This is a genomic window from Pantoea sp. X-Soil-ISGK-285, from assembly GCF_059730815.1.
The window spans coordinates 56,262-112,382 of sequence record NZ_AP035939.1 but is presented as its reverse complement, the minus strand read 5'-3'; the positions used below and the strand labels follow the sequence as shown (position 1 = coordinate 112,382).

The following is a 56,121-nucleotide window of genomic DNA, read 5'->3' as shown; positions in this document are numbered from 1 at the left end:
GCTCACTGATGCCTGCCGCATCAGACTCCAACGCCGTTCTGATTTCCATTCTTTTGTCATTCCCCCTGATTAGGTTAAGGCAAGGGCATGGAGGCCTGCCATTCGAAAAGCCATCCACTCCCCTTTTCCGCTGAATCCCGGCCCGAGAACCCGCGTCCTGAAGATTAAAGCAACGTGACTTTGCCCTGGAAAATCACCGGACCGGACGGCCCGCTGAGCCTGGAACCTCCCACCGGCTCCAGACTTACCGCCAGTACCGTCTGATTATCTAACTCGCCAGGCGGTAACCGGAAAACGTTACTGTCGCGGTGATTGATCAGCCCCAGAGATTGTGGCGCAGCACTGCCCCTGATCAGCCAGAGCTGCAGGTTTTTATTCTCTGGCAGCGTGATGTTCAGCGCCGAAACCTGAAGGAGTGAAGCTGACTTATCCAGATTCACCACAAACTGTGCATCGGGCTGTGCGCCGCTGAGTACCGCAATCAGCTGCAGGGATTGTGGGGCATCAGGGTTGCTTAAATGGGTGAAAATGAGGATGCCAGCCATTGCCGCCGCCAGGCCCCAGCCGAGCCAGAAGCCAGGATGCCTGCGGATTGATGTCGTGCCAGAAACGCCAGTATTCGGGCCAAGATCCTGCTCAATCTGCTGCCAGACCGCAGAAGGCGGGATAACGGCGTGAGTGAGCAGGTCAATGCCGCTGAACGCTTTCTGCCAGTGCAGCACCTCTGCAGCAAATACTGAATCGTCATTGAGCCGTTTATCCAGCCGATGACGGGTCTCATCGTCGGTAAGGCCAAGCACATATTCGGCCGCAGTGAGATCATGTTGTTCCTGACCAGTCATATGCCTATGCACTCCCGAAGATGGGTTAACGCGCGACGGATCCAGCTTTTCACCGTCCCTTCAGGCTGACTCATAGAGAGCGCAATCTCACTCTGTGACAGGCCACGATAATAGGCGAGCGAAATGCTTTGTCGCTGCTCAGAGGGTAAGTGCGCCATGCAGTGCTGAAGGCGACGCGCCTCCGCATGACTCGCATCGGCAGGAAGTGGCGTCTGGAAACCTGCTTCCGCTTCGCTGATCTCATCCACGGAACAGCTTCTGTTTTCATGTTTACGAAGGAAATCAATCGCCCGATTTCTGGCGATGTGACTGAGCCAGATATGCGGCTCACTGCGCTTATCGTCGTAATAGTTAGCCGACTGCCAGATTTGGATAAACGTATCGTGAAGGATCTCTTCTGCCCAGTCCCGGCGTCTCACCATTCGCAGAATGATCCCATAGAGTCGGGGCGACAGAACGCGATAAAGCTGCTCAAGAGCAGCTTTATCGCCGACGGCTATCTGATTCATTAAATCGGCCTGAATATGGGGCACATTTTTTGTCATCGGCTTCCCTGTGAAAGATGTAGCCACGCGATAAGTGGCTACACACAGTATAGGTAACGCCTTACGGCATCAGCACGGTATCAATAACGTCAATCACACCGTTACTCTGGTTCACATCATACGTGGTGATACTGGCAATATTGCCCTGAGCATCTTTAAGCTGAATATTGTGCGGGCCATTTGCCATCACCCACAGTGATTCGCCATTCACCGTTTTCAGCTCGGCTTTGCCTCCTCCCGCTTTGATTTTTTTTTCCAGCGCTTTCATGTCCAGTTTTCCTGCAACCACGTGATAGGTCAGGACACTGGTGAGTTTTTGTTTATTCTCTGGCTTAAGCAGGGAGTCGACGGTGCCCTTAGGCAATTTATCAAAGGCGGCATTGGTGGGCGCGAAAACGGTAAACGGCCCCTTCCCTTCAAGTGTCTGGACCAGACCGGCGGCTTTAACAGCCGCGACCAGCGTGGTGTGGTCTTTCGAGTTAACAGCATTCTCAACAATATTTTTCGATGGGTACATAGCAGCACCGCCGACCATCACCGTGTCGCTGTCCATGCTCGCCGCGTAAGTGGCGCCACTGAAGACTAATGCAGAAAAAATCAGAGTTGGCAGGAATGGTTTCATTTTCACTTCCCTCATTGAGTTAACGGACAGGGCGAGAGCGCCCTTATCTGTTAATACGAATGAGCAGCGAAAACGGATGCAAAAAAAATTTAAATTTTTTAAATCTGAGGGGGTTCAGGCTGAGGCGATATGCAATAAGCCCACCAGAGGTGGGCTTATCATAACGAGTCCATACTGCGTCAACGTCTGCTTTTCACGCACAGCAGACAGCCATCATTACTGGCAAGAAATAGCTCCCGGTCATACATTTCAGTAATGTAAAAACCTATGACCCGGACAGCTCAGATGCTCTCCACCCACGTCTTTCGCCGTGAGCTACACGCATGAACTTAAATGCGAAAAGCATTCACTGCTTCACGTAAAGCGTGTGCCTGGGCTGAAAGCGACTGTGATGCGGAAGAGGATTCCTCAACCAGCGCGGCGTTATTCTGCGTGACGCCATCCATCTCGTTCACTGCGATGCTGACCTGTGAAATGCCCTGCATCTGTTCAGCTGAGGCGAGTGAGATGTTATCCATCGCGACGGCAAGTTTTCCAACCATCGCATTGATATCAAGAATGCTCTTGCCGGTGCCGGTTGCCACGACAACACCACTTTCGACCTGCGCCACAGCCTCTTCAATCAGATGTTTAATATCTCTGGCTGCCGTTGCACTGCGCTGTGCCAGCGTCCTGACTTCACCCGCAACGACGGCGAAACCTCGACCCTGTTCGCCCGCTCGTGCTGCTTCGACTGCCGCGTTAAGCGCCAGAATGTTGGTCTGAAATGCAATTCCTTCGATAACGGAGGTAATATCCCGGACTTTCACCGCGCTTTTTGAAATATCATTCATCGTCTCTGACATGCGCTGCATATCGTGTTCACCCGAACGCGCCAGCGCAGCGGTTTCACGGGCTGAATCCGCGGTCTGCTGTGCGCCCGCTGCATTACTTTTTACCGTGACCGTAAGCTGCTCAATACTGGCGGCGGTTTCCTGCAAAGCGGCGGCCTGCTGCTCTGTACGGGAAGAGAGTTCAGTATTGCCCTGGGAAATTTCATCAGCTGCCATGGCGACCGAAGCGGAAGAATCTTTAATCTGCGAGACCAGGTCACGCAGATTGCTCTGCATGCTATCCAGAGAAGCCATCATGCTGACGGTATCCCCCTGACGCAGGGTCACTTTTGTCGTCAGATCGCCCGCCGCAATCGCAGCGGCCAGGCCCTGCGCATGCGAAGGTTCTCCACCCAGCTGAGTCTTGATCCAGCGGGTGATCAGCCCACTCATCACAAATCCCATCACAACAAACAGGGTGGTCAGGCCTGCCAGCGTCATATAAACACCGGAGAGCGCCTGCGTGGACGTTTCGGCCGTTTTACTCGTTACCCTCGCCTGATAATCAACCATCCCATCCACTGCATTGCGGTAGTGCGAAAGCGCAGGGATCAGTTCACCACGGAGTTTTTCCGGGAACGGAGTGGCGTTCTGCTTAAACAGGTTTTGCTCTGCCTGATGAAGCGGACCCGCTGCCACTTCAATTTTATTTAATTGCGTGGAAGCCTCTTCTACTTCAGCAAGATTGATCCCCGGAATGCTTTTGGCACCGTTGATCAGTTCCCGGAAATGCGCAGTGGTATTATCACTGTTGGTCTGCAATGCAGAGAACTCGTTTTTTACAGTGGCCTCTGCCTGAGGCTGAGTGACTGAAGCCACGGACAGTAAAAGGACAGTTTGCTGAGTTAAATTATCTTTTAGCGTCTGCAGGGCCTGGAGATCGCCCAGCCGCGCGCGCGTCAATTCCTGCTGATCGCTGGCCGTATTGAGTTTAAATCCGGCAAATCCTGTCACAAAAACGCCCGTTAAGATGACTGTGAGGAATGCCGCAGTGAGCATGACGCTTAATTTTATTTTTTTGTTCCGATACATACGAGACCCCGATGTTTGAATTAATAGGTTATCACCGACGTTCCGCTTCTATGGCTCGCTGGTACTGGATCTGTTATCGGCAGCGGGGAAAGAAATTACAGTAATGAAAGGGGTAAGAAGTGATGATTCCTGGGCGGAGTAAAAGGGTAAATCCCTGGCGGATGCTATTAAGGCAGTGAGTGTGATTCTAGTGACTTGTCGCCTGAATGCGGATAAAACCATTCCAGCTTCGCTTGTGGCACTACGGATTTAACAGACTCTTCAGCGTCATTTGAGATGACTGACAATAGAAGTGTCCTCGTGGTGAGAACGGAATCTCAGACCGCAGATATTTCATTAAGGGTGGAGAGCGGCGCAGCCATCAGGTGCATGCGTTTGCAGCTGGAGACGAACAGATAATAAGGTACCTTGCTTTCCGTGATTACCTCAGAGAAAACAGAGATATCGCAGCAACCTATGCTGAGATAAAGCGTGAAGCAGCATCACTCTGTAACAACGATGCTCAACGCTACAGCGCGCTCAAAGCGAACTTTATAGCGCATCATCTAAAGCTTGCACTGATTGACCTGAAACGATAGGTACTGAGCAGGACAGGATATATCCTCCTCACCCCCGTTTTTGATTCCATTCATCCTGACTCAGGGTAAACAGCATGCTTGCGGGCGCATTTTCCACATCATAAATATCCCGGGTATGACGGAGTCCGGCCTTAATCAGAACCTTTTGTGAAGCCAGATGATTCGCTCTTACGACTGCAGAAATTTCAGCCAGTTTTATCTCTTCGAACCCATAACTAACTGCATAGTTCGCAAATTCCGTCGCCAGTCCTTTCCCCCAGGATTCCGGAGAGAAACGATATCCAAGATTATTGATCGTGATATCGGCAAAGCTTCTGATGCTCAATCCCCCAAAACCGATGATTCTTTCTTGATTATCCTGAAGCGAGATAGCCCAACTGCCGAAGCCATTCAATTCCCAGTGACGGATAGAGCGCGATAGCACTTCCCGTGAATGATGGATATCCGGATGTGGGCCAGCGGGATTAAACGTATTCGTCGCAGGGTCGCCGTAGATCCTGAAAAGATCATCGGCATCTGATGGGGTGACTGGCCGAAGAAACAACCGCATAGTGTCTGGCTGCAAAATAAACGCTCTCAGATTAAGAAACGAGTGATCCTGTTTTTATAACGGGAAACGGTGCGGGAAACTATGTAAATCTCTCACCTCATCAGTCTGTTCAGTCAGGCTTGATCTCTTTAATAAGCGCTTCACCCTGATTGTGGATGTTGCCGACTTTGGCTGTAACAGGATGCCAGGCAAAGTCCTTTTCCGGTAATGCGGCTTCATGTGCAATTTCCTGAGCACGTTCTGACGTGGTTTCGGCACTGAGCCATTCGCGTACAGCATCCGCACTTAAAACCAGCGGGCGTCGGTCATGGATATCAACCATGCCTTTATTGCTCGCTGCCGTTACGATAACAAAACCCTCATGCCCATGATCCTTACCATAAGGAGCTTTGCCGATAGCGGCGAAGAACAGCGGTTCTTTCTCTTTGTGGTAGATAAAGTAAGGCTGTTTTTTATCGCCCTCTCGCTTCCATTCATACCAGCCGTTGGCAGGAACAATGGCGCGACCATGCTCCCACAGCGGTTTGAACATGCGTCCCGTCGCAGCGGTTTCACCACGCGCATTGATAAGCGGTTGTTTGTTCCACCACTCCGGACCGTAACCCCAGTAAACCGGATCAAAGTGCAGTTCATTATCCCGCTCATTGAGCAAGAGCACTTTGGTGCCTGGAGCAACGTTAAAGCGGCCTATCGGCTCCGGATCATAAATAATTTCATCGGGCTTCAGCCCCAGGGATGCAAAGTAATCGTCTCTGCTGCTGAACTGCGCAAACCGTCCACACATGGGGATCTCCTCTCATAAGGATAGCGCAGCGTTGAACGAGTTAAATAAATCTAAAAAAATTGTTCTTCTGGCTGAAGATGTCGTGATTTTTGACGAGAACATAATTAATGAATATGAATAAACTGGAGCAGTAATGAAGGGAATTATTTTAAGTCTGGCTATGGCGTCACTGATGGCTGACTCGTTTACAGCTGATGCGCGCGGCCATCGTGGTGGGGGTGGGCATAGAAGCTACAGCCATAGTTTTAGTTCAGGTTACTCATCACAAACAACAACACCCAGAATCAAGAAGAGATATTCCAGCAGCAAGCGAACGGCCAGATATGCTACTGCGGGCGTGGCGGGTTATGGCGCATACCAGGCCCATAACTACACGTCATCCTACGTGCGTGAGAAGGGCCGTCAGGCCGCAAGAAAATCCTCAACGAACAGCTATGACAACCAGTATCCAAATCAGCCCCAGGCTCAGCCAGTTAGCCAGAATATGGCACCGACATGTTCACCCTTATCTATGGTAAGCCAGCCGGGCTATACAAACCTGCCTGTATGCCTGGGCAGTGTTAATTGATTTCAAGCCTTGTAGCGATGAAACGACGATGAATTGATATTTTCAGGAAGACACATTTTACAGAATGCCACTTACCGCACCCCGGAGAGGTCATATTTTAGTGACTTCGTAGGGACACGAACCTTTAATAATATGAGATATAACTCATGACCATAGTTTTTATACCTGCCCTCATCCCATTACTGATGAGAATTGAGAATGAGAAAGGAAGCCCGCTTACTGAGCAGGAAGTCAGTAGCATCCGTGATAATGCCACAACTATCGAAGTGCCGCGTGATGTTGCTCTCGCCATGGCTGAATGCCGCGGTTACTTCGATATCAACCCTGAAAATTGCTGGGCTGAATGGAGCTTTTACCGGAGTAAGAGTTTGCTGTCAGTTGCTGACAACGGATAACTGCATCGCGGTACACATCTGCACCTCATGTTTTAGCAGCCGGTATCTGACGGCATAGCTTCAGAGATCGACATACTGTTAGCATCAGTTCTGGCTGGCTCATGGGCTACTACATATAGCCATACCGTGTAAAAGTAGTCAGGAAAATATTTTTTAACTGTGTTTGTTGTCATGAGCCGCAGAGAGGAAATTCCTGAAGCTGCAGAACGTTGCATGCAACAGAAAGGGTTTTATCAGACACCGGTTTAGCTTATTGTCGGTCTGACTTGAAAATTTTATAAAAATTAAGAAGCAATTATTTTCTTCATGATTATATCCCTGCTGTTTGCCCGGATTTTATATCATCTATTCTACCGTCTTAATATCCACAGCCACCAGAACAACCCAGTATTTCATCTGCTCAGTCATCAACTACGTTTTCAAAAAAAGACAGTGTTTCGGCGCTTTTTCGGCGGGGCTGCCCTACTGTTACCTGGCAATACACACCTCTCTATTATCTATAAATTTTTCTGTTCCGATCGAAATGCGTGGCCGTTGGTCATCATTCTGTACCCTGCTTCAGACGCGCAACAATCTCCCCCCTCTTTTCAAATCACGCCGATAGCGTTAAGCTATACGAAACATATACGTTTCATATAAGGCTTGCATGGGTATCGTAAAAATCTCCGACCTGATGCATGAGAATCTGCGCATCGCCAGTCATGCGATGAGCCGCTCAATTAATGCACAGGCAGAACACTGGCTAAAACTCGGTATGCTGGCTGAACTCTATCCGCAGCAGACCCAACATCAACTGGCGCAGATGCTAATCCGGCTTGAACTGGAAGGCAGCGCTGATATACGCAATATGCTCTCTAAAGAGAGCCTCACCACACAAGGAGACGTGTCATGAACAGCGTTAAAATTCATACCGCAGCGGAAATCGAAATGGCACGGGCAGCCGGACAGGCTGCGGCTCAGGTGCTGGCGATGATTACACCTCACGTCCGTCCCGGCATCACGACTGAAGAACTGGATGATATCTGTCACGACTTCATCGTGAATGAGCTTAAAGTGACGCCAGCAAACATCGGTTATCACGGTTATACCCGCACTACCTGCACGTCGGTCAATCATGTGGTCTGCCACGGCATTCCGGCCAGCAAAAAACTCAAGGATGGCGATATCGTTAATATCGATGTAGCGATCATTAAAGATGGCTGGTATGGCGATACCAGCCGGATGTACTTTGTCGGCACACCGTCAGTCCGTGCAAAACGTCTGGTCGATATCACCTATCAGTCGATGGTCGCCGGTATCAAAACCGTCCGTCCTGGCGCGACGCTGGGCGATGTGGGCGCGGCTATCCAGCGTGTGGCTGAATCGGCTGGCTTCTCGGTGGTTCGTGAATATTGCGGTCACGGTGTCGGCGAAATTTACCACACTGATCCACAGGTGCTGCACTACGGCACGCCGGGTGAAGGGATGCCACTGAAAGCAGGCATGATTTTCACTATCGAACCGATGATTAATGCTGGTAAAGCCGGAACCAGCGTGCTGTCAGATGGCTGGACGGTGGTCACCAAAGATCGCTCGCTCTCGGCACAATGGGAACATACTGTCGCCGTCACCGATGAGGGTTTTGATTTGCTCACGCCCTGGCCTGAAGGCACCGGCGACTACCCGGCGATTTAATCTCTCAGCCTGAGACAGGGTCTCAGGCTGCATTGTTAACTGCCCCTGACTTCACTCAGCGTTTCCAGCGTGCCGGAATGCCACAACTGCACATCGTTACGTCCGGCGCGCTTGACCTGATACAGCGCCTCATCGGCGCATCTCAGCCATTCATGAATTGTCGCCGCATCGCATGCCGGTGCAATCCCGATACTCACCGAGCACTGAAAGGTAGATGAAGCCGGCAGCCGCAGCAGGGCAATACCCTGTCTGATCTGCTCTGCCAGCAACATGATGCTGGTTTCATCCGCATCCCGCACAATCACACACAGCTCATCGCCGCCAAAGCGGGCAGGTATATCTTTCAGGCCGACGCTGTCACGCAGCAGTGCCGAGATTTCTGCCAGCAGGAAGTCGCCGGCTTCATGCCCGAAGGTGTCGTTAACCTGTTTGAAGTGATCGACATCCAGCAGCATCAGCCAGGCTTTACCCTCACCTCGCTGGGTACGTAAAAACTCGCTTTCAAGCCGCCGCTCAAACAGACGTCGGTTAGGTATTTTCAGACCAGGATCCATCAGCGCAATGCGTTCCAGCTCCTGATTCTTCTTTCGCAGACTCAGGGTCAGATTGTGTGAAACCACGCTGAGCGCCAGCAGATAGCCGCTGGCGAGCGGCAGAGTCAGCCAGACGGTGCGGGTAGAGAAGGTCAGCTGCAAAGGCGCCTTTTCGGCTAACCAGGCCAGTAAAAAGGTCAACAGAAAGGCCTGCAGAGCAGACTTTAGCTGAACCCAACCACCCGCCGAGTAACGATCAGAGATCAGTACCGCCATAATAATAATTGAAGGAAGCGGACTCAGCGCCATGGCTGCCACCCAGAAGCCGCCGAAAGCGGCATCCAGTGTCAGATTCTTACGTTCAAAACCCGTGGGATCGCGCGATCGCAATGCCAGTCTGAAGGCGGCATAGGGCCAGACAAACGCATTAGTAAACAGCAGTGCGCAGAGTTCCAGGCTTTTTCCCATCTCCATCAATACTGACAGAATGGGCAGGAAACAGAGAAAGGTGCCGAGCTGGCGCATCATGAACATGCGGCGCACAAATCGCGTCGATCGGCGCTTCAGCTGAATATCGTCAGGAGTGTAGTAATTCATATGCAGACTGAAGCAGCAACAGGTTATGGCAGTTTATCGGCAATTAATGAATTAAGGTAAACTATTTACAGAATATTCTTATTGCGGGTCGCGAAGGGGATCTAATCAGGCTTTGACTTGTGTGCCTGGGACGATGGCAGTCAGGGAACAATTGCAGTAATGTGAGAAGATACCGCGCGCCATGAATACGCGCGGAGGCTTTTTATCGGCGGCCTTTAACCACTGAGGCAGACCAGTTGAAATCGCTGACTTCGCTGGCGGTCATTGAAGAAGGTTTTTTCTTACGCAGCGGTTTTTTCTTCTCCTTCTCAGCCTGCGCCCTCTCCTTCTCCAGTTTGCTGGTCATGATGATCTGACGAGCTTCACTATTGAATTCTTTCTCTTTTTTGCTATCAGGCTCTTTACCGGTTCGTTGACGGTACTTCTCGGCCAGGCCCTTATAGGTTTGCTCGACGGCCAGTCGTTCATCAGCGTTGAACTGATCAATGGAAATCATCTTTTTATCGTTCATAGCGGCGTGTCCTGTGGCGAGTTATTCCGGCAAGTGTACCGCATTTGCGGTCCGTTAACGCAGGGAATGGCATTAATCCGGTGAGCTGCTGATTCCGTCAGCACACACAGCCCGGTAATTTCTCTGAAACCTGCGTTTAGCCCTGTAAAAAATAGGGTTATCTCTTAATATAAAACTAATGTTCATCAGGTTTACTGGCAGTGACCACGTACTGCCGAGGAGCTGAAGGAATGATAAAAGAGACCGATCGCCTGTCACAGGCATTATTACGGCGGCATGGGATTGGCGTTAAACAGAAACGTATACACTTCCGTGGCAGGGATCTGCTGTTTCAGCTGCACAACGCCCGCTATGAGGTGTTCAACGGCGATCGCTGTATTGCAACCGTCGATACCAACAATATCAATGAAGCCATTAAGCAGTTTAAAGCGCTGGACCAGCCTGGGGAGAAATAGCCATGCCAGACTATCGTCTGTTTCAGAAAGAGCAAACAGTCAGAGCCGTGAACACTGAGCGGCAGGATCAGCAGGACGCGTTAATGGCTGATGGCTATAAGATGGTGTGGGACGTGGTGCATGCCGATAACGCCGATAACGCCGATGCCGCGCTATCAGCAATTGCGTCACGAAGAGGATAATGCTGAGCAGAGTTTCGCAACCGATTCAGTTTCAGGTAGCCTGATGAACCTGATATCCCGCTGAGTCAGTGCGGGGCTGAAGGTATAAAGCCAAAGTTACTGTTAATTCATGCTGTGGTGATTAGAATAAAGGAAATTTCCCGAATACAGGTTTCTGATGAAAATCACCATTCACAAAGAAGATGAGCTGTTTATGCACAACTTCTTTGCTGCGCCATGCCACACCGTTGAAACAGACTCACCACAGGCACAACAGATTCAGCAATCGCTTCAGCTGGCCATCCAGCAAAAAGGTGCAGAGGCTGATGGCGACTGGAAACGTAGTCTGACTTTTCTGATTCTGTTTCTCTTTTTATATGCTGCGCTGGGTGCCTCGCTGACGCTTGATCTCAGCACCACTGGCACGCCTCATAAGAGTATTGAATATGCGCTGGAAGCGATTCCGGTGCTGATCGCTTTCTCCGGCTTCTTCATCTCTATTCTCTATCTGTTCCTGACCCGCGCCAGCGCGCGTAAACAGCGTAACTGGGAAAGGACTATCCTGGTGCTGGAGAAATACTCCATCGGAAATCTGTTTAAAGCGACGCATACCCAGGGCGGTGGTACCAGCAACTACTCCGTGCCCAACCTTTCTATTTCGCTCGCGCTGTTTATCTGCCTGACCTGGCTGGTGATTTATAACTATCTGACATTTACCACCAGCGGAGTGTTTGGCAGTGTCATCTCCCTGTTTATCAGCACCATGGTTTATGTGATTCTGGATATTCAGCTGCTTAAGCCTTTTACCCATGTTGTTGAGAAAGAAGAAGCGGAAAAGAGTGACACGGATAAAGAGCAGGATTAACTGCACCCCGTAAACGTCAAAACAGATACCCGGTCAATGAGCCGGGTATTTTTTTTTCTAATCAGAACGATCTTGCTGCAAGACCCCTGCTGCACGGAGTTCAATGAGGTGGGTTGATATTAAAGCATTTAAGTATGTTGTAACTATATGCAGGGCTTTATCTTTCGGGTTCATCCCGTGTAAAAGTCTGACGGCCCGCTTTCACAGCGGGCCGTATTCATCACCAGTGGGTTTTCTGCATATCGATGACAAAACGATATTTCACATCACTGGTCAGCATACGTTCAAAGGCAGTTTCGACCTCTTCACCGGTGATCATCTCAACATCAGCCGTGATATTGTGCTGACCACAGAAGTCGAGCATCTGCTGTGTTTCCTGAATGCTGCCAATCGAGGTGCCACTGATGCTCAGGCGACGAAACACCATCGGTGTCACATTCGGTGACGGATGAGGTTGATCGGGAATGCCCACCAGCACCAGCTGACCATTGGTTTTCAGTGCACCGAGATAAGGATCGAGGTCGTGTGGTGCAGCGACACAGTCCAGAATGATATCCAGTGACGCCTGGCAGTCAGCCATTTGTGCGGCGTCTCGTGAGATCACCACGTTCTTAGCGCCGAGCCGGCGTGCATCTTCCCCTTTCGCCGGAGAAGTCGTAAACAGGGTGACTTCTGCGCCCAGTGCGCTGGCCAGTTTAACCGCCATATGGCCCAATCCTCCCAGCCCGACCACACCCACACGATCGCCTGCTTTGACTTTAAAATGCTGCAACGGTGACCAGACGGTCACGCCAGCGCACAGCAGCGGTGCCACCGCATTCAGTGCCAGATTGTCGGGCACCGTGACCACAAAATGCTGGTCGGCGATGACATGCTGCGCATAGCCACCTAATGTCGTATTGCCGGTGTATTTATCCGTGCCGTTGTAGGTCGGCGTGAAACCCGCCTCACAATATTGCTCTTCCTGCTGCTGACAGAAATGGCATTCACCACACGAGTCGACCATCACGCCCACGCCAACCGTATCCCCGGCGGCAAATTTAGTGACGTTGCCGCCCACTGCCACTACGCGTCCGACAATTTCGTGACCGGGAACCAGCGGATAGCGGCTGACTCCCCATTCATTACGGGCCATATGCAGATCGGAGTGACAGACACCGCAGTAAAGAATTTCGATTTTCACATCGTCAGACTGCAGCTCGCGTAACTCTACCTGTCCTGCCCGCAGCGGCTGGTCTGCCTGGGACGCTATCAGCGCATTAATTTTCATCTGTTGCCTCTTTTCACCTGGTGGTCGTAAAGAAAGCGGCCCACTATAGACACACGGAACCCCATTTGGTAGTAGTTACCTTTTGGTTACCATCATGTCTGGGAAGTCACTATGCCGGTCTGGGTTGAAGGAAAACTTTGCTTTTATGCGGATTCACCGCCGCGCCGCCTGCTGGAACTCTTTTCGGTGAAGTGGAGCACGATGGTGCTGCATGCGCTCTATCACTGGCCGGAAAACCGGGCACGCACGGGTGAACTGGAGCGCAGCCTGCAGGGTATTTCGAAGAAGATGCTGATTCAGACGCTGCGTGAGCTGGAGCAGCGCGGACTGGTGTCGCGTCAGGTGTGGCAGGTGGTGCCACCAAAAGTGGAATACAGCCTCACGCCGCTGGGGCATACCTTCGCCCAGCCGATTGAGCAGATGTATCAGTGGGGACTGGAGAATCAGGCTGCGCTGGATGAAATGGAACATCACGCGCGCAGCCATCAGGAGAGTGGCGGATAGAAGGCCGCCAGTTCTCACGCAGTGCAGGCTTAATCGAACGGGAATTCGCGCGCCAGCACGCGGGAAATGACATTCAGCGCGCCTTCATCATTGTTGCTCTGCGTCTGATAGCGCGCCACAGCAGCGACCGAATCAGCGGCATTGGCCATTGAGAAACTGAAGCAGGCCTGACGCAGCATCTCAATATCATTGGCGCTGTCACCAATTGCCAGCACTTCGCAATCGCTGATGCCCCACTTTTCCTGCAGCAACGCAATGCCATGAGCCTTATGACAGCCGGGAATAATGAGATCAATAAAGCCAAAACCGCTGGATACCGGATGCATGATGTTTTCCAGCTCGCCCAGACGGGAATGCAGTCTTTGCAGCAGTGCATCAACCCCTTCGTGCTCCAGCTTCAGCGAGAATTTGAAAATGGTGTCGTCGATGGCATAGAGGTCATCGCGTTTTTCCAGCCGGTGATAGTGGTTTGCAAGCATTGCCATCACCTCATCAGAGGTGGATGAATGCATATAGGCGCCGTTGCGTCCACAGACCACGACCGCGATGTCAGGTTCATGCGCCAGGATATCGAGGATCTTATGCACTTTCTCCTGAGCTAACTCTCCGCAGAAGATCTCTTCATTACAGTCAGAAACCCATGCGCCATTTTCCGCCACGAAAGCGATCTCATCTTTGATGTCGGGAAAATAGCGCTGCAGCTGGTAATACTGATTACCACTGGCCACCACAAAACGGATGCCCTTCTGCTTCAGCAGCGCATACTGACGTGAAAACCGCTGAACGTTGTACTGCTTATTGTCGTCCAGAAAGGTGCCGTCCATATCCACCGCAATCATCTTAACCGCCATCTCGCCTGCCCCTATACGTTCGCCGTTCTGTCCTTTCGGCTGATTGATTTGATTCATAAAGCTTACTCGCTGTGTGGATTAATGAGAATGCAAATAGTGACTTTGCTAACGGCTTTCAGAGCGTTCCGGTTCCGGAGTTGTGTTATCACGCACGTTTTTTTTCGTTAAAAGGATGTTAACCTCAGTCGAATATTACGAATGAAGGTTATTTTAATTACATTCGTAACTCAACCCCCAGATATTCAGGAGCACGAGATGCGTGAAGATTCCCGATCAACCCCTTTACCTGACGACGTCAAAACCGCTATTCGCGAGATGAAACAGCAGTTACGTCAACAGATTGGTGATGTCGATGCCCTTTTCCGTCAGGTTTGCGACAACATCACTGCTGCGATTGCAGAAGCAAAAGCAGATGAAAAGCGCACGGGCAGTGCCTGGCCGGTAGTGCCCATGCAGGACATTGCAGCGGGAAAGGTTTCGGATGAAACCCGGGCGCTGATTAAACGTCGCGGCTGTGTGGTAATTAAGCAGCACTTCACGCGTGAGCAGGCGCTGGCATGGGATAAGTCGATGCTCGACTATCTGGATCACAACCGGTTTGACGAACACTATCGCGGCCCCGGCGATGACTTTTTTGGATCGCTGGCCGCCTCCCGCCCCGAAATCTATCCGATTTACTGGTCACAGGCGCAAATGCAGGCGCGACAGAGCGCGGCAATGGCTGACGCGCAATCTTTTCTGAACCGGTTATGGAAGTCTGAATCACAGGGCAAGCAGTGGTTTGACCCGGATGTCAGCGTTATCTATCCCGATCGCATCCGTCGCCGCTTGCCGGGCACCACCTCGAAGGGATTAGGCGCCCATACCGATTCCGGCGCGCTGGAACGCTGGTTACTCCCCGCGTATCAGCAGGTTTTCAGTAAGCTGTTTCACGGTGATTTTGCCGCTTACGACCCCTGGGATGCAGCTCACCGCACCGAAGTGGATGAGTATGATCTGCCGGGTACCACCAAATGTTCCGTGTTCCGGACCTTTCAGGGCTGGACCGCACTCTCCGATATGATCCCCGGTCAGGGCCTGCTGCACGTGGTGCCGGTGCCGCAGGCGATGGCCTATGTTCTGCTGCGCCCGCTGCTTTCAGACGTACCTGAAGATGAACTGTGCGGCGTCGCGCCGGGCCGGGTGTTGCCCGTTAATGAACAGTGGCATCCGCACCTGATTGCAGGACTCTGTTCGATACCGGCCTTAGAGGCGGGCGATTCGGTATGGTGGCACTGTGATGTGATCCACGCCGTTGCACCGGTTGAAGATCAGCAGGGCTGGGGCAATGTGATGTATATCCCCGCTGCACCTATGTGTGACAAAAACCGCGCCTATGCCCGGCGGGTTGCACAGGCCCTGGAGCAGGGACGTTCACCGGGAGATTTTCCGCCAGAAGATTATGAAACAGAGTGGGACCAGCGTTTTACGCTGCAGGATCTCAATCTTAACGGACGCCGATCGCTGGATTTGTCCTGATCCCAATCCCGCGTTGTACACCAGCGCGGGATATCCCTGTTACACTGGAGCTCTTTTTTTCTGCGAAACGCAATTATGAACCCGCGACATCATCAGATTATTCAACTGGTTAATAGCCGGGGCAGCGTAACGGTCAGCGAACTGGCGCAGCTTACCGGGGTTTCTGAAGTGACGGTGCGTCAGGATCTCACGCTGCTGGAACGCGACCGACTGCTGCGGCGGGTTCACGGTTCCGCGCTGGCGCTGGACAGCGATAACGTCGGCACCCGCATGAATACCCGCTATCCCATCAAGCAGGCACTGGCACGACATGCGGCCAGCCTGGTGCAGGCGGGTGAATCGGTGTTCATTGAAGGTGGCAGCACCAATGCGCTGCTGGCGCGTGCGCTGGCTGACCGCGCCGATCTTACGCTGATTACCGTCAGTCACTATATTGCCCAGCTTCTTCGGGAAGCCGCCTGTGAGGTGATTGTGCTCGGTGGCCTGCTGCAGAAAAGCAGTGAGTCGGTAGTCGGCCCGCTGACGCGTTATTCCATCCAGCAGGTTCATTTTCACCGGGCATTTGTTGGCGTGGATGGCTGGCATCCCGAAACTGGTTTTACTGGCCGCAACATGCTGCGCTGTGATGTGGTGGATGCCGTGCTGGCGAAAGGCGCTGAGAGCTATGCCCTGACCGACGCCTCCAAGTTTGGTCAGATTCACCCCTATCCGCTTTCATCCGGTTTTCAGGTCGGGCACGTGATTACCGATGAGACGCTGGATGCGGCGACGGTAGCGCAGCTCAGGGAACAGGCGATAGAGGTGATACAGATCGCCGCAGGTTAAGCAGAACGGCCGGGGCCTTTAGTAACGGAGTCCCGCAGCATCAGGCTGGCCGTGAAAGGTGCCTGAGTATGCCAGTCTCCGCCATCCAGCATGGTCAGCAGGCGGTTAATCGTCTCATCGATCATCTCGGTGACCGGCAGTTTCATGCTGGATAACGACGGCGTGATGAAGGGCGCCAGCGGAATATCATCGAAGCCAATCACCGAAACCTGCCCGGGTACCGCGATGTTGCATTCAGTCAGACGCTTGATTGCGCCAATCGCCATCTCATCATTACTCGCCACCAGCGCGCTGAATGTCACCCTGCGTTCCAGCAGCATGTCCACGGCCGCCATACCGCTCTGCGCCGTCCATTTGCCCGTCACGATTCGCCGGGAATCGGCTTCAATGCCCTGCGCGGCCAGCGCAGCGTGATAGCCGGAAAGCCGCTCCACGCCGGTCGGCGAATCGAGCGAACCGGTGATAAACGCGATCTCGCGATGCCCCTGATTCAGCAGATGGCTCACCGCCGCAGCGCTGCTGGCGTGCTGATCGCTGTAAATGCAGTAGCTATGGTTGACGCGCAGCCGCCGGTTGATCACCAGTATCGGCTGCTTGTGCCGGGAGATAATCGCATCCAGCGCGTCAATGCTCAGGAAGCGCGGATAGATAATAATGCCGTCACAGCGCAGATCGAGCAGAAACTGTATCGCCGCCTCTTCCTGCTCAGCGGTGTGTTTGCCGTCCGCCAGAATCAGCTGGCGGCCCTGCTGCTCCAGTATGCGCGCGGAGTGTGCCATTAGTTCAGTGAAGTAGCTGCCGCTGTAGAGCGTATTGGTGATCACCAGTCCAATGGTCTGAGAGGTTTTTGTCGCCAGGTTGCGCGCCAGCAGATTGGGCCGGTATCCGGTTTCGGCAATCGCCTTCAGTACTTTTTCGCGCTTTTCCTGCCCGACATAGCCATTGCCCGAGAGCACACGTGACACTGTCGCTTTTGAGACGCCCGCCCTGTTTGCCACTTCCTGAATCGTTGCCATGGTGATGCTCCTTTGCTGCGTCGTCCTGCAGTCTACCTAAGCCTCTCAATCTTGGAAATATTTACCCCGCCTTAGTATGAAGTTACCTGGCAGCATCAGGTGATGGAGTTCACAAAAAAGAGATCTTGATGATTTTGGCGCTTGTCGGCGCTGTGAAAGCACTTCATGATTTTGTGAAACCGGTTTCCTATTTGCCTGTCCGCAGGCGCAAAAACATAAAAACTTTAACCGATTTACCCTACAGAGAAGAGCGATCATGCCCAGAAATTATGCCGAGGTGTCACGCGCCATCGTCGATGCGCTAGGCGGCCTCACCAATATCGAAGCCGTAACCCACTGCATGACCCGCCTGCGGTTTGTGTTGAAAGATGAAGCTCAGGTCGACTATCCCCGGCTCAAGGCGATCAATGGCGTTATGGGCGTGGTGCACAACGACACTCAGTGCCAGGTGATCATTGGTAACAACGTGTCACAGGCTTATCAGGCGGTGCTGGAGCTGGGATCGCCCGCAGCGACATCGACTGCACCCGTGAAACGTAAAATCACGCTGCGAGGCATCGGCGCAGGGATTCTTGATGCGCTGGTGGGCACCATGTCGCCGCTGATTCCGGCCATTATTGGCGGGTCAATGGTTAAGCTGCTGGCGATGATCCTGGATATGGCGGGCGTGTTTGAGAAAGGCTCATCAACGCTGGTCATCCTCAACGTGATTGGCGATGGCGCATTTTTCTTCCTGCCGATCATGGTAGCCGCCTCTGCGGCGCTGAAATTCAAAACGAACATGTCGCTGGCGATCGCCATTGCCGGTGTACTGGTTCATCCCAATTTTGTTGAGCTGATGGCGAAAGCGGCACAGGGTCAGGCGGTGGAATTTGCTTACATCCCGGTGACCGCAGTGAAATATACCTATACGGTGATCCCGGCGCTGGTGATGACCTGGATCCTGTCGCACATTGAGCGCGGCGTGGATCGTATTACCCCTGCCGTCACTAAAAACTTCCTGAAACCGATGCTGATTGTGCTGATTGCGGCACCCATCGCGATTGTGCTGATTGGTCCGATTGGTATCTGGATCGGCAGCGGCATCTCCGCGCTGGTCTACACCGTGCATGGCTATCTTGGCTGGCTTTCCGTCGCGATTATGGGCGCAATCTGGCCGCTGCTGGTGATGACCGGGATGCATCGGGTGTTCACCCCCACCATCATCCAGACCATTGCCGAAACCGGCAAAGAGGGCATGGTGATGCCGTCAGAGATTGGTGCCAACCTCTCGTTGGGGGGATCGTCGCTGGCGGTGGCGTTCCGGACCAAAAACCGTGAACTGCGCCAGACCGCGCTGGCAGCGGCGGCATCAGCGATTATTGCCGGCATTTCAGAACCGGCGCTGTATGGCGTTGCGGTCCGTTTAAAACGACCGCTGATCGCCTGTCTGATCAGTGGTTTTATCTGTGGCGCGGTCGCGGGCATTGGCGGGCTGGCCAGCCACTCCATGGCCTCTCCCGGCCTGTTTACCAGCGTACAGTTCTTCGATCCCACCAATCCCATGAGTATTGTCTGGGTCGGTGCGGTCATGGTGTTGTCTGTGGTGCTCTCATTTGTGCTGACGCTGCTGTTAGGTTTTGAAGATATTCCTGAAACCGAGCCTGAAACCAAAACCGCACCAGAAAGCGCAACGCAACCTGCGCCCGTTACCGAACGCGCTAACGCGATTAATAGCCACTAAAGGAAAGGGTCATGCTGACCCGGAAAAGAGGATTGCATGTCTGATTCAAGGTTTCCGCAAGGATTTTTATGGGGCGGCGCACTGGCCGCCAACCAGTGTGAAGGCGGCTTTCGTGAGGGCGGAAAGGGCTTAACCACCGTCGACATGATTCCACATGGACTGCACCGTATGCCGGTCAAACTCGGTCTGGAAAAGCGTTTTACCCTGCGTGACGATGAATTTTATCCCAGCCATGAAGCCATCGATTTTTATCACCGCTATCCGGAAGACATTGCGCTGATGGCGGAGATGGGGTTCAGCGTGTTCCGCACGTCGATTGCCTGGAGCCGTCTCTATCCCAATGGCGATGAACTGACGCCCAATCCGCAAGGCATCGCCTTTTACCGCGCGGTCTTTGAGGAGTGCCGGAAATATAATATCGAACCGCTGGTCACGCTCTGTCACTTTGATGTGCCGATGCATCTGGTGACTGAATATGGCTCGTGGCGCAATCGCAAAATGGTCGACTTTTTTGCCCGCTATGCCCGCAGCTGCTTTGAGGCGTTTGATGGCCTTGTGAAATACTGGCTGACCTTCAATGAGATTAATATCCTGCTGCACAGCCCCTTTTCCGGCGCCGGTCTGGTGTTCGAACCCGGTGAGAACAAGGATCAGGTAAAGTATCAGGCGGCCCATCATGAACTGGTCGCCAGCGCGCTGGTGACGCGCATCGCGCATGAAGTGAATCCGATGAACCAGGTCGGCTGCATGCTGGCAGGCGGCAACTTCTATCCCTGGTCGAGCAAGCCGGAAGATGTCTGGGCTGCGCTGGAAAAGGATCGCGAAAACCTGTTCTTTATTGACGTGCAGGCGCGTGGGGCCTATCCGGCCTACGCCGCCCGCGTATTCCGTGAAAAAGGTGTGACGCTTGAGATCGCTGACGGCGATGACGACATTCTGAAAAACAGCGTCGATTTTGTCTCGTTCAGCTACTACGCCTCACGTTGCGCCTCGGCAGAAATGAACGAGCAGAACAGCAGCGCCGCCAATGTGGTGAAATCCCTGACCAATCCCCATGTACCGCGCAGTGAGTGGGGCTGGGGTATCGATCCGCTAGGCTTACGCATCACGATGAATATGATGTATGACCGCTATCAGAAGCCGCTGTTTCTGGTGGAGAATGGCCTGGGCGCGCGCGATGAGATCGAATCAAATGGCGAGATCAACGATGATTACCGCATCAGCTATCTGCGCGAACATATCCGCGCCATGGGCGACGCGATCGAGGATGGCGTGCCAGTGATGGGTTACACCAGCTGGGGCTGTATCGATCTGGTTGCCGCCTCAACGGGTGAAATGAGCAAGCGCTACGGATTTGTCTATGTTGACCGCGACGACCTGGGTAACGGCACGCTGGCGCGCACGCGGAAGAAATCCTTCTGGTGGTACAAAAAAGTCATTGCCAGTAATGGTGCGGATCTTGAGTGACAACGTCACTTAAAATCTATCGTCATGCTGTTACTGGCGCGACAGCAACGCCGGAACAGAACGCTTATTTCTGCCGTTGTACTCCGGCAGTAATTATCGTATAACCAATGTCTCCGAGGGGTGTCCTGTAATGGGCTGAGATGGCGTAAGCCGAACCCTTTGAACCTGATCTGGGTCATGCCAGCGAAGGGACGGGTCGGCAGATTTTCTGCGTCATCTCCTGCAACATTCCCTGTTCCAGACCGTATGCCCGGATCTCCCTGTTACTGGAGATCCTATGTCACATCCGCTTTTCGACACCGGCTTTTATGGTCGTCTGCGCCAGCAGGCGGGCAGTCAATGGCACGCCTATATCGGGCACGATTTTGTGCGGCAACTCGGTCAGGGCACCCTGCCACCCGCCGCCTTCCGCCACTATCTCACCCAGGATTATCTGTTTCTGTTGCACTTCGCCCGTGCCTGGGGCCTGCTGATCAGCAAACTTTCCGAGCCAGCAGCCTTACGCAGCGCAACGGCATCGCTTAACGCTATCGTCAGCGAACTGCCACTTCACCAGGCTTACTGCCAGCAATGGGGCATCAGCGAGGCGGCAATGGCGAGCGAACCCGAGGCAGTGGAAACGCTCAACTACACCCGCTACGTGCTGGACGTGGGTCACACCGGGGATGCGCTGGAGCTGCTGACCGCGCTGATGCCGTGCGTTGCCGGTTACGCTGAAATTGGCCTGACACTACTGCATGATCCCGCAACCCGCTTTGAGGGGAATCCTTACGCGGCATGGATAGAAAATTACGGCGACGAAGCCTATCTGGCTGGCGTTCGCTCCTCAATTTCACTGTTTGAAACCCTGGCCCGGCAGCGCGCCGGTGAACACCGGTTTAACCCGCTGGCGGAGATCTTCACCACCGCGACCCGGCTGGAAGCCGCTTTCTGGCAGATGGGTCTCAACCATGCTGCCGCCCAGCGGATCAGCTCATGAACCTGCCGTGCAGTCCGGTGCCGCCAGGCATTTCAATTCGCCAGCTCAGCCTGAATTATGGCCAGCAGCCACTCTTCAGCCAGCTTGATCTGGAGATCGCGGGCGGTGCTTTTACCGCTTTACTGGGTGCCAGCGGCGTCGGAAAAAGCAGCCTGATGCGGGTCATTGCTGGTCTGACGCCACCCACCGCCGGGCAGGTCAGCGGCAGCGACGGCCTGCCACTGACCGGACGCATCGCCTGGATGGGGCAACAGGATCTGCTCTATCCGTGGCTCACGGTTGAACAAAATGTCTGTCTCGCCAGTCGTCTGAGAGGTGAAAGGGTTGATCGCGACTGGGCGCAGCATCTGCTGATGCGGGTAGGTCTGAGCCACTCTGCGAACGCGCGACCCGCGACACTTTCCGGCGGGATGCGTCAGCGCGCCGCGCTGGCCCGCACCCTCTACACCCGTCAGCCCGTTGTGCTGATGGATGAGCCCTTCTCCGCACTGGATGCACTCACCCGCCCTCAGATCCAGACGCTGGCCGCAGAAGTGCTGGTCGGACACACCGTGCTGCTGATTACCCATGACGCCGCCGAAGCCTGTCGGCTCAGTCACCACGTGCTTATGATCGGTTCTGCGGGAATTGAAACCTGCCCGCCCCTGGCGGGCCAGCCACCGCGGGCTGCAGACGACATACAGGTATTGCAGAGTCAGGCCGCATTGCTGAAGCAGCTGAGCAGGATAGCGGGATGAGATTACACAAAGGTTTTGCCGGTCTTCACCGTGGAGTGATGCTGTTTGCCGGACTAATTGCGCTGTGGTGGCTCGCCACACTGACTTCGGTTCCGGCCTTTCTGCTGCCCTCACCCGCTGCGGTCGCCATCGCACTGTGGCAAAACGCAGGTTATCTCGGCCATCACACTTTGATTACCCTGACCGAGATCGTCAGCGGCATGGCCCTCGGCGTGCTGCTTGGGAGCGTGCTGGCGCTGGGCATGACCTTTTCGCCATGGCTGCAGCGCTGGATGATGCCGCTGGTGATCACCAGCCAGGCGATTCCGGTTTTTGCCCTGGCGCCGCTGCTGGTGCTCTGGTTTGGTTTCGGCATGGGCGCCAAAGTCGCGATGGCCGTCCTGGTGATCTTCTTCCCGGTGACCTCCGCCTTTTTTGATGGCCTGCGTCACGTCACGCCCGGCTATCTCGATCTGGCTCGCACGCTGGGCGCATCACCTGCAGCGCAACTGCGCCATGTCCGGCTGTTAGCCGCGCTGCCCGCCCTGGGCTCAGGATTGCGGATGGCGGCAGCCGTCGCGCCAATAGGCGCAATCATCGGTGAATGGGTCGGCTCGGCCGAAGGGCTGGGCTACGTGATGCTGAATGCCAACGCCCGGATGCAGAGCGACCTCTGTTTCGCCGCCTTGTTTATTCTGGTGCTGATGACGCTAGCCCTGTGGCTGACCCTCGACATCCTGCTGCGCCGCCTGATTAGCTGGGCACCTGAGACACATTAATGACTAAACCAATGAGACAACCCATGACAAAAATGCCTCTGTTTACCCTGCTGTTCAGCGCCACTTTAGCCACACAGGCTCAGGCGATGGAGAAACTGACACTGGTGCTCGACTGGTATATCAATCCCGATCACGCACCAATTATGGTGGCCCAGCAGACCGGCGCGTTTGCGGCAGAAGGGCTGGAGGTTAACATTGTGCCACCTTCCGATCCGGCGCTGCCGCCGCGTCTGGTGGCAGCCAGGCAGGCGGACTTAGCGATTACCTATCAGCCGCAGCTGCATTTCTTCGCCGATCAGGGATTGCCCTTGATGCGGGTGGGGACGTTAATTAACAGTCCGCTGAATACGCTGATGACGTTAGACGAAACGGTAAAAAAACCAGCCGATTTAAAAGGGAAACGTATCGGCTATTCGGTCAGCGGCATTGAACAGGCGACGCTGGCGACCATGCTGAACCATGATGGTGTTAAGGCCGATCAGGTTAAGCTGGTTAACGTCAATTTCCAGCTCACCAGCGCCCTGATGACCGGGCAAGTGGATGCGGTTATCGGCGGCTATCGCAATATCGAAGCGCTGGAGATGAAACAGCACGGTAAAAACCCGGTAGTCTTCAACGTCGAGGATTATGGTGTTCCGGCCTATGACGAACTGATCATCGTCGCCAACCGTGATGAGGCACACTCGGAGAAAATCAAAAAGTTTTTGCGGGCACTGAAGAAGGGTAATGCGCAGTTGCAGGCGCACCCGGAGGAGAGCTGGCAGGCCTTTGCCCGCGCGCATCCGGAGCTGAACACGCCGCTGAATCATCAGGCATGGCGTGCCACCCTGCCGCTGTTTGCCGCCGATCCGGCAAAACTGGATCGCGCACGCTATCAGGCTTACGAGCAATTTCTGTTTGATAACAAGCTGATTAAAAGCATCACGCCGGTTGAGCGCTACGCCACCGGCAGTGAGTAATAAGAGAGCCCGCAACGATCGCTGCGGGCCATTTGCCTGGCATCACTTCTGATAAAGCCAGTGTTCAATATCGCTGGCTGGCAGCGGTTTAGAAAAGAAGTAGCCCTGGATTTGATCGCAACCGTAAGTTTTCAGCAACGTCAGGGTGGCTTCCGTCTCAACGCCCTCGGCCAGCACGGTGTAGTTCAGCTCTTTCAGCATCTGAATAATGCATCTGACGATGATTTTTGATGCGTCATCTTCACCCATACGCGAGATCAGGGATCGGTCGATCTTAATCACATCCAGCGGGATATCCTGCAGATAGCTGATGTTGCTGTAGCCAGTGCCGAAATCATCCAGCGAGATCACAAAGCCGTGTGATTTCAGCGCTTCCAGCCCGCTGATCGCCACATTGGTTTTGGTGATCAGTTCATTCTCCAGGCACTCAATGCCCAGAATAGAATTGGGTAACTGAGCCGCCGCTAATTTTGCCACCAACAGATCGGCAAAATCGGGCTTTGCGAAGTCGCGTTCGCTGACGTTGATCGAAACCGGAATCAGATCGTATTCGCGATCCCAGCGCGCAAGCTGCTCAATGGTGTGATCGATAACCCAGTTGGTCAGATCGGAAATCAGGTTGGTTTTACCCGCTAACGGAATGAATTCTGAAGGGAAAAGCTCGCCCCGCTCAGGATGATTCCAGCGGATAAGCGCCTCCAGCCCGACCGTTTTACCGCTTTTGAGACACACTTTAGGCTGCCAGGCCAGGTAAAGCTCTTCGTCTTTATTCAGCGCCTGAGCCAGATCGTTCATGATCATAAAGTCATCGGTGCGCCGCGAGTCGTAACTCTCTTCAAAACACATTGCACTGATGTTCTCATCCACCGCCTCATGCAGCGCGCTCACGGCCTGACGCACCGTTTCATTGGCATCCATCTGGCCCGGTACAAACTCTGTTTCACCGGTAAAGACATCCAGGTCGAGCGTGATATTTTCCGCCAGATCGGCCTTCATGCCCTTAAACAGGTCGATCATGTTATGTGCGGTATAACGACCCGAGTAGGGCTGAACAATGGCAAAACGGCCTGGAGCGAAAGTATAGAGCGTTTCATTCTCCGGAAGATTGAGCCGGTGAGCGACATCCTGCGCCATCTGCTTTAGCAGTTTCTCCATCGGCGCAATGCCCACCGCACGGGAAAGCTCATAGGCGCGAATGATGTCGAGGCAGTCGATAAGAATCAGGCGAAAGCGGCTCTGTGGTGCGACAAGGGTCAGTTGCTGAATATCACGAATCAGACGTGGGCGATTCGGCAGGTGCGTAATGACGTCGGCAAAACCCGCATTGTTCCAGGCATCCAGAAATGAGGTGACCAGCGTAGCCAGTGAGCGCAGCGTAGCGAGTTTCTCATCCGTAAAGGGATGTGGCTGGGTGTCGGTGACGCAGAGCGTGCCCAGCACCGCGCCGTCTAGGTTCTGCAGCGAGACACCGGCGTAGAAACGAATATGCGGATCGCCTTTCACAAACGGGTGCGTGACAAAGCGCTCATCCAGTAAGGTGTCATACACCACCAGATGTCCCTCACCATCAATGACGTGGCGGCAAAGAGATTCATCACGGGTCGATTGCTTAAGATCGAAGTTGCGGGACGCTTTAATATATTGGTTATGATCGTCAATAATTGAAATGAAGCTGCCAGAAATACCCAGCACCTGGCTGGCGAGATTAACGAATCTTTCCAGCACCTTATCCCGGGCTTCATCCGGGGACAAAAGTGCCTTGATCGCACTCAGACGTTTTACGTCGCTGCCATTTTGCTCGTTATGCACTGAAACCTCTCCTATGCAGGCGCAAAAATCGAAAATAATTTAGCTCAGGAATGCTCAATTAGCGCCCAATTATCAGATAAATAGCGGCTCAATCTGACAGTACTTTCACAGTGAAACAGTGTCGCATGATATCTGATCGCTGTCGAAATCATTTAACGCTCTTCTTTCATGCGCGCAACCTGCGGCGACTCCGTCCTGAAGCCCAGACCGATAAGGCGTCCCAGTACAAAACGCAGAAACGGCAGGCGCTGGATAATCGCGGGAACCTTGCTGCTTCCCGTAGGTTTTCTTTTTGCTTTGCTGCGGCTCATTTTGATCTGCAAAAACTGTGTGGCGACGGTAGGGAACTGACGGCGCTTCTGCACTTTTTCCAGGTCGCGCAGCTGCAGTTCTCCTCGCTTCAGAGGATCGGTCAAAAGATTCGCCGTCGCTACCGCATCCTGAATCGCCAGATTTACGCCAACCCCACCAATCGGCGACATGGCATGCGCCGCATCACCAATGCAGAGAACACCGGGTTTCGCCCACTTATCCAGGCGGTCAATCCGTATCGACAGCAGCTTAAAGGCTTCCCAGCTCTCGATTTCCGCCATGCGCGTCGCTTCAAAGGGCGACAGGGCCGCCACTTCTGCTTTAAACGCGTCGAGTCCGGCGGCCTGTTTCGCTTCAAACTCCCCTTTCGGAATGGTCAGTCCGCACTGCCAGTAGTCGCCGCGATCGATAACAATAAAGTTCTGGCGTGGCCCTTTATGCCCCATACCCAGATCGGGATCCTGCGGCTGTTTACTTAAGCGGAACCAGATGACATCGCGTGCTGCGCCGAATTCCTGTCCGGTCAGTCCTGCCGCTTCGCGTACGCGTGAATGGCGGCCATCTGCACCGACCACCAGTTTACAGCGGATGTGCAGTTGCTGATTCCCGCGGGAAGCTATCACACCACTGACCTTGCCATTTTCAACATTCAGCGACTCAAAAGAGGTCGACTGCAGCAGGCTGAAGCCCGAATACCGGGCGCTCTGTTCAGCCATATAGTTCAGGAAATCCCACTGCGGCATAAAGGCGATAAAACGGCACTGAACCGGCAGGCGTGAGAAATCAGCCATCGTAATACTCTGTCCGCCGATTTCCGCCTCCAGCTTTTCAGCACGCTGATGCGGCAGCGTCAGGAAAGATTCCAGCAGACCCAGCTGATGCATAATTTCCAGCGTCGAGGGATGGATGGTGTCACCGCGAAAATCGTGGAGAAAATCGGCGTGCTTTTCGATCACCACCACGCGCAGGCCTGCGCGGGCGAACAGATAACCCAGCATTAATCCGGCCGGGCCACCGCCGACGATACAACAGTCAGCGGTGAGAATTTCAGTGGAATGTGGCTGCATGTCAGCTCCCTGTCACGCCAGTATTGCTATGATTATTGCGTCGACCGTGGCGACATTGCCGCAGTCGGTCGGGGATATTGTGCTCAGGCTAATCACTCAATGCGATTAATATCAACTGAAAACTGCCGAAGACCCGATCCTGTCCTCAGCAGTCAGGAGACCATCATGAACGTGATCCGCAACACGCTGTTTATTCTGCCGCTGTTAAACCCGCTGATTGTGGCAGCCGCACCCTACGACACGCTGAAGTTTGCGCTGCGTCAGCAGCAGATAACTGACGATCTGCGCCAGAAGTGCCAGTTATTACCAGCCATCTCCGATGAAAAACTGCGTCAGACGTTTCTTAACGATAAGCAGAACCAGAAGCAGAATCAGGTCACGCTGACCGCGGCGGCTCAGGCGCTGAAAAACCAGGATGATCCAGCCTACCGCGAACGCATGGCGCAAGTGGTTTGTCCACCACAGACGAATTAACCCTTTACCCCGATGAAATTGATCCTGACGTTTGTTTTCACCTTATCACTCAGTAAACTGGGGCGCTGGTCTGGTTGAACAAGAATGTCTCTCAATGAATGAAGAATCACCGCAGCCGGTTTATGTTCCCCGCTCCATCGCGGCGCGCAGTCGGATGTTTCGCGCCCTGCTCTATCGTGATAAAACGCCGCTGGCGATGCTGTTCTGTGCCGCGCTGGTCGGTACGCTGGTTGGCCTGGCGGGCGTGGCGTTTGCCCGGGCCGTTGAAACAATACAGCAGTGGCGTGCTGACACGCTTATACCATCGCAGTTTCAGGGCTGGATGCTCTACGCCGCCGCCTTTGCCATCTCGGCTCTGCTGGCGATGGTGGGATATTTTCTCGTCAGGCGCTTTGCTCCCGAAGCGGGTGGCTCCGGTATCCCTGAAATTGAAGGGGCGCTGGAAGAGCTGAGGCCTGTGCGCTGGTGGCGGGTGATTCCGGTGAAGTTCTTTGGCGGCATGGGCACGCTGGGTGCCGGTATGGTGCTGGGCCGGGAAGGCCCGACAGTGCAGCTGGGCGGGAACATTGGCCGCATGGTCATTGATATTCTGGGGATGCGCAGCAATGAGGCACGTCATACGCTGCTGGCAACCGGCGCGGCGGCCGGTCTGGCGGCGGCGTTCAATGCGCCGCTGGCGGGCATCCTGTTTATTATCGAGGAGATGCGTCCGCAATTCCGCTATAACCTGATTTCAATTAAAGCCGTGTTTACCGGTGTGATTATGGCCAGCATTGTGTTCCGCTGTTTCAACGGCGAAGAGGCGGTGATCTCCGTCGGCAAGCTGGCTGATGCGCCCGTGCAGACGCTGTGGCTCTATCTGGTGCTCGGGATGATTATCGGTATGGTCGGCGTCCTGTTTAACCGCCTGATATTTATCACGCAGGACCTTTTTGCGCGCTTTTATGCCGGTAAAACGGCACGCGTGGTGCTGGCCGGTGCATTGCTGGGCGGCGGTTGCGGTATTCTGGCTCTGATGTTTGCACCTGGCGCAGGCGGCGGTTCAGAACTGATCCCACAGGCGGTCCATGGCGTCTTCCCGTTCACCCTGCTGCTGATAATCTTTCTGGTCAGGCTGGTGACCACCCTGCTCTGTTTTGGCTCAGGTGCGCCGGGCGGTATTTTTGCGCCGATGCTGGCGCTGGGTACGCTGCTCGGCACAGCCTTTGGGGTGGCCATGTCGGACCTCTTCCCGTTTTATCATCTGGAAGCGGGCACCTTTGCTATCGCGGGGATGGGAGCACTGTTTGCGGCGTCGGTAAGGGCACCGCTGACCGGTATCGTACTGGTGCTGGAGATGACCGATAACTATCAGCTGATATTGCCGATGATTATTACCTGTCTGGGTGCTACGCTGCTGGCGCAGTTTCTGGGGGGGAAACCACTCTACTCCTCAATACTGGCCCGCACGCTGGCGCGTCAGGCAGAAGCTACCCGCCCGAAGGGGCGGGTGACCGGCTTAATTACTTACCATCAAAATAGTCAGCAGGCATCTGTCCGGGTGCCTGATTGATCACTTCATCGTTATCTGGACCTTCATTTTTCATATAGGTCACTTTCGCAAACTCTGGAATGATCACATACGGATAAGCCGGGCCTTCATCGCGGAAGCGGTGCATATCCTCAATGAAGTCATTCTGATAACAGATAGTTTTTTCCGGATGCTGACCTTCACCGGCAATCCACTGCGGGAAGAAAATTGTGCCGTGAACCAGGGTGCGATTCAGATCAAACAGCAGGCTGACGCAGGTGCCGGTGGGTTCATGCCAGTCTACTTTGTAGATGCCAGGGGCGAACTGAATCGCGTGCATTTTCTGGTTGGTCACCCAGCGGCCACCTACCAGTCCCTGATGAATGCGGTAGTCGCAGGTGGTTTCATTGCGAGCGTACCACTCATATTTCCAGCCATTATCGTAGGTATAGACAAAATGCGTACCGACGAACTGTGAAAGATCGCTGGAGATATTCTCTGGAGATTCTGCAGACATTTTAACCTCTGTTTGAATAGCGCACTTAACAGGCGCAGATGAATTTCAAAAGAAAGCTATAGCGCAATAACTCGATGAATATTGACTATGACGCAGATTGATTTTTTTGCCATCTGAAAACGGAAATGGTTCGCAATGGGTAAATTAAAAACTCCTTAAAAAACCCTTCCCGGCTCCCTGAAGGCAATAGAATCCTGAAAAGAGATACTTTCATATGAATTACTAGTGGAAACTTATAGATGCATAGTGGTGAGACGAGATATCTATCAATCATCAATCACCTTGCTGAGTAACTCTTTTGTCAGTCAATTTTAAATATACTCCTTATTTTTCAATATATTGAAAGAGTGTAACGTATACTTTCCTTTTCTTGGGTTGAATATGTTTGCATCATTACTTTGCCAGATAAGACCCTGTCAGGACAATTTGAACATGGGAAAGTTGATGTGGCGTTGCTGACGCCAATGACCACGCCGCCGACATTGCATACGCGGCAACTGTTCAATGAAGAATATTTTTGTCTGCTGAGTGAAAATCATCCTCTGGCGGGCAGTGCGACGCTGTCGCTGGATGAGTTCTGTGCGCAGGATCATGCGCTGGTTACGTGGCCCGGCGGAAATTTTCATGGGGTTACCGACCAGGCTTTGGCTGCGATTGGCCGGGCCCGCCGGGTAACGCTCTCAGTTTGCAGTTTTCTGGTGCTCCCGGAAATTTTGCGCGTCACTGATTTGGTAAGCGTGGTACCGAAACGACTGGCGGTCGACACTACGGGTCTGGTCATGTTGCCGCCACCGCTGGTCATCCCCGGCTTCAGTAAAATCATGGCCTGGCATAACCGAACCCATCATCACAAAGGGCATGAGTGGCTGTGTGAAATACGGCCGTCCGTGGCTAAAACGGTGGTGTATTAACAAGGATAGCGGACTGCGGCTCACTGTTTTGCGATTTTGTTTAAGCAACAGACAGGATAACGGGGCGTTATATCGCATTCTGTCCGACGTCGAAAAGGCAAAATCGCGCTTTACTATGTCGATAGCGGGGTAAAAGTGATGCTGGGGAGATCAGGAAAGAGAGTGTTGAACTGAGGAAACAATAGCAGGAGAATAAATCGCGCGTGAATCACTTTAAATATTATCGATAAAAGCTGCTTTGATAATGTTAATTACTCATATTTACGTTCTGAAAAGAACTGACAGACAACGTAAAATGATAAAAGCCCTGACTGAAATAGCCAGGGCTTTTAAGGTACTACAGATTTTACGTTTACCATTAACTAACTTAATTGATAGGTACTACTTCGGTACTGCTATTTATGAACAGATCCTGCGGATAATAATGATCACGATACTGAAATGTCACTATTATTATCGGTTTCAACCACCTGATAGTCTTTCAGGAGACAAAGACAGGTCAGGCCCGTATAAATCTGCACACCCCCATCGCGATATATACTCTTTGATGCGTTGCCTTACTTTCATTACGACGTTTAAACCGCAATCGTATCCTGTCGTAACGTAACGTTCAGAACTACGAGGCCTTACATCATCGCGACGCGATACTACATACTTCTTAAAGACTTACTTCGACTCCATTTAACAGGGTTATCTTAACTAACGAACAGTTTCAAAGAACAATGTTTAACAGAACCACCGACAACTTCAACTCAAACACTTGTCGGCACCTTTAACACATAACACCTTTGTTTTTCAGTCTATCAGGGCAACTGCACGCCGCTGATGAATCCTACTCTACGGATATAAAAAACGATGTCAACACTGGTTTTAAAAACATGTTTATATTTGCAGTGAATTTTTCAGGCAATCATTTAGCTCTGAAACGCCCGTAAATTTATTATCAATGTTAAGAAAAATTGAGTCCTAATCTATTCAACCTGAATAATTAAGCAGGTCACTATCTATCCTGACGCTTAACGGTAGCAATAAAAAAAGGCGCCCGCAGGCGCCCTCAAAACTCAGCATGCTGTAAAGATCTTTATTTCGCCAGGCTTGCCAGTAAAACCTTCGCGGTCTCGGCTGAGGAACCTGGGTTCTGACCGGTAATCAGCAAGCCATCCTGAACCGTATAGGACTGCCAGTCATCACCGCGTGAGTAAAGGCCGCCGTTCTGTTTTAGTACATCTTCAACCAGGAACGGCACCACGTCAGTCAGGCCAACGCCCTCTTCTTCACTGTTCGTAAAGCCAGTAACTTTCTTTCCTTTGACCAGAGGCGTGCCATCAGCATTTTTCACATCACGCAGGACACCTGGAGCATGACAGACCAGCGCAACCGGTTTGCCCGCCTGCAGGGTTTGCTCAATCAGCGAAATGGAGTGTTTGTCGTTTGCCAGATCCCATAAAGGACCATGGCCGCCTGGGTAGAAAATGGCATCAAACGCTGCCTGATCAACAGTATCAAGCTTGACGGTCGAGGCCAGTACTGCCTGAGCAGCAGAGTCGGCATGGAAGCGACGGGTCTCATCAGTCTGAGAATCGGGTTCATCACTTTTTGGATCGAGTGGAGGCTGTCCGCCCTTCGGTGAAGCCAGGGTAATCTCTGCGCCCGCATCAAGAAATGCATAGTAAGGTGCCGCAAGCTCTTCCAGCCAGAAACCGGTCTTCTTGCCAGTGGTGCCCAACTCATCATGCGAGGTCAAAACCATTAAAATTTTCATTTCCGCTCCATATAACAGTTAGTCGGTTTCAGGTGTAAGGATAGTCAGAACCAGCGTCTGAGCCGCTATCTTCTGCGTTGACCCGTTAATCATGGCGGGGTTACGAATATTTATGAAATTTATTTCTTCAATTTCAGTTATTCACATAGCATTATAGATTAATGAAATACGATCTGAATTTACTGCCAGTTTTGCTGGTCATGATGGAAGAGCGCAACGTTACTCGCGCAGCGGAACGGCTTGGTATAACCCAGCCGGCGCTTTCTAATGCATTAAACCGGCTGCGTGAAACGCTCAACGATCCGCTATTTATCCGCGAGCGTTACGGGATGCGACCGACGCCGAAAGCGGAACAGCTGGCTCAGGTGGTCGGTGCTGCGCTGTCATCGATCGACAAGGTTATTCTTGGCCAGCAGGACTTTGATCCGCTTCATGCCACCCGGCTCTTCACGCTTGCGCCAAACAGCTATGTAGAATTCATCATGATGCCTGCCATCGTGGCCCGCCTCAGGAGCTGTGCGCCCGGCATCCGACTCCGCCTCACTCCTTTTGGCAATGACGTCACTGAAACCGGTGTGATTTCAGGTAATACCGATATGGTGCTGGGCCGTATCGTGGAGCCGCCCGATAATCTCGTCGTTCAGCACCTGATGAATGAAGGTCTGGCCTGCGTGATACGCGCCGATCATCCGCTGGTGGGCGAAAACCTCAGCGCAGAGCAATATGAGCAGCTAAAGCATGTCAACGTTCTGCCGCCTGGCCGTATGCGCGCTGGGTTATATCAGGCGCTTGAACAGCGCGGCCTGCGTCGTCAGGTTGCAGTCTCCGTCACACACTTTCTGGCCGTGCCGGAAATGATTGCGGTCACGGACTACTGCGCGACCCTGCCGCGTTTGATCTGTCAGCATCTTTCAAGAGATTAGCGGCTCAGGATCGTTCCCGCGCCGGTTGACCTGGGCACCTTCCCGGTTGAAATGGGCTGGCATGCACGCTATCGCGACGATCCTGCCCATCGCTGGTTCAGGACGTTGATTATGGAGACGGCACAGTCGCTGTCTGATCCCCAGATAAACAATTAGCACGATCACCATTGCCGCACTAATAGTTAATATTGATATCATAACCTGAGTTACTATTATTCCCATCGGAGGCAAACATCCTCCCAATTCATAACTCAGGAATATGACCATGAAAAACGTAAAAGCACTTTCAATCGCCGCACTCGCAACTCTTTCTCTGATCTCTTTTGGCAGCTTTGCCGAGAGCGTTTCTGTCACCTCATCCACACTGGATGGCGCAGAATCAAAAATTGCTGCTCAGGCTCAGGAACAGGGTGCGCAGTATAAAATTACGGAAGCGAACACCAACAACCGTGTTCACATGACCGCAGAACTGTATAAGTAACGGATGGTCGCAAACGGATTTGCCAGAAGAGGCTGCCCAATGGGCAGCCTTTTTTGTGTCCGATCAGGCCAGATGGGCGGCTGGGGCGCTACCGGTGCGCCACCATAGAATCAGCGCTGCCAGCGCAATTGCGCCGAGTACCGCAAACGCGGTGCTGTAGGAATAACGTGCGGCGATCATGCCCGTCATGGCGGGACTCAGCGCTGCACCTGCGCCCTGCATCAGCATAATAACGCTTTGCCCGGCGTTAACATGCCCCGTACCCCGCAGCAGGGAGACAATATAGCCTGGCACCGCCACACCGAGAATCCCGGCCGCAATACCATCCAGAACCTGAACCGGAATGACAAAAATCGGCCCGGCAAAGCCGGCGGCGAGAACCGCGCGCAGCGGTAATATCATCAGGGCGACCATGATGAACAGGCGATAGCCGTGCGTATCAACGCGTTTAGATACCCACAGCGCGACCGGGATCATCACCAGTTGGGAAATCACCACCGTTGCCGCCGCGTAAAGGCCCGGACTGATCGCCGCCTGGCCGCCTGCCGAGGCGACGCGCATGCTCAGCATCGGCAGCAGCGCGGCATTGGCAAGATGAAACAGCAGCAGCGTCAAACCGGCGATCATCAGCGCCGGGTTTCGCAACAACATTGATAAGTGCAGCGCTGGCTGACGCTCTTCATGCGGTTCATAACCGCGCGCCACATCGTTATCGATCTCATTTCCGCGAATTGCCAGCGTTGCGAAGGCAGCGAAAACCGCCATTACCGTCATAAGAATGAAAACGGCACCCATGCCCCAGTACCAGGCTGAAAAACCGGCCAGCAATGCAGCAATCGTATTACCGCCATGATTAAACGCCTCATTGCGTCCCATCTGCTGGTTAAAGCCGCGCTGACCCGTGAGCCCTAAGGTGATCCCCGCCACAGTCGGGCCGATAAACGCCGCAGCCAGGCCGGCTACAACCTGCGAGACCATCGCCGTCCAGGTCTGATTGCTGTACCACAGCAGCAGCGTGGCAACGGTAATCACCAGACAGCCCAGCAGCACAATGATTTTTTTATGGCGGGTCGCATCGGCGGCGATCCCTGCCGGCAGCGTGGCAAGTAATCCGGCGATACCGCCACAGGTCATTACCAGACCGATTTCGTCGGGTCGCCAGTGTCGCTCCGTAAGAAAGATGCCCAGAAATGGCCCCAGGCCGTCGCGGACATCGGCCAGAAAAAAGCTCATTAAACAGAGCGCGTAGAGTGAACGCTGAGACATGTTATTTCCCTGGAAAGTAAGTGTTAAAGGCGGTTGCGCTTCGGTTAAAAGGGAAATTATGTGTTACGACGTGGAAAGTCACCTTTCGTTATAGTAACAAAATGAAAAAGGCCACCCGTAAACGCTACGGATGGCCTTGTGCTATTCACTCAATAACGAGAGCGAACTATTTATCTGTGCCAAAACCCTGCTTCAGCAGTGCTGGCAGTACATTCGGGAAGTAGATGTTTTTATAGTAACCGCTGACGCTTTCGCTCCAGCTCTCACCGTCATTACGACCAATCGTCTTCCAGTGCTGAACCATCTCATCGTTGTAGGCCGCAATCTGCTGCTCCAGACCCTGCGTCTGGTAAGTCTCATCATGGCGGAACGTCGCCAGAGGCAGACGTGGTTTCTGATGAGCCGGTTCGTCTACGTGACCGATTACCACACCCGCTACCGGGAAGGTCAGGGGCGGCAGCTCCAGCAGTGAAATCATCGCCTGCGGGTCGCGACGGATACCGCCAATTGGCACAATCCCCAGACCTTCGGCACGCGCAGCCGCCATTACCGATCCCAGCGCGATACCGATATCAGTAGAACCCGACACGATACTCTCAATGCTCTGATGGGCGATCTGCTGCTGATCGACCGCGGCCATTCCCACTGCTGATTTATGCATATCCAGCACAAAGGTGATAAACACCGGTGCTTTGGCAATCCACGGCTGACCGCCTGCAATGGCGGCGATCTGTGCGCGACGTCCTGCATCACGCGTGATCACCACAGAAACCTGCTGCGAGTTTACTGATGTCGGTGCGCGATAAGCGGTACTGATAATCCGATCCAGCACAGCTTCATCGACAGGTTGCTCAGTGAAACTGCGTTCACTTTTGTGACTTGTAAAAATATCAATCAGTTCGCTCATGGTTCCTCCCATATAAAGCGCAAGAATAGCAGCAAGTCACAGGGAAAAACTTAACCGCACTGGTCATGCTGTCGCGGCGTTTCTTAGCCTCCCCAGCGGCCTTTAAGATAGCTTACCGCCTGCTGAGTCTGCGGCTGATTCAGATAGTTCTCTCTGAACAGAATCGTGCCATCAATATTGGGGTTCGATTCATTAAGGTCGAGCTGCTTTTTCAGCTCCGGTACGCCGCCCTGCTGTGTCCAGTCAGGCTCAACTTTTGACGGCTCGCCCACTTTATAGAGAGCAAGGCCGATGTAGAGCCGGGTTTTGGTCGGTTTCACGACCTCTGCCCACCAGTTTGCCAGCACATCGTATCGGGCCGCCTGACGGGAAAAAGGCCAGTAGAGCTGAGGTGCAATGTAATCCAGCAAGCCCTGCTGCACCCAGCGGCGGGTATCGGCAAAAGCTTCATCATACGCCGCCGCTCCGCGGGTATCGGAACCGGCAGGATCATGCGACAGATTACGCCAGACGCCCGCCGGGCTGACACCAAACTCCACGTCCGGCTTCAGTTGTTTGATGGTACGTGACACCTGCTCAATCAGCTGCTGAGTATTGTGACGCCGCCAGTCCGCTTTGCTGGCAAACCCCTGACCGTAGCGGCTGAAGGTCTGATTATCGTTGAGCAGTGAACCGGCAGATTCCGCATAGAAGTAGTCATCGAACTGCACACCGTCGATGGGATAACGCGCCACCACCTCGGCCACAATACTGGTGATCCAGTCACGCGCCTCAGGGATACCCGGATCGAGTACATAGCGATCGCCTGCAGTGCGGATCCAGTCGCGATGCAGCACAAAAACGCTGGCCGGATGCAGTGACAGCGTGCGGTTGAGTTCGCTGACGGTAGACGATTTAGTGTTTACCGACACCCGGTAAGGGTTGAACCAGGCATGGACTTTGATACCGCGCTTATGCGCCTCATCAAGCATAAACTGCAGCGGATCATAGCCCGGATCTTCACCAATTTTTCCTGTCAGCATATCTGACCAGGGGAGGATTTTTGAGGGCCAGAGCGCCGTGGCATCAGGCTTAACCTGGAAAAACACCGTGTTGATGCCCAGGCTTTTCAGCTTATCCAGCTTGTCGATCAGCGATTGCTGCTGCTGGCGGATACGCTGCGCCGGATTGGTGCCATTCACCGAGGCAACCGGCGGCCAGTCAAGACGTGAAACCGTGGCTAACCAGACGCCCCGCATCGGTTCCTGCGCATGAGGTTGTGCTGGCTTGCCGGGCGTCGGTAGCGGCTGTTTCGTCACGGGCGGAAAAGGTGTGACCAGCGATTTCGGCGGCTCAGATGCGCAACTGACCAGCAACAGCGCGGCAGCCAGCGCGGCGCCTCGCTTAATAGCCGCACGGGCCGGTGCAGTAAAGGGTTTAAAGGCGATGATAGACTCCAGTATTGTCTGGTCGGGGCGCAAAGAGGAGTATTCTCGGTGACTCTGATTAAATGTCAATGCGTTAGCACAGAGGCGGCAGTAAAACCGCCCTCCTTCAAAAAAAGCACCCTTGAACCCGCTAGCGCTGCGGAGTGAATACCATTCCGGCGGACGCAAGACAGGCTTTAAGTGTGCCAAACGCATCCTGACACTGCCGCTCATTGACGCAGGCGTAACCCAGCAGCAATCCGCGCGCCTCCTGAGGGTGCATATAATATTGCGAAAGTGGCCGTACTTTGACGCCGCGCTTTAGCGCCTCCGCGGCTATCGCCACGTCATCCGCTCCTGCTGGCAGCGGGATCACCAGATGCAGCCCCGCTTCATGATTGAATGCCGGTAAAAAGGCTGGCCCCAGATAGCGCTCGATCAGCCTGCAGAGAAACTGCCGCCGCTGGCGGTAAAGCAGGCGCATCCGGCGGATATGCTCCATGTAATGGCCCAGCCGGATAAACTCCGCCAGCGCACGCTGAATCAGCAGATGTCCGCCGCGATAGAGCTCTGCCGCGGCGATGCGCAACGGCTGTGCCAGCGGTTTCGGCACCACCATGTAGCCAATGCGCAGCGCGGGATAGAGCGTTTTGCTGAACGTTCCCATGTAAATGACCGGCGCATCCGCTTCCAGCCCCTGCAGTGAGGGATGAGGCTGGCCGGAAAAACGAAATTCGCTGTCGTAGTCATCTTCCACAATCCAGCTCTGATGGCGTCGAGCCAGAGAGAGCAATGCCTGACGTCGGGCCAGGCTCAGATGCACACCCAGCGGATATTGATGAGAGGGCGTCACAAACACCATCTTTGGTGCCGGGCCGCTGTCCGGCACCAGTCCCTGCTCATCCACGGGCATCGCCCGAATCTTCAGGCCATTCATGCGCAGCAGATTGCGCGTTCCCCAGTAGCCTGGCTCCTCCATCCAGACTCGATCGCCAGGATCGCACAACACCCGCGTCACCAGATCAACCGCCTGATGAACCCCTTCGGTGATCAGGATCTGGTCAGCATCGGCCCGCACTGAGCGTGCCACCCGCAGATAATCCACCAGCGCATGGCGCAGATCGGGACAGCCACCGCCGCTGCTGTAGACCAGGCGGTGAACGTCAGGTTCGCGATTCAGACGCGCCTGAATCTGACTAAACAGCTTATGGGGGAATTCGGTCACATCGGGCGCGCCAGGGACAAACGCGCCCCACTGGTAAGGCGATGCTGTAGCATGCCCCAGCAGACTGGCGCCACGCTTCGACAGCGTTGCCGGTCGTTGCGCCTTCACCGCCTGAAGGTCGGCAATTGCATCACTCTGCAGAGAGTTTTCCGGCAGCGTCTCTGCAATCCAGGTGCCGCTGCCGGTCCGCGCGGTAACATAGCCCTGAGCCATCAGGCTTTCATAAACATGCATAACCGTGTTTCGCGACACGCCCAGTTCGCGCGCCAGATCGCGGGTTGGCGGTAAACGGCTTCCGCGCGGAAACACCTCTTCAGCGATCGCGGCCTGCATGCAGTTCAGCAGCCGCTGATGTAATGAGCCAGTTCTTAAAAACTGTAACCGCGCTAATAGATGATCTGCGTATAAGAGTCGCAATTGGCTCCACCTTTCCTCTGACAATTGGCTCTGGCAACTCACCACGCCTCAGGCATAAATAAACGTGTTTGTCGGGAATTGTAAACACGCATATTAACGAGGTGGAATAAATGAGCGAAAAAAATAACCTGTTGCAGCAGCGCAAAGCACAGGCTCTCCCCAAAGGTATCGGTACGCTGTGCGACTGGTACGTTGCCCGGGCAGAGAACGCCACCTTATGGGATCAGGAGGGTAATAGCTGGATCGACTTCGCGGGCGGCATCGCGGTACTGAACACCGGCCACCGCCATCCACGCATTGAACAGGCGATTGCCGATCAATTAACAAAGTTTACCCATACGGCTTTCCAGATCACCCCTTACGAAAGCTACATCGCACTGGCCGAGCGTATTAATCAGCGGGTTCCCATCGCCGGTGCGGCGAAAACGGCCTTTTTCACCACCGGGGCGGAAGCGGTAGAAAATGCCGTAAAAGTGGCGCGTGCCTATACCCGCCGCCACGGCATCATCACCTTTGGTAACGCATTCCATGGCCGCACCTTTATGACCATGGCGATGACCGGAAAAGTAGCGCCCTACAAGCGGGATTTCGGCCCGATGCCGCCGTCAGTCTTCCATGCACGCTATCCCAGCGCGGTTCAGGGGATCAGCATCGAGGCGGCACTGACCAGCCTTGAAGAAATTTTTACGCAGGACATTGCGCCTCATGACGTCGCCGCGATTGTGCTGGAGCCGGTGCAGGGCGAAGGTGGATTCCATGCGGCACCTGAAGAGTTTATGGTGCAGTTGCGGGAGCTGGCTGACCGTCACGGCATTCTGCTGATTGCGGATGAAGTCCAGAGTGGATTTGCCCGTACCGGCAAGCTGTTCGCCATGGAACACTACCCGGTGAAGGCCGATATCATCACCATGGCGAAAAGCCTGGCAGGCGGGATGCCGCTCTCCGCGGTCGCCGGTCGTGCAGAGGTGATGGATGCACCTGCACCAGGTGGGCTGGGCGGAACCTATGCCGGAAACCCGCTGGCTATCGCCTCGGCCCATGCGGTGCTGGATGTAATAGTAGAGGAGCAGCTCTGCCAGCGCGCCGTTGATCTCGGTGCCCGGCTTGAAGCAGAACTCCAGGAACATCAACGCAAACATCCGGACATTGCTGAAGTGCGTGCGCTGGGTTCGATGGTGGCGATGGAGTTCTATCAGGCCAGCACCGCGCAGGCGGTTCAGAAGATGGCGATGGAACAGGGCTTGCTGCTGCTGACCTGCGGAGCCAAAGGCAACGTCATCCGCTTCCTCTACCCGCTCACCATTCCGGATGTCCAGTTCAGCCAGGCGCTGACCATTCTCTCCACGGTGATCGATCACTGTGTCGCACCCGCCGGACATCCCGTCGTCCCGGCCTGATTTCGCTGATGCGTTAACGCAAGTTCATCCCCGTTCGTCCGGCCATCCAGGCTGGACGTCGACAGGAGACGTTTACATGACGATGACTCAGAGTGCGAATGCAGATTCGCTGGCTCAAAACCTGAAACCGCGCCACGTGCGTATGCTCTCAATTGCGGGCGTGATTGGCGCTGGGCTGTTTGTTGGCTCCGGCCATGCTATTTCTGAAGCGGGCCCCGCGGTGTTGATCTCTTATGCCGCCGCCGGTGCGCTGGTGGTCCTGATTATGCGGATGCTGGCCGAGATGGCCGTCGCCTCACCCGATTCAGGCTCGTTCTCAACCTACGCCGATAAAGCGTTGGGACGCTGGGCCGGATTTACCATCGGCTGGCTCTACTGGTGGTTCTGGGTGCTGGTGATCCCGCTGGAAGCCAATGCGGCGGGAACCATTCTTCATGCATGGTTCCCCGATGTCGCCATCTGGCAGTTCACGTTTGCTATCACCCTGTTGCTGACCATTACTAATCTGCTCAGCGTGAAAAATTATGGTGAGTTTGAGTTCTGGTTTGCATTAATCAAGGTCGTTGCCATCATCCTGTTCCTGGGCGTGGCAGGTGCGGCAGTGTTTGGTGTGCTGCCTGACAGCAATACCAGCGGCCTGTCGCATCTCTATGACACTCACGGATTTATGCCGAATGGTATCGGCGCGGTAGTGGCTGCCATCCTGACCACCATGTTCTCTTTTATGGGCACAGAAATTGTCACGATTGCCGCCGCAGAGTCGAAGAATCCCGGCAAGCAGATTACTCAGGCAACTAACTCCGTCATCTGGCGTATTGCGCTGTTCTATCTGCTGTCGATTTTCTTTGTAGTGGCGCTGGTGCCGTGGAATGCACCAGGGCTGGTTGAACAGGGTTCATGGCAGACAGTGTTACAGGCGATGAACATCCCGCACGCCCGGCTGATTGTCGATCTGGTGGTGCTGATGGCGGTGTGCAGTTGTCTTAACTCTGCACTTTATACCTCTTCGCGCATGCTCTACTCTCTGTCACGCCGCAAAGATGCACCGGCGGCTGCCTCACGTACCAATCGCAGCGGCACGCCGTGGATTGCTGTGCTGCTCTCTACCGCGGCTGCATTTCTGGCGGTGATCGCCAATTATCTGGCGCCCAGCGTGGTGTTTGAATTTTTACTGGCCACATCGGGAGCGATTGCACTGCTGGTCTATCTGGTGATCGCTGCGTCCCACCTGGTGCTGCGTAAAAAGCGTGAGAAAGCGGGTGAAGTCCTGAGTTACCGGATGTGGTTATTTCCTGGCCTGACGTGGGTCACTATCCTGTTTATCGTCACGGTGCTGATAATCATGTTGTTTGATGCGAAACATCAGGCTGAATTACTGGCAACCGGCGGTTTGACGCTGCTGATTATTACCACCAGCCTGGTGCTGCGTCGTAAAAAGGAGAAGCGTCAGAGCACGAAATATTTTACTCAGCGCTCTTCTGACTCTTACTGATCTTCACGCAAGCTTTTTATAAATTAAACCCACCTTTGACAGCAAAGGTGGTTTTTTTTTGCATATCAACAGATGCAACGCGTATTAACCCTCGATTATGCAAGGGATTAATAAGATGCACACATTATCTGCTGATGATGAATATGGTAAACTGAATTCCCCGATGCTGACTTAAAAATTTCAAAAAAGATACTTCACTGGCTCTTAGTGACTTAATGATAAACCCTGTATTGGTTATGGGTTTATATCTTTAGGTTCCATGTCACCGTTGCTGCTAAGGCATTGCACTGTCGTTCAGAATAAAACTTCAGGAGAAGCGTTAAAGATAGGTAACGTAAAGTATCCCTTTGCTCTTTTCAGGATTAAACCAGTGCATTTTTACTTCCAGAGGTAATTTGGTCAGCGATTCGGGATTCATCAGGTCAGCAGTAGTGGCCACAGCCTTACCACTGGCGGGATCAAAACAGTCAAACACGACAGGATTTTGTCCGACATTCATATTACATGAACCATTAGTAATGGCTCCGCTGAAGGTAATAGTGCCAGTATCTGAATCCGCAATAACCGGTCCGGCCAGGGCAATCAGCAGCGTGCTAATGCAGACAGATAAAAAAGATTTCATTGTGCGTCCTCCTGAGTATGTATCACCTGTTATCGGCTCACATTCCCAAAGATTAAGTGCTGAGTGAACGAATAAATGTAAATGTACGAACGCTTAGCCCAATGAAATCCCTTAAAAAACTTTTGTTAAGAATAATCCTAATCCAGCCAGCTAACGAGAGTGTAGACCATCGCGGGATAAATTTTCTTTCTTACATTCATTTTTTATTATGGCCTTGTAGCAGCAAATCATGGCCGCCTGTTACTTAATGACGCTTTGAAATAGTTAACACGCTATGCATAGCGCCTTCCGTTAGTGGAAAAGGTCATGATTAATGTGACGGTGGTAAACAGCAGGTAACTCTTCGCGCTTTAGATGACTTCACTACGCTGCTATCAAAGGCTTCCGTTGATCATGATTGAACAGTCAATATAAAAATATCCGAAGAGAATGTCTATTTTACTCAAGCCATTCTCCTGCTGATTAATATTGCCAAAAACATTCAACTTATTCCAGATACTGGCTGAAACGCAGCAGATAACCATCGGGGTCCTGCACCAGAAACTCCCGCTGACAGGCGGTGGTCTCGCCGATGTCATAGTGGTTGTCCCGAAGCGGCCGATAGAGCGGAACAGCATGCTGCTGCAAACGCATCAGCACAGCCTGAACATCGTCGACTTCAATCTGGAAATTAATACCTCGCCCCAGCGGCCAGCGCAGATCGGCTACGTTCCAGCCCTGCGGGTGGAACTGCTCAATCATCAATTGCACCTCTCCATAGCAGAGGTAAGCAAAATCAGGCTGCTGGCGCTGTATTCTCACACTGAAACCCAGCACCACGGTGTAAAAATGCAGCGAAGCGGCAAAGTCAGTGACGGTCAGTTCTGGCACCATAGGGTTCCAGTAATGGGTTTGATTATCACTCATAGTAAGGTTCCATTTTGATCGGTTACTCGCCCCTCTGATCACCCGTTCTGGATTCTGCTTTGCAGCTCATCCAGCATCAGCCGCAGTGCGGCAGACTGGTGCTCACGCGACAGGTAAAGCCCCCATATGCCGATACGTTGCGGCTCATAATCGGGCAGTAATTTTACCAGCTTCCCTGTATCCAGTGCGTGGCGAGCCTCCTGCTCAGGCACCATCGCTATCCCGCAATGCGCTATCGCCGCGTCACACAATAGTGAAGAGATACCCGCACTGAAATTTCCTCTGACGGCAACCGCGATTTTCTCCCCGCCAGCCGCCGTAAAATGCCAGCTCTGTCCGGCAAAGCGACTGTAGTAGAGGCAGTTATGCTGAGCCAGATCGTCCGGGGTTTCCGGGTTACCCCGCGCCTTAAGATACTCAGGTGAGGCGCAGAGGACCGAGTGGCATTCGCCGAGACGGCGTGCGATCGCCCCCGGCTCTGGCGAGTCGGTGATGCGGATAGCGAGATCGATACGCTCACCAATCAGGCTTACTGGCTGATTGTTAATTTCCAGCTCAATGCGCAGTGCCGGATAACGCGCCAGAAAATCGGGGATCACCGGGCCGACAAGATGAAGAGCCGTAAAGTGGGCGCAGGCGATGCGAAGCGTTCCGGCCGGGACGCCCTGGGTAGTTTCCTGCTGGATCGCCTCTGAGAGCAGGGCCAGCTGACGGGTTTTTTGCAGGATCGCCTCTCCGGCAGGCGTAAGGGTCAGCTGGCGTGAAGAGCGATGCAGCAGACGCGTTCCCGCCCACTTTTCCATCTCCTCCAGATAACGGCTAACCATCGGGCGGGAGATCCCCAGCGATCGTGAGGCGGCACTCAGGCTGCCCAGTTCACATATCCGGTTGAAAACGGCTGCCGCCGTGACTCTGTCCATCCACTCCACCTGTTCGGATTATGAAACTCAGCATCTCTGATTGCGGGAATTCTAACAGATAGCCAGATGCGTAGAATAGCGCCACTGATACTGAACATCGCCCGTTACGCCTGCCTGAATCGGGCATTTATCTCTGAGGATCCTAAATGAAAACTAAGCTGTTACCTGTGATGCTGGTGCTGGCCTCGGCCTCCGCCAGCGCAGCCACCCTGCAACTGCAAACCTATAATCCGCAGGAAAAGGGCATCTTTGCCGTCTCCTCAACACTGGTTACCGGGCCAACCGAAGCGATTCTGTTTGATGCCCAGTTCAGCACCCAGGACGGTGAAAAACTGGCAGAGATGATTAAAAAGAGCGGAAAAAAGTTAAAGGAAATTGTGATCACTTCTGGCGATCCCGATTTCTACTTTGGTCTGGAGCCAATTGTTAAAGCCTGGCCGGACGTGAAGGTGGTTGCCGCGCCGGCGGTGGTGAAGCATATCCAGCAGACGCATGACGCCAAGCTGAAATACTGGGGTCCACAGATGAAGCAGGGCGCGCCGGATAAGGTGTTTGTGCCTGAAGTGACCCATCAGACCCGCTTTAGCGTCGACGGCGAGGTGCTGGAGCTGCGTCATCCGGAGCAATACGCCGCTTATATCTGGATCCCGTCTGCGAGCACCATTCTGGGCGGTACCGCCCTCTCCTCTGGCATTCATGTCTGGACGGCTGACACTCAGACCGTTCAGAGCCGCGCTGAATGGCGTCATATCCTGACCGAAATGCAGACGCTGAACGCGAAGAACGTGATTCCGGGTCACTATCTCGGTGCCCGTCCGGCCGGTTCACAGGCGGTGGATTTCACCCTGAATTATCTGAAGAGTTTTGAAGCGGCGCTGGCGCAACATAAAACCTCAGCGCAGGTGATTACCGCCATGAAAGCCGCCTGGCCGAAACTGGCAGAACCGGCTTCACTGGAACTCAGCGCCAAAGTCAATACCGGCGAGATGAAGTGGTAAACCCCGCTGAGAGGCCAGCTGACTACCAGGGTTGCAACGTTTAAGCAGACCCGGCTGAACCCATTGACCTGATCTAAAGATGCCCGGGCGCTATCTTTTAGCCAGATAGCGCCTGTCATCGCGCGCCTGCAACCGCGCCTCCGCTGGTGAGGGGAAGATATAGTGAAACAGATCGCGGTAAAAACTCAGGTGCTTCAGCAATCCTTCCTGTATGGATCTACTGATGTCTTTGATCAGAAATTCCTGAGTGGTGCTGAAGTTAGTCACGCTAAAAAAGGTTTTGTCATAGACGTTGACCACACCTTCCCATTTCATCACCTGCTCTTCCGGGGAAGCCCCTTCTGAGGCGACAAATATCCCTTTATGGGATTTCACACCCTGCTTACTGACATAAGTAGTTAACGCATCATAGCCGCGCTTGTTACGCCAGCGGCAGAATTCGTAGGGCACATCGTAATGGGGCAGCACAAAGTCCGGACTATGAAAATGTTCATCACCAATTAACCCATCCAGCGTAACCGTGAAATGCAGAAAGTCCTGCAGGAAGTCGAACTGGCGGGTTTTAGTCAGTGTGACATTAATGGTGTAGTGACCTGCATGCACATACCAGTAATTGGTAAAGCCGGTGACCAGAATACAGAACGCCTGCCAGTCACTGAGTCTTCGATCCCCCGCCAGCCCCCTGAAACGACTGATCATCATCCGTGATTTGGGATGCTGATACGCTTTCAGCAGCGGATCGTTCATACCTTTCAGTAACATCAGGCACACTCCTTGATAGATTGCGCTTATCCTGCCACGCCCTGATCAGGGTGAAAAGTGTCGTTGGTCTGAATGTGACCCCTATTAAAATCTGGCCGGAGGCATGAAACGGACTATCGGATTGGGGAGAGGGGTTAGCGTTTTAAATTCGTCAGAGAGGGGAAAGCGGAGGCATCGATAATGAAACAGGATGCCAGCCTTACGGGCTGGCCTGTCAGAGCTTCGCGAGCGTCTTCAGCGTTTCTGGGTTCTGCTGCACCATGCGGATCAGTAAAACTGCCTGGGCGTTAGGTCTGGCCCTGCCCTGTTCCCTGCAACCCCACCAACACCTCACTTAAGTGTGTGACCAGCTTCCGCACTTTAACCGGGATAAAGCGGGCATCGGGGAAAACAGCATAAAGATAGCGGTCGGGAAGCCGCCAGTCCGGTAAAACCCGCACCAGTCGGCCGGATGCCAGCGCGTCTGCGCCGATAAGTGTTTGTAACCCACCGATCCCCAGCCCCGCTTCAAGGGCCTGCATCATTGCATCACTGTTGTTAGAGCGAAAAGCACTTTCCACCGGCACAGACACCCTCGTGGTCGCGGACACCAGCTGCAGCGGCGCATCGGGCGATACGCCGCTAAAACGTATGTGGGGATGGTGCTGCAGGTCACTGGGAGTTTGCGGCGTGCCGTTTCGCGCTATCCACTCAGGGGAAGCCACCAGCACGGTTTCAACCGTGGTGAGTGAACGGGCAGCCAGTGTAGCGGGCGGCGATTCGCTGAGGCGGATTGCCACATCAACGCCTTCACCAATGAGATCCGACAGGCGATCCTCCAGCGCAATATTCAGACGCAGCGCGGGATGCGCCTGCTGGAATGCAATCAGATGCGGCATAAGCCGCTGCCCAATGCCGCTCGGTAGTTGCATATAGAGTTTGCCGTGAAGAGGCTGCGACTCAGGCCGTAGTTGCTGCTCCAGCTCTTCCATCGCGCTGAGCAGCTGCCTGACCTGCTGCAGATAATGCTGACCCTGCTCCGTCAGCGCCATTTTGCGGGTGGTGCGGTGCAGCAACACAACCCCCAGCGCCTCTTCAAGCGCGGCAATCTGCTGGCTTATCGCCGACTGCTTCATGCCGTTTTGCCGGGCTGCCGCCGAAAAAGATCCCGCTTCCGCCACCCGGATGAAGGTCTGAATCGCATTCAATTTGTTCTGCATTTATTGATTTTCCTGATAAGTGACATCCGGTTCAGGGGATTTAATCAGAAATAAACGCAGGTGAGAATGCAGCTTCTCTCTTAACAGGGCAATGATCATGAAAACGACGCAGGATAAGAAGGTTGCGCTGGTGGCGGGTGCCAGCGGGATTGTCGGTCAGCAACTGAGTCAGGCGCTGGTAGCAGACCACTGGCAGGTCAAAGCACTGACGCATCGGTCAGACTATGCAGTCAGCGGCACAGAGGTGATTGCGGTTGATCTGCGCGATAGCCAGCAGTGCCAGCAACGGCTGGCATCACTCACCGACGTCACGCATATCTTTTACAGCGCCTGGCTGAACGCTTCTGACTGGGGAACGATGGTCGGGCCAAATCTTGCCATGCTGCAAAATCTGGTTCAGACCATGGAGGATGTCGCCCCACTTGAGCATGTCAGTCTGATGCAGGGATACAAAGTGTATGGCGCCCATCTCGGACGCTTTAAAACGCCGGCGCGGGAAAGCGATCCTGGTGTACCGGGTGCTGAGTTTAACGCCGCGCAGCTGAACTGGCTGACCGCACAACAGCAAGGTAAAGCCTGGCACTGGAGTGCGCTGCGGCCCGGTGTGGTCGGCAGTGACAGGCCGGGCAACAGCATGAACCTGGCGCTGAGCCTAGCGCTGTATGCTTCAATCTGTCGCGCGGCGCGGCTGCCCTTACGCTTTCCCGGTTCGCCGGAAACCTGGCACAGTATGGTCGATTTTACCGATGCCACTCTGCTGGCCGACGCGACGATCTGGGCCGCGCGTACTCCAGACGCACGCAATCAGGCCTTTAATATCAATAATGGCGATCTCTGGCGCTGGAGTGAGCTATGGCCGGTCATTGCAGCGTGGTTTGAACTGGAGATCGCGCCGCCGGTTTCGCTGTCGTTCCGGCAACTATTTCAGGATTATCGTGCGCTGTGGCGGGAAATCGCCGCTGCCGACGCGCTGCTCCAGCCCGATATTCTGGCGCTCAGTGATGGTGTCTTCGCTGATTTTGTTTTTGGCTGGGATTACGACATGTTTGGCGACGGCAGCAAGCTGCGGCGGGCGGGATTCCACGGTTATCGCGCAACGGATAAGATGTTCTGCGATCTGTTTGCCCGCTTCCGGGCGGCCCGGATCATTCCGTGATGATCCGTTGAATACCGATGCAGAGAGCAGGAAAGTCGCTCTCTGCATCGGGCCATTATTAGCGCCCTTTCTTCTTACGTCCCGGCTGGACAAAGCGCTTGCGTGAGGCACCGTTAGCATCCGCTTTTTCAGCGGGTTTCGACGCACTCTTCTGCGGTTTTTTAGCGGCGGCCGGTTTCGCCGGAGCTTTAGCTTTCTTCGCTGGTTTATCTTCTGAAGAGGAGTTCTCCAGCAGTTTAAACAGCTCAACGAGTTCGTCGTCAGTGAGATCGCGCCACTCCCCCAGCGGCAATCCCTTGAGATTGACGTTCATGATGCGGGTGCGCTCAAGCTTGGTCACTTCAAAGCCAAAATGCTTACACATACGGCGGATCTGGCGATTCAGCCCCTGGACCAGCGTGATGCGGAAGACAAACGGCGCTTCTTTCTTCACTTTGCACTTTTTGGTCACCGTGCCCAGCATCGGCACGCCTGCGCTCATTCCGGCAATAAACTCATCGGTGATCGGCTTGTCGACCGTAACGACATACTCTTTTTCGTGGTTGTTACCGGCCCGCAGGATCTTGTTGACCAGATCACCGTGGTTGGTAAGGAAAATCAGGCCCTGAGAATCTTTGTCGAGTCGGCCAATCGGGAAGACGCGCTTGCTGTGATTGACGAAATCGCTGATGTTATCGCGCTCGCCCTCTTCCATGGTGGTGATAATCCCCACCGGCTTATTCAGGGCAATCAGCACCAGATCGTCTTCATCGCGCGGCTCGATAAGCTGACCATTGACCTTCACCACATCGCCTGCAAATACCTGCGCGCCTACAGTGGCGCGTTTGCCATTAATGAAAACGTTGCCCTGCTCGATGTAACGATCGGCGTCACGACGGGAGCAGATGCCGCTCTCGCTGATGTATTTATTAAGACGAGTTGATGAGTCAGTCAGCATGATTCCTCCAAAAAACGCGGACTATACCTTACCGGCGGGGGCTTGCGAAGTCTTTGCACCGGAAACTTTTGCTCAGCTTTGCCAGCCTGACGGCAGCGGGCATTCACAGATCAATTGCCATCTCAGTACAGCGTAAATCGCTGCCCGCCAGCTTTGACGGATAGAAACTTTCGCCCAGCGGCCGGAAGCCATGCTGCTGGTAAAAGCCCACGGCGTTCGGCGTCGAAGCGAGCGTCAACCGGTGGTAGCCACGCTGCAGCGCCTCCGCTTTGATGGTGTCGATGATCAGCCCAGCCATTCCCTGTCCGGTGAACCCAGGCAGGGTAAAAATGGCTTCCACGCTGGCGGCGGCAAGGTCCAGCGATCCCATAGCAACCGGTACGTCGTCCGGACCATCAATCACGAAGAAGGGATTCATGCGGATCATTGCGGGAAAGCTGGCGGGCATGCGGTCTGGCGTCCAGGCGGCGAGCACGTCGGGTGGATAAGCATGCTGGCAGCCATGACGGATGGCCAGATTTCTGATGTTCCATAAATGGTGCGCCTCTTCGGGCGATGCCTGTCTGACAATCATAGTGCCCTCCGGCTCTGCAACAGAACCGCTACGTTATCACATCGCTTTGCGGCTATCTGCGAATACCGCCGGGTTCAGTGCCCCTGGCCTCGCCGCAGTTACGCGCGGTCATGAAGCGCTGCTGCATCAGCAACCGTGCTGTTTCTGTGTTGCTGCATTTGCAACAGCTCGCTTATGCAAAACTGGATTTTAATCCTTTAACTTCAATTATTTAATCTCTGGCATGGTTACTGCTTGGTCTTTTCTTTTATATCTGAAAGTTTGGAAGATTTAACTGTTCCATTAATCCAGCTATATGCCAGGAGAAAACCATGTCACTGAACCAACCTTTACAGTTCGCCTACTGGGTGCCGAATGTCTCGGGCGGACTGGTGATCAGTCAGATAGAGCAGCGTACCCGCTGGGATGCCGAATACAACCGCAAACTGGCGCAGATCGCTGAACAGGCGGGTTTTGATTACGCGCTGACGCAGATTCGCTTTACTGCCGGATATGGCGCAGATAATCAGCATGAATCGGTCACATTCTCGCAGGATTTACTCAGCCACACCTCGAAATTAAAAGTGATTGCCGCTCTGCTTCCCGGCCCGTGGAATCCGGTATTGGCGGCAAAGCAGATTGCCACTATCAGCCATCTTTATGGTCCACGCATCGCCGTTAATATTGTCAGCGGCTGGTTCCGGGGCGAGTTCAAGGCAATTGGTGAACCCTGGCTCGATCATGAAGAGCGCTATCTGCGTTCAGAAGAGTTTATTCGCTGCCTGCGCGGCATCTGGCGTGAAGAGAGTTTTAGCTTTGCCGGCGATTTTTATCGCTTCCGCGATTACGTGATGAAACCCAAGCCGTTGTCACCGCTCCCGGAAATTTTCCAGGGTGGCAGTTCACGCGCGGCGCGCGACATGGCCGCCAGGGTGTCAGACTGGTATTTTACCAACGGTAATACCCCGGACGGTGTCCGTCTGCAGGTCGCGGATATCCGTGAAAAAGCCGGACGTAATCAGCATCAGGTCAGAATCGGGCTGAACGGTTTTGTGATTGCCCGCGAGAGCGAACAGCAGGCGCAGGCGGTGCTTCATGAGATCATCAGCAAAGCCAACCCGGATGCGGTAAAAGGCTTTCAGCATGAGGTCAAAAATGCTGGCAGTGCCTCACCCGAAGGAGAGGGGAACTGGGCGAAATCGTCGTTTGAGGATCTGGTGCAGTACAACGACGGCTTTAAAACCAATCTGATTGGCACACCGCAGCAGATTGCTGAACGCATTATCGAACTGAAGCAGGCCGGTGTGGATCTGCTGCTGCTGGCATTTCTGCACTTTCATGAAGAGGTCGAATTCTTTGGCCGCGAAGTGATACCGCGGGTCCGCGAACTGGAGGCGCAGGCTTTGATCGAAGCGTGAAAAAGGTACGCCACAGAAGAGAGTTATACCCGACTGCATCCGGGGTGTGATGAACGCTCAGATCTGCTGCAACGTCGCCCGCCGCTATCATTATGAGAGCGACGGACAACGTCTGCAGGGCTTTTCACTCCGCAAAGCAGATCCGTTAAAAGCGGGCGTTAAGCCCGACGTTCCATGTCACCTGATGCATGTCGCTGTTGCCTGTTACCGCCGAGACGCCCGCAAAGGCATTCACCGAGGTGCCAAGCGGCACGCTCGCACCCACCGCCATATCGATCCAGTTATCATCACTGGAATCGCTGCTGCGGGTAAAGGCGGTGCGGGTCGATTTCAGTCCGGCGGTCACCGCCGAATCGCTGTCACCAAACTGGTGATTGTAGCTGACCTGCGCCCAGGGATTGATCAGCAAATCTTTGCTGTCGATACGCCAGCCCACTGCGCCGATTTGAGAGTGCAGCGTCTGGTCACCAAAGCGCATTGAGGTGCTGCTGTTGCCTTCCTCTTTATAGCCATCGACCTGGGTGTAGTCGAGCGCATAGCTGGCCACCGGGCCGGTAGAAACATAGCTACCCAGCGGCAAATCCCAGCCGGCCTGCAGCCGCATCCCCAGCACCTTACCATTGCTGTTGCCCTTTTCCGTGCGGGTCGCCGGTCCCAGCCTGACCTGACGCTCAATATCATCAAAGTCGAGATCCGCATAATGGGCGTCCGCATTAATCCATCCCCGATCGAGATAATTCAACTGACTCCAGAGCGCCACCAGATTGCCACGTAAACGGTAATCAAAGCGCGACGAGGGATCCTGACGTTGCGAGGTCGTAGAGAGCATGGCACCGGCCTGCCAGTGATCGGTCAGCTGATAGCCCACACCCACGGTGCCGCTGGCGCTGGTCGCATCGCCATCCTGCAGGCTGTCACCGCGGAAATCACGCTGCTGTCCGGCATAACCGCCGAAGACCGTAAACTCCCCGGCGTTAGCGGGCTGCTGACGCTGCTGCTGCAGATGTCCATCCAGCGTATTGTGCGCATCGCCCACCAGCATCGACGGCGCCCGACTCAGCGCAGCCACCTGCAGCGGCGCATTCAGCACCGACTGAATGTAATCGGCGATCAGCGCATGGACCGCCGGGCTGGGATGCAGTCTGTCTGCAAACAGATACTGCTGTGACTGCGAAAATCCTGTCGTCGAGGAGGTGCAGTCCATCGCCGAGACACCTGGCGGACAGGCCATTCCGGCCGTATTCGTGAGTCCATACAGGCCCGGATTATCGATCACCTCATTAAACAGGCCATTGATATCCACTCGTGCGATGTTCCCGCGTGCGGCCACCAGCCCCTGCTCTTCAGCCTGGTTGTAACGGTCCGTGAGTGCCGCCGCCTCCTGACTCAGTAACTGCCAGGCGGCAATCAGCTGCTGCGCAATGGCATCCCGGATCAGCGGGATTGAAGAAATTTGTCCGGCCGCCTCGCCAAGCGCGGTTTCAATCGCCTGCTCTCTTGCGGCACGGTCAGGCGTAGTGGTGGTGCTCAGCGACTGAAACAGCGCCGCCGTGGCAGGTTGTGCCGCTGGGCCAAGCACCTGCAGAATCGCCTGCAGCAGGGCGGGCGTTGCCCCTACATTGGGTACCGTCGGTACAATCACCGTTCCGGCTCCGGCATCCAGCAACCGGCTGACCTGTGAGGCCGCTGCACTGGCGCTGTTATCCACTATCTGCCGGGCAGCGAGAGGGGCAAGAGCCGCCGCCGCTAAATCATTGCCACCAATCCAGTGAATATAGAGACCGTCCGAATCAGCTCGTCCGCCTCGCGCCGCAAGGTAGTTATCAAGCTGATCCTGAGTGTTAAACAGGGGATTAATCGCAGGTACCGCAACTGCGCCACCTTCGGCATAGTTGCTTCCGCCCTGCGATGAAGGGCGCAGGTTATCACCCAGCGACTGCGCTACGATCTCGTCATAGAGCGGATGGGTCGCGCCATCATAGGTAAAGCGCCCGACGTTCCCGCCATCACTCAGGCTATCGCCAAAGACGGTGAGGTCGCTCCAGGCCATCGCAGGGAGCGGCGACAGCAGGCTCAGGGTGGCACAGCAGAAAAGGTATTGCGCGTGAAGGGGTTTCATCAGCAGCTCCGCACAAATCAAATGAAAGTCAGTATGAGTAAGAACCGCACCGGCTGGCGCAGCAAGCTGTAAGCGTAGACGGCTGAGGAAAGGGGTGGCAGAAAATACGGGATCGCGCTCGCAAAGCGGAGAAATTTGACTTAAAGATCAGCCGTGCTGGTTCAGGTGAAATACCGGGAACCCACCACGGCGTCGTTACACTGGCTACTTTTTGCTGGCGGGCTTCAGCCCGCGATTAAGATCCTGTAACCGTTTCATCGTCTTAACGGTACGCTGTGGCAGCGTTGAGGCAACGGACAGGATCAGCATCTCCAGACAGACCATAATCGTGCCGTGCAGGGGAATGCGTCCCTTCTCGCCGCCGCGCGGCACATTGATTACGACATCCGCCTCGCGGGCGAAAAAGGAGTCGGTGGCGTTGGTCAGCAAAATAATCGGAATATCCAGCCGCTTCGCTTCACGCACCACGGTTGTCCCTTCCCGGTGCGCCGACTGTTGCGCCATCATGATCAGCACGTCGCCACGCTGTAGCGCCAGCATCTGCTCTGCCAGCGCAATTCCTGCACGGTTAAGGGAAAAGGCGGGCAGACCGATACGGTTGAGCAGCCGCACGCTGTAGTCCGCCAGAATACCTGAGGCGTTGATGCCAAAAATAGCGACCTGCCGCGCTTCGCCCAGCAGCGCCACGCTATCCGCTACCGCCACCCGATTCTGCGGCTGCGACAGCACCTCACAGGCGTGCCGGTGGCCCTCCAGCACAAAGTCGATGGCGCTGTTCACATCACTGGTCACCTCACTGACGGTGGTAATCATCTTATCTTCAGAGGTCAGCGAGGGACCAAACCAGGCCTTTAGTGTCTGTTTGAGGTCACGCAGCCCGCTAAAGCCCAGCGCCTGAATCGCGCGGATTACAGTGGCATCAGAGGTGTGATTCGCCACAGCGATCTCCATCGCGGTGCTCTCCAGCACCGTTTCCCGCTGTTGATCGATATAGCGCGCCACCGCCAGCAGGCGGGGTGAAAGCTGCTTTTCACGGGCGCGAAGACGTTCTGCCACCACATCCACTCTGTTTTTAACGGGCCTGCTCTGTTTCATGCTGCACCTGCAACTGGAGTTAAACGTGTGAAAAGGCTCATCGCTGGTCTGGCTAAATGGAGAGTTTCAGGGCCGGGAGATGTAGTAAAAGCGTCATGCCGCTTTATATTTCACCTGCTGACAATGTGGATTTAACCAAACCTTTACCTCTCTATAAGAATATATTTATTATTTTCAATAAAATAAAACTGCCAGCCAACATTTTTGCAGCGATAAACGACACGGAAAAAATGTAGTCAATTCTATTCAAATTATGTTTACTACTACAATATCGGATGTTTGAATGATTCTCAATTACAGATGAGAAAGGTTGTCGTCCGGCCGGCATAATGACCTTGAAGGCCTGATACTGATCTCCTCTGTTTAAACGCTGCATATTGCAGAACACCTCCAGGGTAGACCTGCAAGACAGACAGATTGTCAGTCGCCAGGTCCTTTGCTTCAGATACGAAAAGAAAAATGAAAAACAAAGACTCACGATATCCGGCCCGGCACCCCGCTCTGGTCGTGGCGATCTGCAGCAGCATTATGCTGCCACAGGTCAATGCAGCAACCGACAGCGCCCCGGATATGACCGTGACCGCGGATGCCAGTTCAGAGGGAAATTACAGCGCCACTCAGAGTAGCGTCGCCAGTAAAATGCCGACCGCGCGGCTTGATGAGGCGCAGTCGGTCAGCGTGGTGACGCAGCAGCAACTGGACGATTACCAGGCAAGCTCACTGGCGGATGCGATGCGCTTCGTCAGCGGTGTGACCGAAGCAAACACGCTGGCTGGCACCGAAGATGGCTTTGTACGACGCGGATTTGGCAGCAACGCCGATGGCTCCATCTACCGGGATGGCATTCGCAGCAGTCAGGGATTGAATTTCGATGCCACGACCGAGCGGGTTGAGGTGCTGAAAGGCTCCTCCTCGCTGCTGTATGGCATTCAGAATCCGGGCGGCATTATCAATGTGGTCAGCAAAAAGCCGCAATACAGCTGGCACTCCAGCGTCAGCGGACGTTACGCCAGTGAAGGTGGCGGTGCGGGCACCCTGGATGTCACCGGCCCGCTTGGCAACGGCTTCGCCTTCCGGCTGATCGCCGAAAAGCAGAATCAGGATTACTGGCGCAACTTTGGCAGTGAAGAGCACACACTGCTGGCACCCTCTCTGCAATGGTATGGCGAGCAGGCAAGTTTTCTGATCAGCTATGCCGATTACCGCTATGACATTCCCTACGATCGCGGCACGGCCTTTATCGACGGCAAGCCGATCGACATCGGTTATAAAGATCGGCTGGATGACAAAGCCAATCACGCCTGGGGGCATAACAAAACCCTGAATGCTCATTATGACTGGCAGTTTAATGATGAGTGGCGCACCCGGT

General features: G+C 54.0%; 55 protein-coding genes, 3 pseudogenes and 1 riboswitch (2 of these 59 running past the window's edge). Of the genes and pseudogenes, 28 read left to right on the top strand and 30 right to left on the bottom strand.

Annotated features, from left to right (window positions below):
* The 5 genes from AC6I8B_RS19825 to AC6I8B_RS19805 form a co-directional block, all read right to left on the bottom strand.
* Nucleotides 1-49, bottom strand: partial view of a GNAT family N-acetyltransferase gene (locus tag AC6I8B_RS19825; RefSeq protein WP_022624394.1) — the 5' portion only. 392 nt of this gene lie to the left of the window's left edge; the window shows 49 of its 441 coding nt (coding positions 1-49); its start codon is at nt 47-49; its stop codon lies off the left edge, out of view.
* Between the two features lie 115 nt (nt 50-164).
* A complete protein-coding gene (locus AC6I8B_RS19820; protein ID WP_033787099.1) occupies nt 165-842 on the bottom strand; it encodes an anti-sigma factor in 678 nt (225 codons plus the stop codon).
* A complete protein-coding gene (locus tag AC6I8B_RS19815; protein ID WP_033760614.1) occupies nt 839-1,387 on the bottom strand; it encodes a sigma-70 family RNA polymerase sigma factor in 549 nt (182 codons plus the stop codon). Before AC6I8B_RS19815 ends, AC6I8B_RS19820 begins: the two co-directional genes overlap by 4 nt.
* A gap of 61 nt (nt 1,388-1,448) precedes the next feature.
* Nucleotides 1,449-2,009, bottom strand: coding sequence for a fasciclin domain-containing protein (locus AC6I8B_RS19810; RefSeq protein WP_060679269.1), 561 nt, complete (start codon nt 2,007-2,009; stop codon nt 1,449-1,451).
* Nucleotides 2,010-2,338: 329 nt separating this feature from the next.
* Complete coding sequence (locus AC6I8B_RS19805; RefSeq protein WP_157353174.1) at nt 2,339-3,913, bottom strand: methyl-accepting chemotaxis protein; 1,575 nt, start codon at nt 3,911-3,913, stop codon at nt 2,339-2,341.
* A 299-nt stretch (nt 3,914-4,212) separates the two neighbouring features.
* Here AC6I8B_RS19805 and AC6I8B_RS19800 point away from each other — a divergent pair.
* Nucleotides 4,213-4,491: pseudogene (locus AC6I8B_RS19800) on the top strand (GrpB family protein); the annotation flags it as partial.
* A 28-nt stretch (nt 4,492-4,519) separates the two neighbouring features.
* Here the strand turns inward: AC6I8B_RS19800 and AC6I8B_RS19795 are convergent.
* Both AC6I8B_RS19795 and AC6I8B_RS19790 read right to left on the bottom strand, forming a co-directional pair.
* On the bottom strand, nt 4,520-5,041 hold the full coding sequence (locus AC6I8B_RS19795) for a GNAT family N-acetyltransferase (protein ID WP_416046266.1): 522 nt from the start codon (nt 5,039-5,041) through the stop codon (nt 4,520-4,522).
* Between the two features lie 109 nt (nt 5,042-5,150).
* Nucleotides 5,151-5,825 (bottom strand): SOS response-associated peptidase family protein, encoded by a 675-nt coding sequence (locus tag AC6I8B_RS19790; RefSeq protein WP_157353178.1) that lies wholly within the window; start codon nt 5,823-5,825, stop codon nt 5,151-5,153.
* Nucleotides 5,826-5,958: 133 nt separating this feature from the next.
* Here AC6I8B_RS19790 and AC6I8B_RS19785 point away from each other — a divergent pair, with 133 nt between their 5' ends.
* The 4 genes from AC6I8B_RS19785 to map all read left to right on the top strand — a co-directional run bounded on the left by AC6I8B_RS19785 (nt 5,959) and on the right by map (nt 8,462).
* Nucleotides 5,959-6,393 carry a hypothetical protein gene (locus AC6I8B_RS19785; protein ID WP_157353179.1) on the top strand — a complete coding sequence of 145 codons (435 nt, stop codon included), beginning with the start codon at nt 5,959-5,961 and terminating at the stop codon, nt 6,391-6,393.
* Between the two features lie 146 nt (nt 6,394-6,539).
* Nucleotides 6,540-6,788: a hypothetical protein gene (locus AC6I8B_RS19780; RefSeq protein WP_157353181.1), complete on the top strand. Its 249-nt coding sequence runs from the start codon at nt 6,540-6,542 to the stop codon at nt 6,786-6,788.
* Between the two features lie 646 nt (nt 6,789-7,434).
* Nucleotides 7,435-7,680 (top strand): ParD-like family protein, encoded by a 246-nt coding sequence (locus AC6I8B_RS19775; RefSeq protein ID WP_157353183.1) that lies wholly within the window; start codon nt 7,435-7,437, stop codon nt 7,678-7,680.
* On the top strand, nt 7,677-8,462 hold the full coding sequence (gene map, locus AC6I8B_RS19770) for a type I methionyl aminopeptidase (protein ID WP_045140062.1): 786 nt from the start codon (nt 7,677-7,679) through the stop codon (nt 8,460-8,462). The genes AC6I8B_RS19775 and map overlap by 4 nt, the downstream gene beginning before the upstream one ends.
* Before the next feature lie 35 nt (nt 8,463-8,497).
* Here map and AC6I8B_RS19765 read toward each other — a convergent pair whose 3' ends face one another.
* Together AC6I8B_RS19765 and AC6I8B_RS19760 are read right to left on the bottom strand one after the other, a co-directional pair.
* Complete coding sequence (locus AC6I8B_RS19765) at nt 8,498-9,592, bottom strand: sensor domain-containing diguanylate cyclase (protein ID WP_157353185.1); 1,095 nt, start codon at nt 9,590-9,592, stop codon at nt 8,498-8,500.
* Between the two features lie 202 nt (nt 9,593-9,794).
* The gene (locus AC6I8B_RS19760; protein WP_010247001.1) at nt 9,795-10,103 is read right to left on the bottom strand and encodes a hypothetical protein; all 309 of its coding nucleotides are present in this window, start codon (nt 10,101-10,103) and stop codon (nt 9,795-9,797) included.
* 230 nt (nt 10,104-10,333) lie between these two features.
* Between AC6I8B_RS19760 and AC6I8B_RS19755 the strand changes: the two genes are divergently transcribed.
* From AC6I8B_RS19755 to AC6I8B_RS19745, 3 genes are all read left to right on the top strand, one after another.
* A complete protein-coding gene (locus AC6I8B_RS19755) occupies nt 10,334-10,558 on the top strand; it encodes a hypothetical protein (RefSeq protein WP_010670434.1) in 225 nt (74 codons plus the stop codon).
* 2 nt (nt 10,559-10,560) lie between these two features.
* Nucleotides 10,561-10,740, top strand: coding sequence for a hypothetical protein (locus tag AC6I8B_RS19750; RefSeq protein WP_232526456.1), 180 nt, complete (start codon nt 10,561-10,563; stop codon nt 10,738-10,740).
* A gap of 157 nt (nt 10,741-10,897) precedes the next feature.
* Nucleotides 10,898-11,584: a RipA family octameric membrane protein gene (locus tag AC6I8B_RS19745; RefSeq protein ID WP_010246994.1), complete on the top strand. Its 687-nt coding sequence runs from the start codon at nt 10,898-10,900 to the stop codon at nt 11,582-11,584.
* A 220-nt stretch (nt 11,585-11,804) separates the two neighbouring features.
* Here AC6I8B_RS19745 and AC6I8B_RS19740 read toward each other — a convergent pair whose 3' ends face one another.
* Nucleotides 11,805-12,854, bottom strand: a complete 1,050-nt coding sequence (locus AC6I8B_RS19740) for an NAD(P)-dependent alcohol dehydrogenase (RefSeq protein WP_157353186.1) — start codon at nt 12,852-12,854, stop codon at nt 11,805-11,807.
* 111 nt (nt 12,855-12,965) lie between these two features.
* On the opposite strand from AC6I8B_RS19740, the gene AC6I8B_RS19735 reads away from it, so the two are divergent.
* Entirely contained in the window at nt 12,966-13,358 is a 393-nt protein-coding gene (locus tag AC6I8B_RS19735; RefSeq protein WP_010246990.1) for a winged helix-turn-helix transcriptional regulator, read from the top strand.
* Nucleotides 13,359-13,387: 29 nt separating this feature from the next.
* Here the strand turns inward: AC6I8B_RS19735 and AC6I8B_RS19730 are convergent, their stop codons facing one another.
* Nucleotides 13,388-14,209 (bottom strand): Cof-type HAD-IIB family hydrolase, encoded by an 822-nt coding sequence (locus AC6I8B_RS19730; RefSeq protein ID WP_139016403.1) that lies wholly within the window; start codon nt 14,207-14,209, stop codon nt 13,388-13,390.
* A 255-nt stretch (nt 14,210-14,464) separates the two neighbouring features.
* Here AC6I8B_RS19730 and AC6I8B_RS19725 point away from each other — a divergent pair, with 255 nt between their 5' ends.
* Nucleotides 14,465-15,727 carry a DUF1479 domain-containing protein gene (locus tag AC6I8B_RS19725; RefSeq protein ID WP_157353187.1) on the top strand — a complete coding sequence of 421 codons (1,263 nt, stop codon included), beginning with the start codon at nt 14,465-14,467 and terminating at the stop codon, nt 15,725-15,727.
* A gap of 75 nt (nt 15,728-15,802) precedes the next feature.
* On the top strand, nt 15,803-16,552 hold the full coding sequence (locus tag AC6I8B_RS19720) for a DeoR/GlpR family DNA-binding transcription regulator (protein ID WP_022624416.1): 750 nt from the start codon (nt 15,803-15,805) through the stop codon (nt 16,550-16,552).
* Here AC6I8B_RS19720 and AC6I8B_RS19715 read toward each other — a convergent pair.
* Nucleotides 16,549-17,568, bottom strand: a complete 1,020-nt coding sequence (locus AC6I8B_RS19715) for a LacI family DNA-binding transcriptional regulator (RefSeq protein WP_111534245.1) — start codon at nt 17,566-17,568, stop codon at nt 16,549-16,551. The two genes, AC6I8B_RS19720 and AC6I8B_RS19715, sit on opposite strands and share 4 nt — an antisense overlap.
* Before the next feature lie 256 nt (nt 17,569-17,824).
* On the opposite strand from AC6I8B_RS19715, the gene ascF reads away from it, so the two are divergent.
* From ascF to AC6I8B_RS19685, 6 genes are all read left to right on the top strand, one after another.
* Nucleotides 17,825-19,291, top strand: a complete 1,467-nt coding sequence (ascF, locus tag AC6I8B_RS19710) for a PTS cellobiose/arbutin/salicin transporter subunit IIBC (RefSeq protein WP_052271342.1) — start codon at nt 17,825-17,827, stop codon at nt 19,289-19,291.
* Between the two features lie 36 nt (nt 19,292-19,327).
* Entirely contained in the window at nt 19,328-20,758 is a 1,431-nt protein-coding gene (locus AC6I8B_RS19705; protein WP_157353189.1) for a 6-phospho-beta-glucosidase, read from the top strand.
* Between the two features lie 106 nt (nt 20,759-20,864).
* A riboswitch (TPP riboswitch) is annotated at nt 20,865-20,967 on the top strand.
* 68 nt (nt 20,968-21,035) lie between these two features.
* Complete coding sequence (tenA, locus tag AC6I8B_RS19700) at nt 21,036-21,737, top strand: thiaminase II (protein WP_157353191.1); 702 nt, start codon at nt 21,036-21,038, stop codon at nt 21,735-21,737.
* Complete coding sequence (locus AC6I8B_RS19695; RefSeq protein WP_497817775.1) at nt 21,734-22,474, top strand: ABC transporter ATP-binding protein; 741 nt, start codon at nt 21,734-21,736, stop codon at nt 22,472-22,474. Before tenA ends, AC6I8B_RS19695 begins: the two co-directional genes overlap by 4 nt.
* Nucleotides 22,471-23,232, top strand: coding sequence for an ABC transporter permease (locus AC6I8B_RS19690; protein ID WP_157353195.1), 762 nt, complete (start codon nt 22,471-22,473; stop codon nt 23,230-23,232). Before AC6I8B_RS19695 ends, AC6I8B_RS19690 begins: the two co-directional genes overlap by 4 nt.
* A gap of 23 nt (nt 23,233-23,255) precedes the next feature.
* Nucleotides 23,256-24,191 (top strand): ABC transporter substrate-binding protein, encoded by a 936-nt coding sequence (locus AC6I8B_RS19685; protein WP_157353196.1) that lies wholly within the window; start codon nt 23,256-23,258, stop codon nt 24,189-24,191.
* Between the two features lie 42 nt (nt 24,192-24,233).
* On the opposite strand, the gene AC6I8B_RS19680 is transcribed toward AC6I8B_RS19685, so the two are convergent.
* Entirely contained in the window at nt 24,234-26,000 is a 1,767-nt protein-coding gene (locus tag AC6I8B_RS19680; protein WP_332837880.1) for a sensor domain-containing phosphodiesterase, read from the bottom strand.
* Between the two features lie 152 nt (nt 26,001-26,152).
* Nucleotides 26,153-27,379: an FAD-dependent oxidoreductase gene (locus AC6I8B_RS19675; RefSeq protein WP_157353197.1), complete on the bottom strand. Its 1,227-nt coding sequence runs from the start codon at nt 27,377-27,379 to the stop codon at nt 26,153-26,155.
* A 165-nt stretch (nt 27,380-27,544) separates the two neighbouring features.
* Between AC6I8B_RS19675 and AC6I8B_RS19670 the strand changes: the two genes are divergently transcribed.
* Both AC6I8B_RS19670 and clcA read left to right on the top strand, forming a co-directional pair.
* The gene (locus tag AC6I8B_RS19670) at nt 27,545-27,853 is read left to right on the top strand and encodes a YicS family protein (protein WP_157353199.1); all 309 of its coding nucleotides are present in this window, start codon (nt 27,545-27,547) and stop codon (nt 27,851-27,853) included.
* 154 nt (nt 27,854-28,007) lie between these two features.
* Nucleotides 28,008-29,405, top strand: coding sequence for a H(+)/Cl(-) exchange transporter ClcA (gene clcA / locus AC6I8B_RS19665; RefSeq protein WP_232526473.1), 1,398 nt, complete (start codon nt 28,008-28,010; stop codon nt 29,403-29,405).
* Here clcA and AC6I8B_RS19660 read toward each other — a convergent pair.
* A complete protein-coding gene (locus tag AC6I8B_RS19660; RefSeq protein ID WP_010246964.1) occupies nt 29,356-29,880 on the bottom strand; it encodes a phenolic acid decarboxylase in 525 nt (174 codons plus the stop codon). The genes clcA and AC6I8B_RS19660 overlap by 50 nt on opposite strands.
* Before the next feature lie 398 nt (nt 29,881-30,278).
* On the opposite strand from AC6I8B_RS19660, the gene AC6I8B_RS19655 reads away from it, so the two are divergent.
* Nucleotides 30,279-30,791, top strand: a complete 513-nt coding sequence (locus AC6I8B_RS19655) for a LysR substrate-binding domain-containing protein (protein ID WP_497817774.1) — start codon at nt 30,279-30,281, stop codon at nt 30,789-30,791.
* A gap of 1,081 nt (nt 30,792-31,872) precedes the next feature.
* Here AC6I8B_RS19655 and AC6I8B_RS19650 read toward each other — a convergent pair.
* Nucleotides 31,873-32,553 carry a type 1 glutamine amidotransferase domain-containing protein gene (locus AC6I8B_RS19650; protein ID WP_157353201.1) on the bottom strand — a complete coding sequence of 227 codons (681 nt, stop codon included), beginning with the start codon at nt 32,551-32,553 and terminating at the stop codon, nt 31,873-31,875.
* Nucleotides 32,554-32,714: 161 nt separating this feature from the next.
* Here AC6I8B_RS19650 and AC6I8B_RS19645 point away from each other — a divergent pair.
* Both AC6I8B_RS19645 and AC6I8B_RS19640 read left to right on the top strand, forming a co-directional pair.
* Nucleotides 32,715-33,632: pseudogene (locus AC6I8B_RS19645) on the top strand (LysR family transcriptional regulator).
* Between the two features lie 109 nt (nt 33,633-33,741).
* Complete coding sequence (locus tag AC6I8B_RS19640) at nt 33,742-33,957, top strand: YdgH/BhsA/McbA-like domain containing protein (protein ID WP_010246960.1); 216 nt, start codon at nt 33,742-33,744, stop codon at nt 33,955-33,957.
* 63 nt (nt 33,958-34,020) lie between these two features.
* On the opposite strand, the gene AC6I8B_RS19635 is transcribed toward AC6I8B_RS19640, so the two are convergent.
* The 4 genes from AC6I8B_RS19635 to pdxR form a co-directional block, all read right to left on the bottom strand.
* A complete protein-coding gene (locus tag AC6I8B_RS19635; protein WP_157353263.1) occupies nt 34,021-35,223 on the bottom strand; it encodes an MFS transporter in 1,203 nt (400 codons plus the stop codon).
* A gap of 166 nt (nt 35,224-35,389) precedes the next feature.
* On the bottom strand, nt 35,390-36,130 hold the full coding sequence (locus tag AC6I8B_RS19630) for a nitroreductase family protein (RefSeq protein WP_022624518.1): 741 nt from the start codon (nt 36,128-36,130) through the stop codon (nt 35,390-35,392).
* An 83-nt stretch (nt 36,131-36,213) separates the two neighbouring features.
* On the bottom strand, nt 36,214-37,590 hold the full coding sequence (locus AC6I8B_RS19625) for a glycoside hydrolase family 10-like protein (protein WP_154210172.1): 1,377 nt from the start codon (nt 37,588-37,590) through the stop codon (nt 36,214-36,216).
* Nucleotides 37,591-37,687: 97 nt separating this feature from the next.
* A complete protein-coding gene (gene pdxR, locus AC6I8B_RS19620; RefSeq protein ID WP_197275987.1) occupies nt 37,688-39,178 on the bottom strand; it encodes a MocR-like pyridoxine biosynthesis transcription factor PdxR in 1,491 nt (496 codons plus the stop codon).
* A gap of 110 nt (nt 39,179-39,288) precedes the next feature.
* Here pdxR and gabT point away from each other — a divergent pair, with 110 nt between their 5' ends.
* The gene (gene gabT / locus AC6I8B_RS19615) at nt 39,289-40,575 is read left to right on the top strand and encodes a 4-aminobutyrate--2-oxoglutarate transaminase (RefSeq protein WP_497817773.1); all 1,287 of its coding nucleotides are present in this window, start codon (nt 39,289-39,291) and stop codon (nt 40,573-40,575) included.
* A 76-nt stretch (nt 40,576-40,651) separates the two neighbouring features.
* Nucleotides 40,652-42,067, top strand: a complete 1,416-nt coding sequence (gene gabP / locus AC6I8B_RS19610) for a GABA permease (protein WP_157353265.1) — start codon at nt 40,652-40,654, stop codon at nt 42,065-42,067.
* A 319-nt stretch (nt 42,068-42,386) separates the two neighbouring features.
* On the opposite strand, the gene AC6I8B_RS19605 is transcribed toward gabP, so the two are convergent.
* The 3 genes from AC6I8B_RS19605 to AC6I8B_RS19595 form a co-directional block, all read right to left on the bottom strand.
* On the bottom strand, nt 42,387-42,689 hold the full coding sequence (locus AC6I8B_RS19605) for a YmdA family protein (protein WP_157353266.1): 303 nt from the start codon (nt 42,687-42,689) through the stop codon (nt 42,387-42,389).
* Between the two features lie 486 nt (nt 42,690-43,175).
* Complete coding sequence (locus tag AC6I8B_RS19600) at nt 43,176-43,595, bottom strand: bleomycin resistance protein (RefSeq protein ID WP_157353267.1); 420 nt, start codon at nt 43,593-43,595, stop codon at nt 43,176-43,178.
* Nucleotides 43,596-43,633: 38 nt separating this feature from the next.
* Complete coding sequence (locus AC6I8B_RS19595; protein WP_157353268.1) at nt 43,634-44,515, bottom strand: LysR family transcriptional regulator; 882 nt, start codon at nt 44,513-44,515, stop codon at nt 43,634-43,636.
* A gap of 146 nt (nt 44,516-44,661) precedes the next feature.
* Here AC6I8B_RS19595 and AC6I8B_RS19590 point away from each other — a divergent pair, with 146 nt between their 5' ends.
* Nucleotides 44,662-45,513 carry a Vmh family MBL fold metallo-hydrolase gene (locus AC6I8B_RS19590; RefSeq protein WP_157353269.1) on the top strand — a complete coding sequence of 284 codons (852 nt, stop codon included), beginning with the start codon at nt 44,662-44,664 and terminating at the stop codon, nt 45,511-45,513.
* 90 nt (nt 45,514-45,603) lie between these two features.
* Here AC6I8B_RS19590 and AC6I8B_RS19585 read toward each other — a convergent pair whose 3' ends face one another.
* The 3 genes and pseudogenes from AC6I8B_RS19585 to AC6I8B_RS19575 all read right to left on the bottom strand — a co-directional run bounded on the left by AC6I8B_RS19585 (nt 45,604) and on the right by AC6I8B_RS19575 (nt 47,474).
* Entirely contained in the window at nt 45,604-46,275 is a 672-nt protein-coding gene (locus tag AC6I8B_RS19585; protein WP_045139998.1) for a hypothetical protein, read from the bottom strand.
* A 214-nt stretch (nt 46,276-46,489) separates the two neighbouring features.
* Nucleotides 46,490-46,585 (bottom strand): annotated as a pseudogene (locus AC6I8B_RS19580) (helix-turn-helix domain-containing protein); the annotation flags it as partial.
* Entirely contained in the window at nt 46,563-47,474 is a 912-nt protein-coding gene (locus AC6I8B_RS19575) for a LysR family transcriptional regulator (RefSeq protein WP_157353270.1), read from the bottom strand. The pseudogene AC6I8B_RS19580 and the gene AC6I8B_RS19575, both read right to left, overlap by 23 nt.
* Nucleotides 47,475-47,571: 97 nt before the next feature.
* Between AC6I8B_RS19575 and AC6I8B_RS19570 the strand changes: the two genes are divergently transcribed.
* A complete protein-coding gene (locus AC6I8B_RS19570) occupies nt 47,572-48,630 on the top strand; it encodes an SDR family oxidoreductase (protein ID WP_033761113.1) in 1,059 nt (352 codons plus the stop codon).
* A 58-nt stretch (nt 48,631-48,688) separates the two neighbouring features.
* Here the strand turns inward: AC6I8B_RS19570 and rluF are convergent, their stop codons facing one another.
* Both rluF and AC6I8B_RS19560 read right to left on the bottom strand, forming a co-directional pair.
* Nucleotides 48,689-49,567 (bottom strand): 23S rRNA pseudouridine(2604) synthase RluF, encoded by an 879-nt coding sequence (gene rluF, locus AC6I8B_RS19565; RefSeq protein WP_022624530.1) that lies wholly within the window; start codon nt 49,565-49,567, stop codon nt 48,689-48,691.
* 103 nt (nt 49,568-49,670) lie between these two features.
* Nucleotides 49,671-50,141: a GNAT family N-acetyltransferase gene (locus AC6I8B_RS19560; protein WP_157353271.1), complete on the bottom strand. Its 471-nt coding sequence runs from the start codon at nt 50,139-50,141 to the stop codon at nt 49,671-49,673.
* A gap of 311 nt (nt 50,142-50,452) precedes the next feature.
* Here AC6I8B_RS19560 and sfnG point away from each other — a divergent pair, with 311 nt between their 5' ends.
* Nucleotides 50,453-51,538 (top strand): dimethylsulfone monooxygenase SfnG, encoded by a 1,086-nt coding sequence (gene sfnG / locus AC6I8B_RS19555; protein WP_031594135.1) that lies wholly within the window; start codon nt 50,453-50,455, stop codon nt 51,536-51,538.
* Nucleotides 51,539-51,683: 145 nt separating this feature from the next.
* Here sfnG and AC6I8B_RS19550 read toward each other — a convergent pair whose 3' ends face one another.
* Nucleotides 51,684-53,657, bottom strand: a complete 1,974-nt coding sequence (locus tag AC6I8B_RS19550) for an autotransporter outer membrane beta-barrel domain-containing protein (protein WP_157353272.1) — start codon at nt 53,655-53,657, stop codon at nt 51,684-51,686.
* Between the two features lie 204 nt (nt 53,658-53,861).
* The gene (locus AC6I8B_RS19545) at nt 53,862-54,752 is read right to left on the bottom strand and encodes a MurR/RpiR family transcriptional regulator (RefSeq protein ID WP_010670553.1); all 891 of its coding nucleotides are present in this window, start codon (nt 54,750-54,752) and stop codon (nt 53,862-53,864) included.
* A gap of 459 nt (nt 54,753-55,211) precedes the next feature.
* On the opposite strand from AC6I8B_RS19545, the gene AC6I8B_RS19540 reads away from it, so the two are divergent.
* On the top strand, nt 55,212-56,121 hold the beginning of the coding sequence (locus AC6I8B_RS19540; RefSeq protein WP_157353273.1) for a TonB-dependent siderophore receptor. It continues 1,211 nt past the right edge of the window; only the first 910 of its 2,121 coding nucleotides appear in the window; it begins with the start codon at nt 55,212-55,214; its stop codon lies off the right edge, out of view.

Excerpts from the sequence above, each read along its gene's own strand:
- AC6I8B_RS19790 (WP_157353178.1), bottom strand. The coding sequence starts at position 5,825 with ATGTGTGGACGGTTTGCGCAGTTCAGCAGCAGAGACGATTACTTTGCA.
- AC6I8B_RS19805 (WP_157353174.1), bottom strand. The coding sequence starts at position 3,913 with ATGTATCGGAACAAAAAAATAAAATTAAGCGTCATGCTCACTGCGGCA.
- AC6I8B_RS19705 (WP_157353189.1), top strand. The coding sequence starts at position 19,328 with ATGTCTGATTCAAGGTTTCCGCAAGGATTTTTATGGGGCGGCGCACTG.
- AC6I8B_RS19560 (WP_157353271.1), bottom strand. The coding sequence starts at position 50,141 with ATGATTGTCAGACAGGCATCGCCCGAAGAGGCGCACCATTTATGGAAC.
- AC6I8B_RS19570 (WP_033761113.1), top strand. The coding sequence starts at position 47,572 with ATGAAAACGACGCAGGATAAGAAGGTTGCGCTGGTGGCGGGTGCCAGC.
- rluF (WP_022624530.1), bottom strand. The coding sequence starts at position 49,567 with ATGCTGACTGACTCATCAACTCGTCTTAATAAATACATCAGCGAGAGC.
- AC6I8B_RS19740 (WP_157353186.1), bottom strand. The coding sequence starts at position 12,854 with ATGAAAATTAATGCGCTGATAGCGTCCCAGGCAGACCAGCCGCTGCGG.
- AC6I8B_RS19675 (WP_157353197.1), bottom strand. The coding sequence starts at position 27,379 with ATGCAGCCACATTCCACTGAAATTCTCACCGCTGACTGTTGTATCGTC.
- AC6I8B_RS19695 (WP_497817775.1), top strand. The coding sequence starts at position 21,734 with ATGAACCTGCCGTGCAGTCCGGTGCCGCCAGGCATTTCAATTCGCCAG.
- AC6I8B_RS19765 (WP_157353185.1), bottom strand. The coding sequence starts at position 9,592 with ATGAATTACTACACTCCTGACGATATTCAGCTGAAGCGCCGATCGACG.
- map (WP_045140062.1), top strand. The coding sequence starts at position 7,677 with ATGAACAGCGTTAAAATTCATACCGCAGCGGAAATCGAAATGGCACGG.
- gabP (WP_157353265.1), top strand. The coding sequence starts at position 40,652 with ATGACGATGACTCAGAGTGCGAATGCAGATTCGCTGGCTCAAAACCTG.
- AC6I8B_RS19690 (WP_157353195.1), top strand. The coding sequence starts at position 22,471 with ATGAGATTACACAAAGGTTTTGCCGGTCTTCACCGTGGAGTGATGCTG.
- AC6I8B_RS19600 (WP_157353267.1), bottom strand. The coding sequence starts at position 43,595 with ATGAGTGATAATCAAACCCATTACTGGAACCCTATGGTGCCAGAACTG.
- AC6I8B_RS19750 (WP_232526456.1), top strand. The coding sequence starts at position 10,561 with ATGCCAGACTATCGTCTGTTTCAGAAAGAGCAAACAGTCAGAGCCGTG.
- AC6I8B_RS19810 (WP_060679269.1), bottom strand. The coding sequence starts at position 2,009 with ATGAAACCATTCCTGCCAACTCTGATTTTTTCTGCATTAGTCTTCAGT.
- AC6I8B_RS19785 (WP_157353179.1), top strand. The coding sequence starts at position 5,959 with ATGAAGGGAATTATTTTAAGTCTGGCTATGGCGTCACTGATGGCTGAC.
- AC6I8B_RS19715 (WP_111534245.1), bottom strand. The coding sequence starts at position 17,568 with ATGGCAACGATTCAGGAAGTGGCAAACAGGGCGGGCGTCTCAAAAGCG.
- AC6I8B_RS19545 (WP_010670553.1), bottom strand. The coding sequence starts at position 54,752 with ATGAAACAGAGCAGGCCCGTTAAAAACAGAGTGGATGTGGTGGCAGAA.
- AC6I8B_RS19775 (WP_157353183.1), top strand. The coding sequence starts at position 7,435 with ATGGGTATCGTAAAAATCTCCGACCTGATGCATGAGAATCTGCGCATC.
- AC6I8B_RS19780 (WP_157353181.1), top strand. The coding sequence starts at position 6,540 with ATGACCATAGTTTTTATACCTGCCCTCATCCCATTACTGATGAGAATT.
- AC6I8B_RS19585 (WP_045139998.1), bottom strand. The coding sequence starts at position 46,275 with ATGTTACTGAAAGGTATGAACGATCCGCTGCTGAAAGCGTATCAGCAT.
- ascF (WP_052271342.1), top strand. The coding sequence starts at position 17,825 with ATGCCCAGAAATTATGCCGAGGTGTCACGCGCCATCGTCGATGCGCTA.
- AC6I8B_RS19550 (WP_157353272.1), bottom strand. The coding sequence starts at position 53,657 with ATGAAACCCCTTCACGCGCAATACCTTTTCTGCTGTGCCACCCTGAGC.
- AC6I8B_RS19605 (WP_157353266.1), bottom strand. The coding sequence starts at position 42,689 with ATGAAATCTTTTTTATCTGTCTGCATTAGCACGCTGCTGATTGCCCTG.
- AC6I8B_RS19595 (WP_157353268.1), bottom strand. The coding sequence starts at position 44,515 with ATGGACAGAGTCACGGCGGCAGCCGTTTTCAACCGGATATGTGAACTG.
- AC6I8B_RS19635 (WP_157353263.1), bottom strand. The coding sequence starts at position 35,223 with ATGTCTCAGCGTTCACTCTACGCGCTCTGTTTAATGAGCTTTTTTCTG.
- AC6I8B_RS19575 (WP_157353270.1), bottom strand. The coding sequence starts at position 47,474 with ATGCAGAACAAATTGAATGCGATTCAGACCTTCATCCGGGTGGCGGAA.
- AC6I8B_RS19820 (WP_033787099.1), bottom strand. The coding sequence starts at position 842 with ATGACTGGTCAGGAACAACATGATCTCACTGCGGCCGAATATGTGCTT.
- tenA (WP_157353191.1), top strand. The coding sequence starts at position 21,036 with ATGTCACATCCGCTTTTCGACACCGGCTTTTATGGTCGTCTGCGCCAG.
- AC6I8B_RS19720 (WP_022624416.1), top strand. The coding sequence starts at position 15,803 with ATGAACCCGCGACATCATCAGATTATTCAACTGGTTAATAGCCGGGGC.
- AC6I8B_RS19815 (WP_033760614.1), bottom strand. The coding sequence starts at position 1,387 with ATGACAAAAAATGTGCCCCATATTCAGGCCGATTTAATGAATCAGATA.
- AC6I8B_RS19685 (WP_157353196.1), top strand. The coding sequence starts at position 23,256 with ATGACAAAAATGCCTCTGTTTACCCTGCTGTTCAGCGCCACTTTAGCC.
- AC6I8B_RS19760 (WP_010247001.1), bottom strand. The coding sequence starts at position 10,103 with ATGAACGATAAAAAGATGATTTCCATTGATCAGTTCAACGCTGATGAA.
- AC6I8B_RS19755 (WP_010670434.1), top strand. The coding sequence starts at position 10,334 with ATGATAAAAGAGACCGATCGCCTGTCACAGGCATTATTACGGCGGCAT.
- AC6I8B_RS19650 (WP_157353201.1), bottom strand. The coding sequence starts at position 32,553 with ATGAAAATTTTAATGGTTTTGACCTCGCATGATGAGTTGGGCACCACT.
- AC6I8B_RS19795 (WP_416046266.1), bottom strand. The coding sequence starts at position 5,041 with ATGCGGTTGTTTCTTCGGCCAGTCACCCCATCAGATGCCGATGATCTT.
- AC6I8B_RS19670 (WP_157353199.1), top strand. The coding sequence starts at position 27,545 with ATGAACGTGATCCGCAACACGCTGTTTATTCTGCCGCTGTTAAACCCG.
- AC6I8B_RS19725 (WP_157353187.1), top strand. The coding sequence starts at position 14,465 with ATGCGTGAAGATTCCCGATCAACCCCTTTACCTGACGACGTCAAAACC.
- AC6I8B_RS19745 (WP_010246994.1), top strand. The coding sequence starts at position 10,898 with ATGAAAATCACCATTCACAAAGAAGATGAGCTGTTTATGCACAACTTC.
- clcA (WP_232526473.1), top strand. The coding sequence starts at position 28,008 with ATGTTTCGCGCCCTGCTCTATCGTGATAAAACGCCGCTGGCGATGCTG.
- AC6I8B_RS19640 (WP_010246960.1), top strand. The coding sequence starts at position 33,742 with ATGAAAAACGTAAAAGCACTTTCAATCGCCGCACTCGCAACTCTTTCT.
- AC6I8B_RS19630 (WP_022624518.1), bottom strand. The coding sequence starts at position 36,130 with ATGAGCGAACTGATTGATATTTTTACAAGTCACAAAAGTGAACGCAGT.
- sfnG (WP_031594135.1), top strand. The coding sequence starts at position 50,453 with ATGTCACTGAACCAACCTTTACAGTTCGCCTACTGGGTGCCGAATGTC.
- gabT (WP_497817773.1), top strand. The coding sequence starts at position 39,289 with ATGAGCGAAAAAAATAACCTGTTGCAGCAGCGCAAAGCACAGGCTCTC.
- AC6I8B_RS19590 (WP_157353269.1), top strand. The coding sequence starts at position 44,662 with ATGAAAACTAAGCTGTTACCTGTGATGCTGGTGCTGGCCTCGGCCTCC.
- AC6I8B_RS19730 (WP_139016403.1), bottom strand. The coding sequence starts at position 14,209 with ATGGCGGTTAAGATGATTGCGGTGGATATGGACGGCACCTTTCTGGAC.
- AC6I8B_RS19660 (WP_010246964.1), bottom strand. The coding sequence starts at position 29,880 with ATGTCTGCAGAATCTCCAGAGAATATCTCCAGCGATCTTTCACAGTTC.
- AC6I8B_RS19735 (WP_010246990.1), top strand. The coding sequence starts at position 12,966 with ATGCCGGTCTGGGTTGAAGGAAAACTTTGCTTTTATGCGGATTCACCG.